The organism is Pseudovibrio exalbescens DSM 16456, assembly GCF_000422785.1.
Lineage (GTDB): Bacteria > Pseudomonadota > Alphaproteobacteria > Rhizobiales > Stappiaceae > Pseudovibrio > Pseudovibrio exalbescens.
The window spans coordinates 1-57671 of record NZ_AUGS01000005.1 but is presented as its reverse complement, the minus strand read 5'-3'; the positions used below and the strand labels follow the sequence as shown (position 1 = coordinate 57671).

The 57671-nt window shown below is 53.5% G+C and carries 45 protein-coding genes, 1 tRNA gene and 2 pseudogenes (1 of these 48 running past the window's edge); 20 read left to right on the top strand and 28 right to left on the bottom strand.

All coding sequences use genetic code 11. From position 1 onward, the window contains the following. On the bottom strand, positions 1–396 hold the 5' end (the start) of the coding sequence (locus G512_RS0105180) for an acyl-CoA dehydrogenase family protein (RefSeq protein ID WP_028480794.1). Its footprint begins 753 nt before the window's first position; the window shows 396 of its 1149 coding nt (coding positions 1–396); the start codon lies at positions 394–396; its stop codon lies beyond the left edge, outside the window. Between the two features lie 295 nt (positions 397–691). Between G512_RS0105180 and hemB the strand changes: the two genes are divergently transcribed. The 5 genes from hemB to G512_RS0105155 all read left to right on the top strand — a co-directional run bounded on the left by hemB (position 692) and on the right by G512_RS0105155 (position 6284). Next, on the top strand, positions 692–1705 hold the full coding sequence (gene hemB, locus G512_RS0105175; RefSeq protein WP_028480793.1) for a porphobilinogen synthase: 1014 nt from the start codon (positions 692–694) through the stop codon (positions 1703–1705). A gap of 59 nt (positions 1706–1764) precedes the next feature. Continuing rightward, a complete protein-coding gene (locus G512_RS0105170) occupies positions 1765–2997 on the top strand; it encodes a threonine ammonia-lyase (RefSeq protein WP_143181415.1) in 1233 nt (410 codons plus the stop codon). Between the two features lie 107 nt (positions 2998–3104). Next, positions 3105–3569, top strand: a complete 465-nt coding sequence (locus tag G512_RS20075; RefSeq protein WP_036488654.1) for an RDD family protein — start codon at positions 3105–3107, stop codon at positions 3567–3569. A 111-nt stretch (positions 3570–3680) separates the two neighbouring features. After that, complete coding sequence (locus G512_RS0105160; RefSeq protein WP_228130474.1) at positions 3681–5495, top strand: SLC13 family permease; 1815 nt, start codon at positions 3681–3683, stop codon at positions 5493–5495. Between the two features lie 30 nt (positions 5496–5525). Further along, a complete protein-coding gene (locus G512_RS0105155; RefSeq protein ID WP_028480790.1) occupies positions 5526–6284 on the top strand; it encodes an arginyltransferase in 759 nt (252 codons plus the stop codon). Here the strand turns inward: G512_RS0105155 and G512_RS20070 are convergent. Further along, on the bottom strand, positions 6269–6946 hold the full coding sequence (locus G512_RS20070; RefSeq protein ID WP_051268958.1) for a uracil-DNA glycosylase: 678 nt from the start codon (positions 6944–6946) through the stop codon (positions 6269–6271). The two genes, G512_RS0105155 and G512_RS20070, sit on opposite strands and share 16 nt — an antisense overlap. Positions 6947–6966: 20 nt before the next feature. Continuing rightward, positions 6967–7545, bottom strand: a complete 579-nt coding sequence (locus G512_RS0105145) for a LabA-like NYN domain-containing protein (protein ID WP_028480789.1) — start codon at positions 7543–7545, stop codon at positions 6967–6969. Between the two features lie 629 nt (positions 7546–8174). Between G512_RS0105145 and rpoZ the strand changes: the two genes are divergently transcribed. The 10 genes from rpoZ (at position 8175) to parC (ending at position 18375) form a co-directional block, all read left to right on the top strand. After that, positions 8175–8570, top strand: a complete 396-nt coding sequence (rpoZ, locus tag G512_RS0105140; RefSeq protein WP_028480788.1) for a DNA-directed RNA polymerase subunit omega — start codon at positions 8175–8177, stop codon at positions 8568–8570. A gap of 96 nt (positions 8571–8666) precedes the next feature. Next, a complete protein-coding gene (locus G512_RS0105135) occupies positions 8667–10892 on the top strand; it encodes a RelA/SpoT family protein (RefSeq protein WP_028480787.1) in 2226 nt (741 codons plus the stop codon). Positions 10893–10915: 23 nt separating this feature from the next. Continuing rightward, positions 10916–11506, top strand: a complete 591-nt coding sequence (locus tag G512_RS0105130) for a phosphoribosyltransferase family protein (RefSeq protein ID WP_028480786.1) — start codon at positions 10916–10918, stop codon at positions 11504–11506. A 30-nt stretch (positions 11507–11536) separates the two neighbouring features. Then, the gene (locus G512_RS20065) at positions 11537–12154 is read left to right on the top strand and encodes a DUF2062 domain-containing protein (RefSeq protein ID WP_036488650.1); all 618 of its coding nucleotides are present in this window, start codon (positions 11537–11539) and stop codon (positions 12152–12154) included. A 51-nt stretch (positions 12155–12205) separates the two neighbouring features. Further along, positions 12206–12634, top strand: coding sequence for a holo-ACP synthase (acpS, locus tag G512_RS0105120; protein ID WP_028480785.1), 429 nt, complete (start codon positions 12206–12208; stop codon positions 12632–12634). Between the two features lie 121 nt (positions 12635–12755). After that, on the top strand, positions 12756–13508 hold the full coding sequence (lepB, locus tag G512_RS0105115; protein WP_028480784.1) for a signal peptidase I: 753 nt from the start codon (positions 12756–12758) through the stop codon (positions 13506–13508). A gap of 40 nt (positions 13509–13548) precedes the next feature. After that, on the top strand, positions 13549–14256 hold the full coding sequence (rnc, locus tag G512_RS0105110) for a ribonuclease III (protein WP_028480783.1): 708 nt from the start codon (positions 13549–13551) through the stop codon (positions 14254–14256). Between the two features lie 7 nt (positions 14257–14263). Further along, positions 14264–15226, top strand: coding sequence for a GTPase Era (era, locus tag G512_RS0105105; RefSeq protein WP_028480782.1), 963 nt, complete (start codon positions 14264–14266; stop codon positions 15224–15226). 20 nt (positions 15227–15246) lie between these two features. Then, a complete protein-coding gene (recO, locus tag G512_RS0105100) occupies positions 15247–15999 on the top strand; it encodes a DNA repair protein RecO (RefSeq protein WP_028480781.1) in 753 nt (250 codons plus the stop codon). A 126-nt stretch (positions 16000–16125) separates the two neighbouring features. Next, complete coding sequence (gene parC, locus G512_RS0105095; RefSeq protein ID WP_028480780.1) at positions 16126–18375, top strand: DNA topoisomerase IV subunit A; 2250 nt, start codon at positions 16126–16128, stop codon at positions 18373–18375. 107 nt (positions 18376–18482) lie between these two features. On the opposite strand, the gene yjjX is transcribed toward parC, so the two are convergent. The 3 genes from yjjX to dapA form a co-directional block, all read right to left on the bottom strand. Beyond that, entirely contained in the window at positions 18483–19019 is a 537-nt protein-coding gene (yjjX, locus tag G512_RS0105090) for an inosine/xanthosine triphosphatase (RefSeq protein ID WP_028480779.1), read from the bottom strand. A 66-nt stretch (positions 19020–19085) separates the two neighbouring features. Continuing rightward, positions 19086–19565 carry an SsrA-binding protein SmpB gene (smpB, locus tag G512_RS0105085; RefSeq protein ID WP_028480778.1) on the bottom strand — a complete coding sequence of 160 codons (480 nt, stop codon included), beginning with the start codon at positions 19563–19565 and terminating at the stop codon, positions 19086–19088. 51 nt (positions 19566–19616) lie between these two features. After that, on the bottom strand, positions 19617–20495 hold the full coding sequence (dapA, locus tag G512_RS0105080) for a 4-hydroxy-tetrahydrodipicolinate synthase (RefSeq protein WP_028480777.1): 879 nt from the start codon (positions 20493–20495) through the stop codon (positions 19617–19619). Positions 20496–20815: 320 nt separating this feature from the next. Here dapA and G512_RS20060 point away from each other — a divergent pair, with 320 nt between their 5' ends. Beyond that, on the top strand, positions 20816–23032 hold the full coding sequence (locus G512_RS20060) for a lytic transglycosylase domain-containing protein (RefSeq protein ID WP_208974948.1): 2217 nt from the start codon (positions 20816–20818) through the stop codon (positions 23030–23032). A 109-nt stretch (positions 23033–23141) separates the two neighbouring features. Then, complete coding sequence (locus tag G512_RS20055) at positions 23142–24086, top strand: alpha/beta fold hydrolase (RefSeq protein WP_051268954.1); 945 nt, start codon at positions 23142–23144, stop codon at positions 24084–24086. Between the two features lie 63 nt (positions 24087–24149). On the opposite strand, the gene G512_RS0105060 is transcribed toward G512_RS20055, so the two are convergent. The 13 genes from G512_RS0105060 to G512_RS0104995 form a co-directional block, all read right to left on the bottom strand. Beyond that, a complete protein-coding gene (locus tag G512_RS0105060; protein ID WP_028480776.1) occupies positions 24150–25346 on the bottom strand; it encodes a porin in 1197 nt (398 codons plus the stop codon). An 891-nt stretch (positions 25347–26237) separates the two neighbouring features. Next, entirely contained in the window at positions 26238–27431 is a 1194-nt protein-coding gene (locus G512_RS0105055; protein WP_028480775.1) for a porin, read from the bottom strand. Positions 27432–28387: 956 nt separating this feature from the next. Further along, complete coding sequence (locus G512_RS0105050) at positions 28388–29533, bottom strand: porin (protein ID WP_028480774.1); 1146 nt, start codon at positions 29531–29533, stop codon at positions 28388–28390. Positions 29534–30204: 671 nt separating this feature from the next. Beyond that, positions 30205–31440, bottom strand: a complete 1236-nt coding sequence (locus G512_RS0105045) for a porin (protein ID WP_028480773.1) — start codon at positions 31438–31440, stop codon at positions 30205–30207. A gap of 664 nt (positions 31441–32104) precedes the next feature. Then, on the bottom strand, positions 32105–33175 hold the full coding sequence (locus tag G512_RS0105035; protein WP_028480772.1) for a porin: 1071 nt from the start codon (positions 33173–33175) through the stop codon (positions 32105–32107). 627 nt (positions 33176–33802) lie between these two features. Beyond that, positions 33803–34930 carry a porin gene (locus tag G512_RS0105030; RefSeq protein ID WP_028480771.1) on the bottom strand — a complete coding sequence of 376 codons (1128 nt, stop codon included), beginning with the start codon at positions 34928–34930 and terminating at the stop codon, positions 33803–33805. Positions 34931–35540: 610 nt separating this feature from the next. Beyond that, the gene (locus tag G512_RS0105025; protein WP_028480770.1) at positions 35541–39164 is read right to left on the bottom strand and encodes a PAS domain S-box protein; all 3624 of its coding nucleotides are present in this window, start codon (positions 39162–39164) and stop codon (positions 35541–35543) included. Positions 39165–39350: 186 nt separating this feature from the next. Further along, a complete protein-coding gene (gene phnE, locus G512_RS0105020; protein WP_028480769.1) occupies positions 39351–40706 on the bottom strand; it encodes a phosphonate ABC transporter, permease protein PhnE in 1356 nt (451 codons plus the stop codon). Positions 40707–40718: 12 nt separating this feature from the next. Next, positions 40719–41591 carry a phosphonate ABC transporter, permease protein PhnE gene (phnE, locus tag G512_RS0105015; protein ID WP_028480768.1) on the bottom strand — a complete coding sequence of 291 codons (873 nt, stop codon included), beginning with the start codon at positions 41589–41591 and terminating at the stop codon, positions 40719–40721. A gap of 88 nt (positions 41592–41679) precedes the next feature. Then, positions 41680–42609 (bottom strand): phosphonate ABC transporter substrate-binding protein, encoded by a 930-nt coding sequence (gene phnD / locus G512_RS0105010; RefSeq protein ID WP_028480767.1) that lies wholly within the window; start codon positions 42607–42609, stop codon positions 41680–41682. A 93-nt stretch (positions 42610–42702) separates the two neighbouring features. Beyond that, positions 42703–43500 carry a phosphonate ABC transporter ATP-binding protein gene (gene phnC / locus G512_RS0105005; RefSeq protein WP_028480766.1) on the bottom strand — a complete coding sequence of 266 codons (798 nt, stop codon included), beginning with the start codon at positions 43498–43500 and terminating at the stop codon, positions 42703–42705. Positions 43501–43960: 460 nt separating this feature from the next. Continuing rightward, positions 43961–46657 carry a PAS-domain containing protein gene (locus tag G512_RS0105000; RefSeq protein WP_028480765.1) on the bottom strand — a complete coding sequence of 899 codons (2697 nt, stop codon included), beginning with the start codon at positions 46655–46657 and terminating at the stop codon, positions 43961–43963. Continuing rightward, positions 46654–48165, bottom strand: a complete 1512-nt coding sequence (locus tag G512_RS0104995) for an ABC transporter substrate-binding protein (RefSeq protein WP_051268949.1) — start codon at positions 48163–48165, stop codon at positions 46654–46656. Before G512_RS0104995 ends, G512_RS0105000 begins: the two co-directional genes overlap by 4 nt. A gap of 231 nt (positions 48166–48396) precedes the next feature. Here G512_RS0104995 and G512_RS20050 point away from each other — a divergent pair, with 231 nt between their 5' ends. Next, the gene (locus tag G512_RS20050) at positions 48397–48663 is read left to right on the top strand and encodes a TIGR03643 family protein (protein WP_143181419.1); all 267 of its coding nucleotides are present in this window, start codon (positions 48397–48399) and stop codon (positions 48661–48663) included. 35 nt (positions 48664–48698) lie between these two features. Here G512_RS20050 and G512_RS0104985 read toward each other — a convergent pair. Further along, a tRNA-Ser gene (locus G512_RS0104985) sits at positions 48699–48788 on the bottom strand. A gap of 661 nt (positions 48789–49449) precedes the next feature. Between G512_RS0104985 and G512_RS0104975 the strand changes: the two genes are divergently transcribed. Together G512_RS0104975 and G512_RS23030 are read left to right on the top strand one after the other, a co-directional pair. Continuing rightward, complete coding sequence (locus G512_RS0104975) at positions 49450–50298, top strand: hypothetical protein (RefSeq protein WP_028480762.1); 849 nt, start codon at positions 49450–49452, stop codon at positions 50296–50298. 625 nt (positions 50299–50923) lie between these two features. After that, positions 50924–51062: pseudogene (locus tag G512_RS23030) on the top strand (transposase); the annotation flags it as partial. Between the two features lie 167 nt (positions 51063–51229). Here G512_RS23030 and G512_RS22345 read toward each other — a convergent pair. The 8 genes and pseudogenes from G512_RS22345 to G512_RS0104935 form a co-directional block, all read right to left on the bottom strand. Then, a pseudogene (locus G512_RS22345) lies at positions 51230–51376 on the bottom strand (transposase); the annotation flags it as partial. Positions 51377–51521: 145 nt separating this feature from the next. Beyond that, the gene (locus G512_RS0104960; RefSeq protein WP_028480760.1) at positions 51522–52541 is read right to left on the bottom strand and encodes an HNH endonuclease; all 1020 of its coding nucleotides are present in this window, start codon (positions 52539–52541) and stop codon (positions 51522–51524) included. 4 nt (positions 52542–52545) lie between these two features. Further along, positions 52546–53631, bottom strand: coding sequence for a DNA-methyltransferase (locus G512_RS20040; protein ID WP_073833294.1), 1086 nt, complete (start codon positions 53629–53631; stop codon positions 52546–52548). 11 nt (positions 53632–53642) lie between these two features. Beyond that, on the bottom strand, positions 53643–55007 hold the full coding sequence (locus tag G512_RS22015) for a restriction endonuclease (protein WP_028480759.1): 1365 nt from the start codon (positions 55005–55007) through the stop codon (positions 53643–53645). Beyond that, positions 55004–55207 (bottom strand): ribbon-helix-helix protein, CopG family, encoded by a 204-nt coding sequence (locus tag G512_RS20030; RefSeq protein WP_036488644.1) that lies wholly within the window; start codon positions 55205–55207, stop codon positions 55004–55006. Before G512_RS20030 ends, G512_RS22015 begins: the two co-directional genes overlap by 4 nt. 169 nt (positions 55208–55376) lie before the next feature. Then, positions 55377–56201 carry a DNA adenine methylase gene (locus tag G512_RS0104945; RefSeq protein WP_028480758.1) on the bottom strand — a complete coding sequence of 275 codons (825 nt, stop codon included), beginning with the start codon at positions 56199–56201 and terminating at the stop codon, positions 55377–55379. A 335-nt stretch (positions 56202–56536) separates the two neighbouring features. Further along, the gene (locus tag G512_RS0104940; RefSeq protein WP_073833290.1) at positions 56537–57205 is read right to left on the bottom strand and encodes a hypothetical protein; all 669 of its coding nucleotides are present in this window, start codon (positions 57203–57205) and stop codon (positions 56537–56539) included. 196 nt (positions 57206–57401) lie between these two features. Beyond that, positions 57402–57671, bottom strand: a 270-nt coding sequence (locus G512_RS0104935; RefSeq protein ID WP_028480756.1) for an integrase core domain-containing protein, incomplete at its 5' end; no start/stop codon positions are given.

Here is a 57671-nt window from a genome sequence, read left to right as displayed (position 1 = left end):
ATCGGAACCGGATCCAGGTTCGGTCAGGCAATAGCTGGCGATAAGATCCATTGTACACATGCGTGGCAAGAATTTCTGGCGCAGGTCTTCACTTCCAAATCGATCGATCATGCCCGCTGCCATGTTGTGAATGGACAGGAACGCCGCCGTTGAGGTGCACCCTTTTGAAAGCTCCTCAAAGATCAAGGCGGCGTCCAACCGCCCCAGTTCAGAACCGCCAACATCAGCAGGTACATACAGTCCCGCCATTCCCAGCTCAGCAGCCTTGCGCAGCGTGTCGACGGGAAAGAAAGAGGTTTCATCCCACTGCTTTGCATGAGGCGCAAGTTCGTCTCTGGAAAACGCAGAGGCCATATCAGCAATGGCGGTTTGCTCTTCCGTTAGTTGAAAATCCATCGGCGCAGCCCTCCCAAACTACTATCCATCAGCCGAAGCAACCCGTTGCGCAATCGGTAAGCACCCGGCGCTGCGGCGTCAATTCGCATATAGAAGCACATATATCAGTGCAGAATAGAGGGGGTCTGGCGGAAAAAAATGATCGAAGTAGTGCAAAAAAAACAGCTTTTGAGGTTAATCCTACCGCTGGCCTATGCTATCTGCAAAAACACTATTCGCGGGCATTCACTGGTTTAACCAAACCCGATGCCGCGCTCCATATCTATCAAACAGTTTTTCGTTAAGGGCAGAGAAGATGAAAGAGCCACGCATTCCAAATGTCACCGATATTCTGGGTGGACGGCGGATGCGTCGCAACCGGTCGAGTGATTGGTCGCGTCGCCTCGTCAGAGAAAACGAGCTGAGCGTGAACGATCTGATCTGGCCCATCTTTGTGATTGACGGGCACGACCATGTGGAAGACGTCAGTTCCATGCCCGGTGTCAAGCGTTACACCGTGGACCGTGCCGTACGCGCGGCTGAAGAAGCCGCAAAGCTTGGTATTCCCGGTATTGCTCTTTTTCCCAACACGCCCAATGAACTGCGCGACGACGACGGGTCGGAAGCACTCAATCCCGAAAACCTCATGTGCAAGGCGCTGCGGGCTATTAAGGCCGAGGGCATTCCTGTCGGACTGATTACGGATGTCGCTTTGGACCCCTACACCAGCCATGGTCATGATGGGCTGCTTCGCGGAGACACCATCGTCAACGACGAGACCGTCGACCAGCTGTGTCGGCAGGCATTGGTGCAGGCAGAAGCCGGCGCCGATGTCATTGCACCTTCCGACATGATGGATGGTCGCATCGGCGCCATTCGAGAAACGCTGGACGCCAATGGTTTTTCCGAGCGCCAACTCATGGCCTACTCTGCCAAATATGCCTCAGCATTTTATGGACCGTTCCGCGATGCAGTAGGCACAAACGCCATGTTGCGTGGTGACAAGCGCACCTACCAGATGGACCCCGCCAACACCGATGAGGCCCTTCGCGAAGCGGAATTGGACCTGCAGGAAGGGGCGGACATGATCATGGTCAAACCGGGCATGCCCTATCTGGACATCGTGCGCCGCGTCAAGGACACGTTCCTCGTGCCCACTTACGCCTATCAGGTCTCAGGCGAGTACGCGATGATCTGCGCCGCGGCCCAGAACGGCTGGATCGATTATGATCGGGCAGTCCTGGAAAGCCTGACCGCTTTCAAACGCGCAGGAGCAGACGGAATCCTGACCTACTTCGCCCTCGAAATTGCGCGTAAGCTCAAGCAATAACACCCCGACACACAAGACGGTGCCTTCAGGCCTGACCTCGCACCGGTATGGATTGCCCCATGTCCTCACCCGTTACAATCGATGCGATCAGACAGGCCGCAAAAGCCATTGAAGGCGCTGTCTTGCGCACCCCGCTTTTGCCGGCACGCCATCTTGATGTCCTCACAGGCACGCGCATTTTCGTCAAATATGAAAACATGCAGGACACCAATGCATTCAAGGAGCGCGGCGCCCTGAACAAGCTGCTGAGCTTGAGTAAAGCCGAGCAGAGCAAAGGGGTGATTGCCATGTCCGCTGGTAATCACGCCCAAGCGGTGGCTCTGCACGCCGGACGCCTTGGCATTCCGGCGGTCATCGTCATGCCCAAACACACGCCACACGTGAAAATATCGGCCACCGAGGCTTATGGCGCGACCGTAGTTCTGGCTGGTGAAACCGTTGACGACGCCCGAGAAGAAGCTGACCGTCTTGCCAAGGAACACGGCTACACCTGGGTGCACCCCTATGACGATCCATGGGTAATTGCTGGACAAGGGACCATTGCGCTGGAAATGCTGGAAGATCAGCCGGATCTCGATGTTCTTGTCGTCCCGATCGGCGGTGGCGGCATGGTGGCGGGAATGGCGATCGCCGCCAAGGCGCTTAAGCCTTCCATTGAAATCATTGGCGTCGAAGCCGAATTGTTTCCATCGATGCACAACGCGCTGGCAGGTCTGGACCGCCCAATCGGGGGTAACACACTCGCAGAAGGTATCGCTGTACGCAGAGTAGGCACGCTTACCCGTCAAATTGCCAAGGACCTGGTCGATGACATCATTATCGTCTCGGAAACCCAGATTGAGCAGGCCGTGAATGCCTATCTCACGCAGCAAAAAACCATTGCCGAAGGAGCAGGAGCTGCCGGTCTGGCCGCTGTAATGGCACAGCCGGAACGCTTCAAAGGCAAGCAGGTAGGGCTCGTCTTGTGTGGTGGCAACATAGACCCGCGTCTTCTCACCTCCATCATGTTGCGTGAGCTGGTGCGTAGCGGCAACATCATGTCGATCCGCTGCACCATTCCCGACCGCCCCGGTATATTGGGAGAAATCTCCACTTTGATCGGCAATTTGGGTGGCAATATTTTAGAGGTCTCTCACCACCGTCTGTTTCTCGATGTCCCCGCAAAAGGAGCCACACTCGATGTGACAGTGGAGACTCGCGGGAGCGCCCATGCCGATACAATCGTGAAGGCCCTTGAAGACAAAGGTATCAGCGTGAGCCATCTGATGGGCAGCGATCTGCACCGCAACTGAGCCAGGATACCGAAACGGTAGTGTGTTGCATTGAAATGTGGCACACCACCGCTTACCTCTAGTCGAAACCCATTTGCCAAACCGTTGACTTCGAGAAGCCCGAGACAATGTCCATTCAATCCACAATCGATCCGTATACAAGCCGCACCTTGTTTTCCGGGGTCCGCACCCGGCGCATATTCGGCTTTTGCATCGATGTCTTGGCTATTTTGATCCTGACGGCTCTGTCTTCGCTGCTGGTCTTCATACTTGGCATCTTCACCCTGGGTCTGGGCTGGTTGCTGTTGCCGATTCTTTGGCAATGTGTGGCTTTGGCCTACACTGCCTTTACATTGGGTGGACCCAATGCTGCCACGCCCGGCATGCGCGCCATGGGCCTTGAGATGCGCCTCACGAATGGCACCATGCCCTATCCGCTTCTGGCAGCGATCCATGCCCTGCTCTTCTGGTTTTCCATGACCTTCCTGACCCCGCTTGTGCTGCTTGTCTCGCTGTTCAGCGATCGCAAGCGCCTGCTTCACGACATCATTTTAGGTACGGTCGTGATCAATTCCTCAGTGGAAAGACGGTAAAACACCTTAACCTCTCCTCAAGTTGTCTCGTGACCTCCACCCCAATACCAACTAGGAATAGGGGTTGATGACTCGCAACACGAGGACACGATGGGGTTTTCAGAGATACCAATGATCCTGACCTTCTTGGTCATTGGGACGACAATCGTTCTCTATGCGATCGAAAGGTTCACGATTGAGATCGTAGCGCTCGGCCAGGTCGTAGCGCTGATGCTGGTGTTTCTTGTGTTCCCGCAAGAGTATGAGGGACGCCTGCTCAATCCGGCAGACTTTTTGAGCGGCTTTGCCAATCCGGCCCTGATCACTGTTATCGCGCTTTTGATTGTCGGTCAGGGGCTGTTCCAGACCGACGCACTGGATACGCCCTCACAGTACATCGTGAAGCTGACTCAAAAGCGCAAATGGCTGGCCGCCGGGCCTTTGATGATCCTCATCGGCCTGATGAGTGCCTTTCTCAACAACACACCGGTTGTTGTCATGGTACTGCCCATTCTCACAGCCATAGCCGCTGCCCATGGCAGGTCTCCGGCCCGTGTTCTCATGCCCCTTTCCTTCATTACGATACTTGGCGGCATGACAACCATGATTGGCTCATCCACCAACCTGTTGGTTGCCAATGTTGCCAACCAGACCGGTGAGGTGATGATCGAATTTTTCACCTTCACGCGTCTGGGCCTGATGCTAGCAGCGGTAGGCTCCATTTACGTCTTGTTCGTGATGCCGCGCATTTTGAAGCCGCGCAAGACAATGGCAGAGGAGTTTCAGGGTCAAAGCGGCAAGCAGTTCATTGCTCAAATCCCGATCGTGTTCGGCCATCCCCTGGTGGGCAGCAAGGCGGTAGCAGGTCTGTTTCCTGAGTTGAAAGACATGACCGTGCGCCTCGTGCAGCGCGGTGAACGTCCCTTGCTCCCCCCATTTGAAAACGTCGTGCTATCTCCCGGCGACACCGTCATTGTGGCGGCGACCCGCAGCACATTGACCAAGGCCTTGACCGACCGCCAACCTCTGCTCAAACCCACATCATCGGACGATGACCGCAAGGAGGTGGAGAATGCCCCCCTGCCAAAAGGGACACTGGCCCTTGCAGAAGCGGTTGTTGCTCCCGGCTCACGGTTGATTGGCCGGACGATAGCCCAAGCAGGCTTTCATGCGGAAACCAATTGCGTTGTCACAGGTCTGCAACGGCGCAGCCGCATGCCACGCATGCCCATGAGCGACATACGCATGGAATCGGGAGACGTGCTCTTGATTGGCGGAGACCGTGAGGACATCAACCGACTGCGCGGCAATCGCGACGTCCTATTGCTTGACTGGTCAACTATTGAAGTCCCACAACGGCGCTACGCCCGCCGGGCACTTGGCATTTTCGCTGCCATGATCACGTTGGCCGTGTCTGGCCTTGTTCCGATCGTTGTCGCTGCGGTGGGTGCAACCTTTGGCATGATCGCGTCCCGTTGCCTCAACGTGCGGCAAGCGTTGCGTACCATCGACAGTCGTATCTTCCTCTTGATCGGATCGGCCATTGCCTCATCACTTGCATTGGAAGCAACCGGCGGTGCCTCTCTGATCGCAAGCTATCTGGTTGACGTCGCAGATGGCTATTCTCCGGCTGTGCTGTTGTCTCTGTTGTTCGCTGTCGTCGCAATCATGACAAATCTGTTGTCCAACAATGCAACGGCCGTTTTGTTCACACCCATTGCCATTGATATGGCTCATCGGGCCGGTGCGCCGGTGGAGCCCTTCATCGTCTGCCTGATCATGGCGGCCAATTGCTCGTTCGCCACCCCGATCGGCTATCAGACCAACCTCATAGTCATGGGACCTGGTCACTATCGCTTCAGCGATTTCATAGTTGCAGGCACCCCACTTGCGATTATCATATGGTTGACCTTCTCATTGATCGCGCCATGGTATTATAGTCTTTAGAAAAGTCTCTGGAGCAAGGAGAGCGGGTGCGTGACACGACAGCCCTTTGATAATCCTCAGTTTTACCTGACTGCTCCCTCCGAATGCCCGTATCTGCCGGACCGCAAGGAACGCAAGGTCTTCACGCACCTTGTAGGCCCCAGCGCTCCGGCTTTGAACGATATCCTGACACAAGGTGGGTTCCGTCGATCTCAGAACATTGCCTATCGCCCAGCCTGTGAAAACTGCCGGGCCTGCGTGTCCGTGCGGGTCTGCGTGGACGATTTTCGCTGGACGAAATCATTCAAACGTCTTTGGAAAGCCAATGCTGACCTGATCGGTGCCGAGATGCCGCCCGGTCCTAGTGCCGAACAGTACGATCTGTTCCGCTCCTATCTCCTGTCCCGCCATCGCAATGGCGGCATGGCAGAAATGAGCGTGATGGACTATTCCATGATGATCGAGGACACGCACGTCAACACTGCGGTTGTGGAATATCGCCGCCGGGGCCCGGATACGTTCCTCACCGGAACAGGCGAAGGACCACTTTGTGGCGTCGCCTTGACGGACCGTATGTGTGATGGGCTTTCCATGGTCTACTCGTTCTTCGATCCCGAACAGCATCCGCGCAGCCTCGGAACATTCATGATCTTGGACCACATCGTGCGCGCCCAACAGCTTGGCTTGCCTTATGTCTATCTGGGCTACTGGGTCGAAGGCTCACCGAAGATGAAATACAAGGAGCGCTTTCAGCCGCAGGAACACCTTGGCGCATATGGTTGGCAACGTGTGGATCAACCCGAAGACTGAGGTTTGCGGCAGGCGCCGAAGGCTAAGGTAGCCGCGGTCCTGATTTCCGCACAAAACTCATCTTCAGAAAGACGGCGCGTCTGAATATTGTATCGAGAGCAATGATAGCTGGAAAACAACCAGCGCCCATCGGGCAAGGCCACGCGCGATCCATGGCAAAACGGATAATCTCGGCCCGATAGTCCAAAGCTCCGAATAACCGCCTCATGAGCTAGCCGCCCAATTGCAAAAATCACAGGAACTGCCGCATAAGCCGAGAGCATTTCGAGAAAGTACCCGCGACAGGCCTTGACTTCATCCATTCTGACCTTGTTCTGCGGCGGAACACAGCGAACGATATTGCTTATGCAAACGTGATCCGGCCAAATCCCCGCATCCGGGTCCTGAGGATCGCGATACCTGGCCAACCCCGCACCAACCAAGGCTCGAGACAGCACCCGACCGGAAAAATCCCCTTGGAAAGGGACCCCCGTGCGGTTCCCGCCTCTCAACCCCGGAGCCAGACCAACAATGATCACCTTTGGCTTCGCACCGGCGAAATCGGGTACAGGCGCATTGAACCAGTCGGGGTACAACTTCTTGTGTTTCAACCTGAAATCAAAAAGCCGCCCACAGACGCAACAGTCTGAAGGCGGCTCATTGTAGTTAGGCCGATAGGTCATTATCAGCCTCAGCCCAGTACTCAGTAATCGTCATCCAGATCATCGTCATCGTTCCGCTGCTGCGGACGATCACCCGGGTCGCGCCCTACCCGCTGCATCAAAGAAGCAAGTTCAATGAAATGATCCGCCTGACGACGCAAGTCATCCGCGATCATCGGCGGTTGGGTTTGAAGAGTAGAGACGACTGATACCTTGCGCCCTTTGCGCTGCAACGCTTCAACCAGAGACCGGAAGTCCCCGTCACCGGAAAACAGAACGATATGATCCACATGATCAACCATCTGCATTGCATCAACGGCAAGCTCGATATCCATGTTGCCCTTGATTTTCCTGCGACCTGTTGAATCCACGAACTCTTTCACAGGCTTGGTGATGACCTTGTAGCCATTGTAGTCCAACCAATCGATCAATGGTCGGATTGAAGAGTATTCCTGTTCTTCCACCAATGCCGTGTAGTAGTAGGCACGAAGCAAATACCCTTGAGATTGGAACTCTTTCAACAGCCGCTTGTAATCGATGTCAAATCCAATCGCCTTCGCGGTCGAATAAAGATTTGCGCCATCAATAAATAAAGCAACCTTCTCGCGGGGATCGAACATTTTGTTTTTAACCTTTCCGCTGCACAGCAACCACTGCCACAATCAATATATGCATTTTTTCATAATACCCACTCCAGACAAACAATAATATTATCGAAAAAAGTGGGTTTATGATGGACTAACCTGTCCAAATGCAGTTCATCTTCTTTAAAACCACCATGCTCCTCTTCGGAAAGCACAGCAATTGACGCCACGTAAAGATGCACTGATACCTATTAAAATTTGGCCAATGCCTTCCGACTCACGCCTGAGACCGTAATCTAGGCACAATAAAAATTGTAGAGCGCATACCAGTAAAATTCACAGGATCGAGCCAATTTAAGGGTGAAAAATTTTCAAATCGGCGCAAAAAATAAGTCGCATTTGTCAACCACCTTTTCTAAAATGATGAGATAAGCTCATTTATGTCACAAACGCGATACAAATAACCTTGTTTATGCCTTTTGTCGCACTCTTGTGGCAATATTGTGCTAACGGTAATCGATCAGGTTCTCTCAAGGCATGCGTCCGGATTGACGCAAGGGTGTTTCTTAGTCATTGTAGCGAAAAGACCTCGAGCGGGTCTTGCGTATCGCAAAAAACCCAACTATGAGAGTGCAACTAATTTTCCTCAAAAATGGAGTGTTCGCATGGCGCGCGTGACCGTCGAAGATTGCATCGACAAGGTCGAAAACCGGTTCGAGCTCGTGCTGCTTGCCAGCCATCGCGCCCGGATGATTTCCAGCGGCTCCCCGCTGACAATCGACCGCGATAACGATAAAAACCCTGTAGTGGCGCTTCGTGAGATTGCTGACCAGACCGTCAGCCCCGAAGACCTCAAGGAAGACCTGATCCATTCGCTGCAAAAATTCGTTGAGGTCGACGAACCTGAAGAAGAAACAGCACCAATGGTTCCGTCCAACCCGCAGGCCGTTCAGATCAACGCAGTGGATGACAACGAAGTGGAATTCGACCGCATGACGGAAGAAGATCTGCTCAAGGGCCTTGAAGGTCTTGTCCCACCAGAGCGTTCCGACGACTATTGAGTTAATAGTTAGCTTGATGTCGGCGCCGGCAGTGTCGGCGCCCTTTCTTTCCGGTGCCGGCCAAAGCTTCACAAAGAATTTTTGAGCGGCACGAACATGATGCGTCAATACGAACTTGTTGAGCGCGTAAGCCGGTATAATCCGAATACGGATGAAGCGCTCCTCAACAAGGCTTATGTTTACGCCATGCAAAAGCATGGCAGCCAGACCCGTGCGTCTGGTGATCCCTATTTTTCCCATCCATTGGAAGTTGCTGCCATCCTGACCGACATGAAGCTGGATGACGCGACCATTGCGGTTGCTCTGCTTCATGACACCATTGAGGATACGGATGCAACCCGTGCCGAAATCGACAAGATGTTTGGTGAGGAAATCGGCAAGTTGGTCGAAGGCCTCACCAAGATCAAACGGCTTGATTTGGAATCCCGCAAGGCCAAACAGGCCGAAAATTTTCGCAAACTCCTTCTTGCCATTGCCGATGATGTTCGCGTTTTGCTGGTCAAGCTGGCCGACCGGTTGCACAACATGCGCACCCTGCACCACATGCCGGAGCACAAACGGGGACGCATCGCGGAAGAAACCATGGAAATCTATGCCCCGCTTGCCGGGCGCATGGGAATGCAGGAAGTTCGGGAAGAACTCGAAGATATTGCTTTTGAAACTCTTTACCCGGAAGCTTTTCAGACCATCAGTGAACGCCTGGAACAGCTGCGCGCCAAAAACCAAAGCCTGATCGCGGATATTGAGACCGATCTCACGCAGCGTCTGGCGGCACGGGGCATCACCGCGACCGTGACCGGGCGCGAAAAACGCCCCTACTCCATTTTCCGCAAGATGCAACAGAAGTCACTCGGCTTCGAGCAGCTTTCAGATATCTATGGTTTTCGCATCATTCTGTCGACGGTAGAAGCCTGCTATCGGGTTCTTGGTGTCATTCATACAGCCTGGCCCTGCGTCCCCGGGCGTTTCAAGGATTACATCTCCACCCCCAAGCAGAATGACTACCGGTCCATTCACACCACCGTTGTTGGCCCAAAGCGCCAGCGTGTTGAACTGCAGATCCGCACTCAGGCCATGCATCGCATCAACGAGGCCGGTATTGCGGCACACGCCCTGTACAAGGACGGCGTGACAGGTGGGCGCGACATTTCCCAATTGTCTACGGACTCGCGGGCATATGGCTGGCTGCGATCCACCATCGACATGCTTTCACAGGGCGATACGCCGGAAGAGTTTCTCGAGCATACCAAGCTTGAGCTGTTTCATGATCAGGTCTTCTGCTTCACGCCGAAGGGCCGCCTTATCGCTCTTCCCAAGGGCGCAACACCGATCGACTTTGCCTATGCTGTTCACACGGACGTGGGCAACACCTGTGTTGGATGTAAGATCAACGGTCACATTTCTTCCCTTGTCACCGAATTGACCAATGGCGATGAGGTCGAAATCGTCCGCTCTCAGGCACAAACCCCGCCACCCGCCTGGGAAAACATCGCTGTCACCGGCAAGGCCCGCGCAGCGATCCGACGTGCCACTCGAGCCTCCGCCAAGAAGCAATATGGCGGGCTGGGCAAACACATTCTTGAGCGTGCCTTCGAGCGCTGTGAAAAACCATTTGTGGAAGCTGAACTGGAGCCGTATCTGGCCCACTTCAACTGTGAAACCACAACGGACCTGCTTGTCGGCGTTGGACGGGGTGAAATCTCCGCTTCAGACGTTCTCAAATCGCTTTATCCAGAGCTCAGCTCCAATGGTCAGGCCGAACGCGCAGTGGAAACCTTGCCGGCCGGCTCTGCTTCGGAGGGCTGGTTTGAAGTCGACAAAGGCGCGTCGGTCAAGTTCAAGATCCCCGAGGACGGCCAACACACAGATCATTCCATCCCGATCCGTGGCTTGTCTGGCTCCCTTCCCGTGCGTTTCGCACCCAACGGCGGAGCAGTACCGGGTGATCGAATTGTAGGCATCCTCTCGCCGGGCGTCGGTATCACCATATATCCCATTCAGTCGCCAGATCTGAAAGAGTTTGACGACCAGCCAGACCGTTGGCTTGATGTGCGTTGGGATATAGATCCGGATGATCCGGATCGCTTCCCCGCCCAAATTCGTATTCTGGCGGTCAATGAACCAGGAACCCTTGCCACGATCACGAAGGTCATCAGCGATTGCTCCGGCAACATCGATAACCTGAAAATGATTAGGAAGGCCTCCGACTTCCATGAGATGCTGGTAGATCTGGAGGTTTGGGACCTGAAGCACCTGAACCGGATCCTCAATCAACTGCGCTCAAAACCGAGCGTCTCCCAGGCAGTGAGGGTCAACGGCTAAAAAAGAACAAAAAGGAATGCCAAATGACCGGGACCGATCAAGACGCACTGAAGCTGCTCCGAGAAATCGGGGCAGTTGTGGATGGACACTTCATTCTTCCGTCGGGTTTAAGCAGTCCTACGCTGATTGATCGTCCCCGGTTGTTCATGTACCCGTGTCACTTGCAGGCACTTTGTGCCTTGCTGTGTCGGGAACTGCACAGCCAGAAACTAACTGGTTTTGACCGTGTGGTTTCCATAAGCCGAGCGAACATGGTACTGGGGCATGAGGTTGCCCGACAAATGGGATGCCCGAGCACATGGCTGGAAAAGGAAGCCGGCAGTTTGAAACTGGTGGGACCGAACTTGGAGAAAAAGTCCCGCTTGTTGATAGTTGAAGATGTTGTCAACACCGGAGCCTCGAGCCAGGAAGCGATTCACGCTTTGGAAAGCTGGGGAATGGAAGCTGTAGGGGTCGCATGTGTGATTAATCGCTCCAACGGGCAGGCCAATCTGGAGCTTCCGATCATTTCGCTGATTGATATGCAGGTACCCGCTTATGCTCTTGATCAAGTCCCTCGTTATCTGGAAGAAATACCAGCCATCGTTACCGGCAATGTGGCATCCGGCCACTAGCCGTGCCTCCGGTTTGGACACGTAAGGCCCATGCTTTTCAAACGTCGCAAGAAACCCAGCCATATGGAACGGCTTCGCGTAGCCGTGTGGCCGCGGCATAGTTGGGTACGGTCGACGAAATACTTTTCCAAACGCGTGTTGCGCCTCAGCGCAAGCCCCCACGTTGTGGCTCTGGGCTTTGCCGCAGGGGCCTTTGCATCCTTTACCCCCTGCCTTGGGTTTCATTTCGTCATTGCAGCTGCCATCTCCTTTGCAATCGGGGGCAACATCATTGCGTCAGCCATCGGCACCGCCGTCGGCAATCCGCTTACATTTCCATTCATCTGGGCCTCTACCTACAAGTTGGGAACCTGGATCTTGTACGGCACGCCAACGCACACACCACACCCCAAGGGCATGTTGGCGCACGGTTTCTGGGAGCAGTCCCTCGAGGCGCTCTGGCCACTGATCAAACCCATGCTGGTGGGCTCCATCCCATTGGGTATACTCGCAGCCTTTGTCTGTTACATCATTGTGCGCATCAGCGTGGCGGGCTATCAAAAGACCCGTCGTCATCGTCTACAGATCAAGCACAAGGCTCTGGCCCTCACTTCTTTGAAGAGCAACCCTTTGAATGCGATCAAGAGTGAACAGGACCACACCCACTAGGTCCGTGCACCAACCCGACACGATGAACGCCAAGAAACGGAGTGAGAAACCATGATCATCGGGATCGGCAGCGACCTGTGCGATATTCGCCGCATTGAAAAGACACTGGAACGCTTTGGCGAACGTTTCACCAACAGGGTCTTTACGGAAATCGAGCGACAAAAATCTGATCGCCGTGCCCAACGGGCCGCCTCCTATGCCAAGCGCTTTGCAGCAAAAGAAGCTTGCTCCAAAGCACTGGGCACAGGTATACGCATGGGCGTCAATTGGCGCGAAATGGGTGTTGTGAATCTTCCAACCGGCAAGCCGACACTGGAACTGGTGGGCAGCGCGCGCGCACGGCTCGACTCCATGGTGCCTGAAGGTTTCATTCCACATATTGAACTGACAATCACGGACGACTATCCGCTCGCTCAGGCCTTTGTTGTCATGACAGCCTGGCCGCGCGACTGGCCGCAACCCGTATCTGTGAAAAGCTGACTTCACGTTGCACAGTGCCATTCAAAAGGCTAAGAGTGCTTCCAAATACTGTGTCATTGTTTTGCATCGACTCACCAAGTATCTCTGGGCTTGGCGAGATTCCCCGGCAGTAAGGATTGATATGAGCGTGTCCAAGAAGACAAAGGCCCAGGACGGCGGCATTTACGAGACTATTAAAGTCATTGCACAGGCATTACTTTTAGCACTGATCGTTCGCACTTTTCTGTTTCAGCCATTCAATATTCCTTCGGGCTCCATGAAGGACACTCTGCTGATTGGCGACTATTTGTTTGTTTCAAAATACAGCTACGGCTACAGCCAATACTCTTTCCCTTTTGGTTTGGCACCGATTTCCGGGCGCATTTGGGACGCAGAGCCCAAACTCGGTGATGTGGCGGTATTCAAACTGCCAACCGACAACTCGACCGATTACATCAAACGCGTCGTTGGCCTGCCGGGAGACGAAATCCAGATGATTGATGGCGTATTGCACATCAATGGCATTCCGGTGAAGCGGGAGCGGATTGACGATTTCATTGAGACAGATCGCTTTGGCAATACGCGCCGCGTACCGCGCTATTTGGAGACCCTGCCAAACGGCGTGACATACCAAACGCTCGACCTGACGGAAAATGGCGCAAACGACAACACAGGTATTTATAAAGTCCCAGAAGGTCACTATTTCATGATGGGGGACAACCGCGACAATTCGGCAGACAGCCGCGTGCTGGACGCGGTGGGTTATGTGCCCTACGAGAATTTTGTTGGCCGCGCCGAGATCATCTTCTTCTCGATTGAAGAAGGAACCCCTGCATGGATGGTCTGGACATGGCCTTGGTCAGTAAGGTGGGACCGCTTGGGCGATCTGCTTTGAGCTGTTAACTGCTGACACAACGGAGATTTTGAGTTCAATTATGAACGCAAGGAAGAAAAAGGTAACGGACGCAACGCTCGAAAAGCGAATTGGGTACACCTTTAAGGACAAGTCCTTGCTGGAAAAAGCGCTGTCTCATGCCAGCGCTTTGCCAGCATCTGAAGCCACGCTCAAGAGCTATCAGCGCCTTGAGTTCTTGGGAGACCGCGTTCTGGGGTTGGCCATTGCCACCATGTTGGAAAGCCATTTTCCCAAGGCCGAGGAAGGCGAGTTGGCTCGCCGCCTCAACCAGTTGGTCAAAAAGGAAACATGTGCTGATGTAGCTCGAGCCCTCCGGCTGGGCGATCACATGCGCCTTGGCGATTCAGAGGCGCAGAGCGGCGGCCGCGGCAAAACCGCCTTGCTGGCTGACATGTGCGAGAGCGTCATAGCGGCAATCTACCTCGACAGCGGCTTTGATGCCGCAAACGAATTTATAAGGACGCATTTCTCGGATCGGATGCTATCCTACAAGGGACCGTTGCGAGACGCCAAGACGACGCTTCAGGAATGGGCCCAGTCAAAGGGACGCCCTACCCCGGTGTATGAGGTGATTGACAGGTCCGGCCCAGACCACGCGCCGGTTTTCAATATCCGCGTCTGTGTGGAAGGCATCGAACCAGGCGAAGCGACCGGAGCGTCCAAGCGGGTTGCGGAGCAGTCTGCCGCCGAACTGATCTTACGCCGTGAAGGCGTTTGGAACTCTTAGAGAAACAATGACAGAAAACGAAAACAATCAAAACGACGACGGCTTTGTATTCAAGGCCCTTTCGGAGCAGCAGGCCGATACAAATGCCGGCTTTGTGGCCCTGATTGGCGCTCCCAACGCAGGCAAATCGACCCTGCTCAACCATTTGGTAGGCACCAAGGTGTCGATCGTCACGCACAAGGTGCAGACCACGCGGGCCATCGTCCGCGGTGTTGCCATGGAAGACAAGGCTCAGATTGTTTTTGTCGATACACCGGGCATTTTCAAACCGAAGCGCCGCCTGGACCGGGCAATGGTGGATACGGCGTGGGGCGGTGCGCGTGACGCTGACATTGTCGCCGTTATCATTGATGCCAAGCGCGGTATCGATAGCGAGGTCGAAAAGATCCTCGTGGAACTGCAGAATATCCGCCTGCCCAAGGTGCTGATCCTGAACAAGATCGATCTGACACCGCGCGAAAAGCTCCTTGAGTTGGCCAAAAAGGCCAATGAGTACACCATTTTCGATGATACCTTCATGGTGTCCGCGCTGCGCGGCAGCGGCACTCAGGATATTCTGAAGTACTTCGCCGAACGCATGCCTGAAGGCCCCTGGTTATATCCTGAGGATCAGGCCTCCGACATTCCACTGCGCATGCTGGCGGCAGAAATTACCCGCGAAAAGTTATATTTGCGGCTGCATCAGGAACTGCCCTATATCTCCACCGTGGAAACGGATAGTTGGGAAGAAAAGCCGGATGGTTCCGTTCGCATTGAACAGACCATCTACGTCGAACGCGACAGCCAGAAAAGCATCGTATTGGGCAAGGGTGGCCAAACCATCAAGACCATCTCCCAAAAGGCGCGTGAAGAGCTCATGGAAGCTTTTGAGGTACCGGTCCACCTGTTCCTGTTCGTCAAGGTGCGTGAAAACTGGTCCGATGACCCCGAGCGCTATCGCAACATGGGTCTGGACTTCCCGTCCAACTAACGGCGAGGCGCCGATTTTCCATGCAATGGTCGGCAGAAGGCATCGTCATCGGCACCCGAAAACAGGGCGATTCCAACCTCATTCTTGAGGTAATGACGCCTGATCGGGGCCGATGCCTTGGCTTGGTGCGCGGTGGCCGCTCCCGCCGGCAGCAACCTGCCTTGCAGTTGGGCAATCACCTGTCCCTGACCTGGCGCGCTCGCCTTGATGAGCACTTGGGCAACTTTAATGTGGAGCCCATTCAGTTGCGGGCCGCCCACCTGATGCAAAGCGCCCTGTCCATTCACGGCCTGCAGGCCTTGTGCGCCCTGTTGCGTCTTTTGCCAGAGCGAGACCCTCACCCTCGCCTCTATCACGCTCTCGATGTCATTCTCGACAACTTGGAAGACCCGCTTCTGGCCGGCGCCCTGATTGCACGGTTTGAACTGCGCCTGCTCAATGAGCTGGGGTTCGGATTGGATCTGTCTGAATGCGCCGCAACTGGTACTCAAGACGATTTGATCTGGGTTTCTCCCCGCTCGGGCCGGGCCGTTTGCCGGGTAGCGGGCGAACCCTACCGAGCCAAGTTATTCCCCCTGCCCACCTTCATGAAGGCCTCGGAACTGCGCGAGACAGCAACGCAGGACTTGTGCGCCGAGGATGTTCAGGCGGCCTTCAACATTACGGGATACTTTTTGTTCCGATGGGTCTATGAACCCCGCGGTCTGACATGGCCAGTAGCGCGGGACAGCTTCCTCACCACTTGGGCGAGAAAAACCGACACAGTGGCCTGAGACCTGCGTATTTCCCTGCAGGACCTGAAAAAGCGAACCGCAAGAAATCCCCAAATCCTGCAGTTTTCCGTGGGTCACTGAAGCAGAACCATTGCCAGTTTACGGCCCACACGTTAACCCATTCGAATGGGAAAAGAACTGACTGGCGACGACGCCCCGGAACAGATTGAGCTGAAGGACGCGCTTGAGGAGCGCTACCTTTCCTACGCTCTGACAACAATCATGCACCGCGCGCTGCCGGATGTGCGAGACGGCCTCAAACCGGTCCACCGCCGCATTCTCTATGGCATGCGCCTGTTGAAGCTTGATCCCGGGGCCGGGTTCAAGAAATGTGCCCGTGTTGTCGGTGACGTCATGGGTAAATATCACCCTCACGGTGATGCGGCCATCTATGATGCTTTGGTGCGTCTGGCACAGGACTTTTCTGTTCGCTATCCCATGGTCGATGGTCAAGGCAACTTCGGCAATATTGACGGCGACAGTGCCGCCGCCATGCGTTACACCGAAGCTCGAATGACGGATGTCGCCAAACGGGTCCTGGATGGACTCGATGATGATGCGGTGGACTTCCGCGAGACCTATGACGGTCTCGACAAGGAACCCGTTGTTCTGCCAGGAAATTTCCCAAACCTGTTGGCCAACGGATCCACCGGCATCGCGGTGGGCATGGCAACCTCCATTCCGCCGCACAATGTCCATGAGCTGTGCGAGTCCAGTCGCTACCTCATTGACAAACCTGAGGCTGAAACCGAAGAGCTGCTTCAGTTCGTCAAAGGCCCGGATTTCCCAACGGGCGGCACCATCGTCAGCGACAACGGCTCCATTCTGGAAGCCTACAAGACCGGTCGGGGCAGTTTTCGCGTACGTGCAAAATGGCACAAGGAAGAAGGCAGCCGGGGCACGTATCAGGTCGTGGTTACCGAAATCCCCTATCTGGTTCAAAAATCACGACTGATCGAGAAGATCGCCGAGCTGTTGACGGCGCGCAAACTGCCACTTTTGGAAGACATCCGCGATGAATCGGCGGAGGATGTGCGCCTTGTGCTGGTTCCGCGCAGCAAAAACGTTGATCCCGAGCTGTTGATGGCCTCGCTGTTCAAGCTGACCGATCTGGAAAACCGGTTCTCGCTGAACATGAACGTGCTGTCTCAAGGCATCGTTCCCAAGGTTATGGGCCTCAAGGCCGTGCTGCAAGAATGGCTTGAGCACCAGAAGGAAGTCCTCGTCCGGCGCTCCAACTACCGCCTCGGCCAGATCAACCATCGCCTTGAAGTCCTTGACGGTTATCTGATTGCCTTCCTGAACCTTGATGAAGTTATCCGCATCATCCGCGAAGCAGATGATGCCAAGGTAGAGCTGATCAGAGCCTTCGGACTGACAGATGTACAGGCCGAAGCCGTGCTGAACATGCGCCTGCGGTCCTTGCGCAAACTCGAAGAAATGGAAATTCGCAAGGAACATGACAAGCTCTCCAAGGAACGGGACAGCCTGATTGCCCTTCTTGGCTCGGAAAAGAAGCTCTGGAACCGCGTTTCCAAGCTGGTTGGAGAAATCGGCAAGGCCTATGGCCCGGAAACTGAACTGGGCAAACGCCGCACCGACTTCGGCTCCGCCAATGATCGCGATCTGGAAGACATCCAGCAAGCCATGATCGAGAAGGAACCCATCACGGTTGTCCTCTCTGAAAAGGGATGGATTCGCGCGTTGAAAGGCCACGTTCAGGACGTCTCCACGCTCTCTTTCAAGCAGGGGGACAAGCTGAAACTGTCGTTCCATGCGGAAACAACCGACAAGCTACTGGCGTTCACCACCGGCGGCAAGTTCTTCACACTGGGCGCCGACAAGCTGCCTGGCGGGCGCGGCCACGGTGAACCGGTGCGCCTCATGGTGGATATGGACGAGTCTCAAGACATTCTCAGCCTGTTCGTTCACAAACCAAGCCGTCGCCTTCTGGTGGCAACAGACGAGGCGCGCGGCTTTGTCGTAAAAGAAGACGACGTCATCGCCAACACGCGAAAAGGCAAGCAGGTTCTTAATGTTACGGCGCCCAGCGAAGCCAAGCTCTGCGTACCGGCGGAAGGCGACCACCTTGCTGTCATCGGCATGAACCGCAAATTGCTGGTGTTCCCACTTTCGCAAATTGCCGAGATGACGCGTGGCCGCGGTGTACGCCTGCAGCGCTACCGCGACGGCGGCATTTCTGACGCCAAAGCCTTCCACGGTGGCGAAGGATTGACCTGGCTCGACAGCTCCGGACGCACATTCAGCCGAACCCTTGAAGAGTTGCAGGATTGGTATGGCGACCGGGGACAAGCCGGCCGACTGCCCCCCAATGGTTTCCCTCGCAGCAACAAATTCGGCGGTAACGAGCTGTAACACAAAAGCCCGACTTATTACCGGGCGCAAACCATTGAAAAACCCCGTCGTTTTGCGGCGGGGTTTTGTGTTTTCCGATTGTGTTGGGGCGGTCTCCGAAATTTCCGTCAGGCAGAACCGAACACCGGGTTCGTGAACGGCACCAACGCAGCAATCAATGTGTCGACATAAACAGATTTTCGGGTAAGTCGGTTATCGGTGAAAATTCCGAATGCTCCACCCTTATGTTTAATATTTGTCGTTCCAAAAACCTCATCAATGGCATGTCCAAGCTCAACTCCAGCTTGAACTCTTTCCATGATCTCGGAGGGAAGCGGCAACATCAACGAGCGACTGGTTGACAGCGTGCCGGCCTGATCCAGGATCGCCATCCACGCGAAGGTATAGGCCTGCCCTTCCACAACGGCGATGCCTCCTTCAAGGCCAACGCAAAATTGTGCGTTCGTTTGAACAAAACGCGCATTTTCTGCACGCGTAATTGCACCCAGCCGTGTTTCCTCATCACCCATCGGCTGATCGGGCACACCGCTGTCCACCTCCACCGGTACGAACGCCAGATCACCCTCTGGCATCATGGCCCGAAAGGCTTCTTCCACTGCACCGACTTTCACCGGGTTCTTAGAGGCAACCACGATCGTAGCCATCACACACTCTCAAAATGGGGATCATAAAAGACAGGAAGGGGGATAACCCGATCTGAACAGACCGGGTTATCCCTGATTTTTCAGCAACCGTTGCTTTTCACGATTCCAGTCGCGCTTCTTTTCAGTTTCGCGCTTGTCGTGAACTTTTTTACCGCGTGCCAGCGCCACTTCCAGTTTCGCCCGTCCCTGCTCATTGAAGTAGACTTTCAACGGCACAATGGTCTTGCCCTCTTTCTGGACAGCCCCGGCCAGTTTGTTGATCTGGCGCTTGTGCAGCAGCAGCTTGCGCGGACGGCGCGGCTCGTGGTTGAATCGGTTACCTTGGGTGTATTCCGGTATGTAGAGGTTATAGATCCACATTTCCCCGTCATATTCAGCGGCGTAACTTTCTGCCACGTTGCTCTTGCCTTGACGGAGCGATTTGACCTCTGTTCCCTTCAGTTCGATACCGGCTTCCAAGACCTCTTCTATTTCGTAGTTGAAACGGGCCTTCCGGTTGTCAGCAATAACCTTGCGCCCGGGAGCCCCCCCTTTTTGGGCAGCCATTCTTCTTCCTTATGGTTCTGCGGGCCGAAAACTGCGTCCGGCCCGAAATTCCTAGTCGATCAGCCCCGCATGCACCATGGCCTTGCGAATTTCGGCCTGTGTGGTCTCACTTACCGGGACCAACGGCACGCGCAGCTCGTTTTCCATCTTGCCGATCAGCGACAATGCATATTTCACGCCCGTCGGATTGGGCTCAATGAACAGGGCATTGTGCAATGGAGCCAGACGGTCCTGCAGTTCAAGCGCCTTGGCATAGTCACCTGCTAGTGTCGCTTCCTGAAACTCGCTGCACAACTTCGGTGCCACATTGGCGCTCACCGAGATACAACCGACACCGCCATGGGCATTGAACCCCAGAGCCGTGATGTCCTCACCAGACAGCTGAACGAAATCCTTGCCGCACTTGTGGCGCTGTTCAGAAACGCGAGCGATATTGGCCGTTGCATCCTTCACACCAACAATGTTCTCAACATCGTTGAACAGTTCCGCCATGGTGTCCGCGCTCATGTCAATCACGGACCGCCCCGGAATGTTGTAGATGTAGATCGGCAGCTTGGTCGCCGCTGCAATCATCTTGTAATGAGCCTTGAGGCCCGCCTGGTTCGGCTTGTTGTAGTAAGGTGTTACCGACAACAGGCCGTCAGCGCCGGCGGCTTCCGCATGCTTGGCAAAATCGATGGCTTCAACCGGATTGTTGGAGCCCGCCCCGGCCATGATCGGCACACGACCTGCCGCAGCTTCGATGCACAACTCAATGACACGCTTGTGCTCTTCATGAGTCAACGTTGGGCTTTCGCCGGTGGTGCCCACCGGCACCAACCCGTGGGAGCCCTGTTTTATCTGCCAATCCACAAAGTCCTGGAAGGCTTTCTCATCCACGGCACCATTCCGCATTGGAGTGACGAGCGCGGTGATTGATCCCTTAAACATATCAGGTTCCTCGTTGGATAGCAGTTCTCTTAAATTCCCAAATGCGACCCTTGGTCAAACAAAGGCGCTGCACCATACTTAGCCCGTACACCTTCATCAATGGTCAACGCAATGTCATATAAGATTCGTTTTGGGTTTTGTGCTGATTTTTCTTGTTCGGTCACAAGCAAGAACACCTAGATGCATGGAGCCATAATTAAACCTTCATTTACCAGTTTGATAGACCTTCCAGATTACCAGAAAATTTCGCGAATATGGTCCTGCCTGCGGGAAGAGGGTCCAGTTGTATCGAGTTGAGTGACCAAAAGGCCGATCCACCCATGTCTATAAGCAGAAGCTTTCTTGCGAGCGTCAGCGCCGCTGTGTTTCTTTTTGCTGGTGCGGCCCCGAGCCACGCCCTCAAACTGGAGTGGACCGAGATCACCAAGGTCCCTGCCCCCAACCCGCTACGCCAAAGCCAACCTGCGCCGGGCGGATCGCCGTACGCTACAGCTTATGCACCGGCCACCCCGCCGCATAAACCTGGCAGCGCTGATCCGATGGCGCTTGTGGCTCAGGAAGAAATCACACCAGCCGCAACACCGCAGCAGCACGCCCGCGCCAAAGCCGAGACACTGGGCGCACAATACAATGTGCCCGACGCCCAAACACCAGCTGCCCAATTGGCTGCCGTGCTGGATGATATCGATGCCGGACGCATCAACGAGGCTCTGACGGCCCGCAACCGCATGCCGGACAATCTGGACCGGCGTATTGTCGATTGGCGACTGATGGTCGCTGGCGGCCCGCAGGTACCGACCCAGAACATCACCCAGTTTGCCGCCAGCGCACCGCACTGGCCTTCACCAAAGATCGCGCGTACCCGAGCTGAAGCGTCATTGGCTGCCGCCAACTTGCCCGCTGGAGACATCATCACAGCGTTCGGTGGCACCGCTCCCGAAAGCCTTCAGGGCAAAATCGCGCTGGCCAAGGCCAATCTCGCTGTCGGAAACAATGGTGCGGCTCGCAAGTTGATCCAGCCCATTTGGCACAAGGAACTGCTTGACCGTGACATGGAGCGCGATCTGGCCTCGTCCTTTTCCAGAGTACTGACGCGAGAAGACTACCGCGCGCGTGTTGAAATGTACCTGTACCGGGACCGCACACAAGGTGCCGAGCGCTTGATCGCGAAGCTCTCCCGAGATGAACAGGCCTATGTGAAGGCCCGCATCGCCCAGATCCGCGGCAACGGCAATGCGGAAAAACTGCTCAACAACCTGCCCCGTTCCATGCGCAATGATCCCGGCGTCCTTTTTGCCAAGATCGAGATTGCCCGCGCCAAAGGGGACTATCTGACAGCAGCCAAGCTGTTGCAGCAAGCTCCAACGGATGCAAGCAAACTGTATGATCCGGATGAATGGTGGAACCACAGGCGCGTTGTTTCCCGCCAGATGGCCGAGATTGGCAAGGTGCAGCTGGCTTATGACATTGCGGCCAACCATGCAGCCGAGTCCCCACTGGAATATACGGAAGCCGAGTGGCATGCGGGATGGTATGCCCTGCGGTTCCTGAACAACCCCGGCAAGGCGGAGACGCATTTCCGCCACATCGCGCAAGTGGCCGAAACGCCCATAACGCTGTCGCGCTCCCATTATTGGGTCGGACGAGCCCGTGAAGCCGCCGGCGATGTTAATGGCGCCATTGCAAGCTACCAAAAGGCAGGTAGCTATCATACGGCCTACTATGGACAATTGGCGCTTGCCAAACTGAGCATCACGCAAATTCCAGTGCCGCCTCTGCCGCAAATCACACCGCAGGACCGTCAGGCCTTCAACAACAACGACATGGTGCGCGCCATCCGCCGGATGGATGCCGCCGGTCATCACAATGATACCCTGCTGCTTTACCAGCATCTTGCCCGGACGTTACCGACCAACGCGCAAGTTCGACAACTGGCGGAACTGGCGGAATCGAAAGACCTGCACCAGTGGGCACTCATGGTGGGCAAGCTGGCCTACGAGGCGCGCCCTTCAGCAAGTACACTGGCGTACCCGACAAACGCTATTCCGGCGCAAACACGGATCACACGCGGGGTTGAAAAACCCATGGTTTACGCCATTGCCCGGCAGGAAAGCGCCTTCAACCCAAGAGCAAAAAGCCACGCTGGCGCTCTGGGGCTGTTGCAGCTGATGCCTGGCACCGCAAAAGCAACTGCAAAAAACATCGGCGTGTCGTACCGCACGTCGCGCCTGACTTCCGATCCGGCATATAACGCAACGCTGGGTGCCGCGCATCTGGGCGAACTGGTCGAAGAATTCGACGGATCGTACATCCTGACGTTTGCCGCCTACAACGCAGGCAAAAGCAAGGTCCATGAGTGGATCGAGCGCTTTGGCGACCCCCGTGATCCGCGGGTGGACCCCGTGGACTGGGTAGAATTCATTCCGTACGGCGAGACGCGAAGCTATGTCCAGCGCATCACGGAAAACCTGCAGATGTACAGACACAAGCTGGAAAACAAACCACTGGCAATCACCATGGATTTGACACGCGGTTAAGCACGCTGCGCTTTTTTGCAGGGTTTTGTATACTCTGGGTCATCACACTGGCATTGTTTAGGGTGTAGCCTTTCTTTCACCCGTCAGGACGCCGGTGACCGGAGGAGCCATGCTAACCCATGCACATCTTGACCGCACCATTCTCACCGTTGAAGGGGCTCGTCCCTTCAAGTGGACGGCACGGGATGGTCTGTCCCTCTCCGCCCATCTTTGGGGCAATCGATCAGAGGGGTGCTACCCTGTTTTGTGCCTGCCGGGCCTGACCCGCAACAGCCGGGATTTTTATCGTCTCGCCTGCCGACTTCATGCAGCCGGACATCATGTCATCGCCATGGACTATCGCGGGCGCGGCCTGTCCGGCTATGCTGATGATCCCACCACCTACAACATGGCTCAGGAAGCGCAGGACATTGAAGATGGCCTCAGCGCCCTTGGCATTGAGCGTTATGTGGTTTTGGGCACCTCGCGTGGCGGATTGCATGGCGTCGGACTGGCAGCCACACAGCCGGATCGGGTGCGTGCCGTCATTTTAAATGATATTGGCCCCGAACTGGCCCACGACCACCTAAAGGTGATCAGCGAGACCATAGGTCGGCACATGACGGCTTCCTCCTGGCCTCAAGCAGCCGCACGTTTGAAGGCCCAGCAGCAAAAGACATTTACCGCGATGACTGAGCAGGATTGGCTGGATGCAGCGGCCCAAACCTATGAGGAAACTGCGGAGGGGGTGCGCTTGTCGTACGACCCTAATCTGCGCCATGCCGTAAAGGATGCCGTGCTCCCCACCCCGCAGGCAATGTGGTCGTTTTTCGATGCGCTAAAAGGAAAGCCTCACCTCTTGATCCGAGGTGCCAATTCACCCTTGCTCAGCGAGAAGACCGCCAACGCCATGCAGGAGCGTCATCCGGAAATGGACCTGCATACTGTCGCCTTTGAAGGGCATGCTCCCCTTCTCTGGGGCACTGCGGTGCAAGAACGGATCCTGCGGTTTCTCCAGACCGTCAACGAGGAGACCGCGGCTCCGGCATCCGCGGACAAGGCGACCCCCCAATAAAAAGAGGGGCCAGTTTCCCGGCCCCTTTGAAGCCCTCAGGCCTCACGCACCCTACGCACTACCTTAAAAGGTGCGCTGCGCCCGAAGAATGGCACTTGCCTCTTCCGAGACTTTTTCATTGTCGGGGTTCTTGTTGGCGTACCCAACATCCACGCCGAATTCGAGGCCCTGCACTGGCGTCCAGGCCACATCCATATCCAGCGCATAGCGCCGGTAGTCCTGATCCGGCGCACCGCGCGGCGTATCGACATCCGCATAGCTGGCGTCAAAGTCGGCTCGGATGGTGGGGGTAAAGTAATGGGTAAAGCCACCGGAAACGGCCCAGCCCGTGGTCTTGCGGGTTCTTGTGCCGTCATAGTAGCTGTCGAAAACATCCGTCGCGCCAATATAGGAGAGCGCAGCCTCCGCATATTGGACCTGCAGAGCCAGCGCATCTCCCTCAGCCAACATGGGCAGGTTGAACAAAACACCTGCGCCAAACGCCAAACCAACCTCGCTTTGCGCGGCAGCAGACAAGGGACGCGCCTCTTGAACAGCAGCGGAGACCTGCGCCGTGCCCCAGCTTTGCGCCGCGCGCAAGGCCACCACACCTGCAGGCCAGCGATTTCCACCAGCGCCATCTGTGGTGGTGACAGCATCAAAAGTGCCGTTTACACGCTCGGAAATGTCTTCCGCAGCGATGGAAAACGACAGGGGTCCCCCGAGAGACCCGGTATAGGCGGCCACCCAAACCTTGTCGTCCGAAAGGTTACGGGCCACCGAGCCGTAGGTTGCACCTGTAAAGAAATCAAAGAACGACTGGGTGCGCCCCACAGTCAATCCACCCCACTGAATATAGGCGGTTTCCAGCTCCACCACCGTATCGCTGGACGTATCGGCATCCCGCACAGTATCGCTGTCTGATGTGAACGTGGTTTCACTGTACGCCCGCAACAGACCGAACTCCGTCTCCGTAAACGCATCCAGATAAACATAGCCACGTGCACGGAAACGCACATCATTTTCGTCCCGCTCAGACCAGTTGCTGGGCGCGCTACCGAAATTCATGAATTGTACATCCGCACGAACCCGCCCGGACACACGCAAGCAGGTGTCCGTACCCGGCAGCACGAAATATCCCGCGCCATACTGATCACAAATCTGAACATAGGAAACCGGCTCAACCTGCGCCGGCGCGTCCCACGGCAAGTCTGCTGCCCGCACATCAGCGCCGGTTACAGCCATCACCGCCAACGGCAGAAAAATCGTTCCACGTAACATGCAGTGCCCCACTTCTGTCTGCTTCCGCTGGCGAGACTCCTAATGGACACGGCGATAGAGTGCCCCGCCTCTCACCAGCAGCCAAATACATCAAACTTGAATTGACTGACTAAAATCACTCAGTAGCGATTGCATTGACAATTACGCGGATGCGCAGTTCGAACAATTCCATGCTCTAAGGGGTGAAATAGACCGGCAGCATTACAGAGGGGAAAGAAATGAGCCCCAGTCGTTGAGAGCTAGAAACTACAGTAGGTCAAATACCACGGGTAGAAGCTCAAGGAGCGGATTGGAAATCAGTCTGTTTTTCAGGCTGAATATGGCAGCAAGCCAAGAGAACGTGCGGTAGATGCGATAGGTCCGCGGAAAAGGCTGGCACAGTTTTTTGGGGGGGTTATGGTCCGTTCATGCGACTGCGTGAAGCTAAAGAACGGCCGGAGCGCCCACAAAACAGATCGCGTTGGCGTGAAACGCGCTGAACCTGTCGAAGGCATTGCACCGCGGGGCGTCATTTGACAGATCAAATACCTGCGGCTGGAGGGCCGCTGGCAGAAATAGCCGGGCTCTAGGTCTCTATGCTCCTGCGGGGTACAGGCCCCTGCGGGAACAGGGGAAGCCCGGTGGGTTGGAACCACCGGGCTTAGAGACTGATTGGAAGGTCAGGACACGAATTTCCAATCAGAAGAGCTATACAAGGTAATAGGGCCAAATCATGAACCGGATCTGTGCCATACGTCACGAACTCATGATATTTTTCAGTTTGGCCCGAAGCCATTCTCAAAAAGTCTGGGTGACTACCACCAGGTCTTATGAAAAGGGCTGATCCCCTTTGGGCATGTGCACCGGGGAAAACCGGGGGCCACACAGCCCCCGGAAAATCTTCAGGCAACCTTAGAAGGTGTACTGAACACGAGCACCAACTTTGGCTTCGTCGAAGTCTACAGAGTCTCCATCGACCTCTAGATCGCTATTGGCGAACCCAGCTTCCAAAGCTACGACCATACCGGAAACCGGATACCAACCGATGGACGCATCCACGGCCCAACGATCCCAATCAATGTCACTGCCGAGGAAATCAGATGTCAAGCTGGCGTAGGAACCATCAATGGAGGTGGCGATTTCAGGGGTCCAGTAGTGGCTGAAACCAGCGCCGAGGGCGTAACCCTTGGCCCCAAGCATATCAAGGAACGCTGCGCCGGCTTTTTTACCGTTTACATCAACGAAACCAAAGTCATCCGCGTTGGCGTTCAAGTAGGAAGCTGCGGAATCCGCATATGCTGCCTGGAAGACAAAGGCGTCGCCCGGAGCGATCATATCCAGATTGAAGGTCGCGGTACCACGAACTGCATATCCGTAGTCATTTTCAGCCTTACCGGCAACACCAGCTCCACCGGGGATTCCGAAGGCACCGTTATCAATTGGATTGTGCAAAGCACCAGCGACTTCAAAAGAACCCCAACCCTGTGAAATGCCAAGCATACCGACGAAGTTGGCGGAATTCTTGTCACCAGCACGGTAAGATGAATCTTCAACAGACAAGGCTGCGGAAACGCCATTGCCGAACGACTTCATCAAGGTTACCTGAAGCGTTGACTTGTCCGACAGGTTGCGGTCAATGATCCCCATGTCGACGGCACCTGTAAAGCCGTCAAAAATGGAGCTCTCACGACCGATCAAAATGTCAGCGGTGTTACCCGAGATTTGCAGATAAACATCATCAACACCAACGCTGCTGCCAGCCTTTTGATCCCAAGTGCCATTGAACTCGGTTACGGTGCGGATGAGACCGATTTCGGTGTCGGTCATGGATGTCAGGTACAAATAGCCCCGCGCATAGGCAGAATAATCTTCGTACTTGGTAGTATCGTCGTTGTCGTTCAGGTTGTCGGAAACGATCTGCGTACGAATACGACCACCGATCTTCAGGCAAGTGTCCTTGCCCGGGATCTTGAAGAAGCCTGCGCCATAGGCGTCGCAAACCTGTACGTAGTCTACTGGCTCGGCAACAACTGGCAGATCAGCTGCCGAAGCGGAAGTTGCAACGGCTGCGCCAGCGGTTGCAAGCATAAGTGCTTTCAATTTCATTATACCCGACCTCAAAAAGTCTCTATTTGATGAATTAGTGAAGTGTTTGAAACAAGAAAAACACTCGTTCTCAGACACTTGCCAGCGCAGCCCGATCTACGAGACGTGCCCCGTCACCACCCCTGGCGACTTGCTCGCGCTCTTCGGCGCCGGCTCCACTGTGATGCATCAGCAAGATTTACATTGCAAATATTTACATCATTAAAATCGATATTCGCTTATTCCATCGAAAACCATGTAACAAAAAAGCAACAAGTAATATTCAATAGGAATTTCATCAACGTAATTACATGCGCATATCACATTTTTCTCTGCGTCATTAGCATATTTACGTATTACAAAATCATATGTGATATACAATCGATTTTATATAAAAATTACAAATACCTAATATATCTGATTAATGCATGCTGATATATCTGAATGCAAAATACATTAAGTGTCCATCAACACATTCGAGTTGCATTTGAGATGCGCCGCGGAGACTCTCCCTTGATTTCAGCATTGTTGATAAAAGTCAGGCAAATAGGAGGGATTGCTTTGCTGTATCCACGGTCGCTCTAGCGCATACACAGCCGCCGCCCTGCCGCGCCAACTGAGATCGTCACGAGAGCAAACAAGCCCATAAAGCTTGTATGATCAGCCTCGCCGCACCGGCACTCACGAGCACTTGGCTTGGCTGGAAGAACCAAGATAGCCTGAGAAAAAGCAGGCTCAGTATACAGCTAGAGCCATGCGAACACTCAGGCAGCGCTTAACCTCTGGGGCGGCTTGCTGAGGGCAGCTATGCCTCTTATGGAGCCTGTCTCATTGCTCCTAAAAAGGCGTGGAGGTCCTGTGTGATACACCGCTCGTGCCCACTGGGCCGTCCTTGAGCTCTCGCAGCACCATAAGACACAAAAAAAAGCGAGAGCGCCGGAGCGCCCTCGCCTCTTTAATCGGGTAATTAAACCAGATTAGAACGTGTACTGTACACGAGCACCGATCTTGGCGTCGTCGAAGTCAACGTCGTTGTTAGTACCAGCTGCATCGTATTCGGTGTTAGCAAAGCCACCGTCAAGCGCGATAACCATGCCGGAAACCGGGTACCAACCGATAGAAGCGTCGATTGCCCAACGGTCGATGTCGTAGTTGCCGGATGCCAGGTCAGATTCCAGAGACAGGTAAGAACCGTCGATGGAAGTCGCAACTTCAGATGTCCAGAAGTGGGTGAAACCAGCGCCAAGACCGAAGCCCTTTACGCCTTCTGCATCCAGTTGCTCAGCGTCGTCATACCCAGTAACGAGACCCTTCAGCACTTCGTTTGCACCGAGGTAATGAGTAGCGGAGTCAGCGTAAGCAGCCTGGAATACAAACGCGTCGCCTTCTGCGATCATGTCCAGGTTGATGGTTGCTGTACCGCGTACGGCATAACCGTAGTTGTCTTCAGCGCCTTCAACGGTGTCGTGAAGAGCTGCAGCAACTTCGAAGGAACCCCAACCCTGAGCAATACCGACCTTACCGACGTAGTCAGCAGAGTTGGTGTCGCCATCACGGTAGGAAGAGTCTTCTGCCGAGATCGCAGCCGTCACACCATTGCCGAAAGACTTGGCAAGTGCGAACTGCAGGGTGGACTTATCAGACCAGTTACGGGTGATGATGCCCGCGTCAACTGCACCGGTGAAACCGTCAAACTGAGAAGTCGTACGACCGATGAGGATGTCGGCATAGCTAGCACCGATCTGCAGGTAAGCAGAACCAGCTTCAACCTTGCCTGAACCCGCCTGGTCCCACTTGCTGTTGAACTCGGTGTAAGTCTTGATCAGACCGATTTCGGTGTCGGTCATGGACGTCAGGTACAGATAACCCTTTGCATATGCAGAGTAATCTTCGTACTTGTCACCTTCGTTATCCTGCAGGTTGTCTGTAGCAAACTGCGTACGGATACGACCACCGATCTTCAGGCAGGTGTCCTTGCCCGGGATCTTGAAGAAGCCTGCGCCGTAAGCGTCGCAAACCTGTACGTAGTCTACTGGCTCAGCTACAACCGGCAGATCAGCTGCAGATGCGGAACCTGCAACAGCTACACCAGCAGTTGCAAGCAAAAGTGCTTTCAATTTCATGTGTCCTGACCTCTATCAGTCTCTATTTGTTGAGAGAAAGTGGTTTGAAAGCTGGTTGGAGCAGCCTTCATCTTTCTCGAACCCCTGCTATCGCGCTGGCGGGATCGTGCCCCTCACCGCCCCCGGTGAAATGATCCTGTTCGCCTGCCGCGACAACGCCACTGTTGATGCATCACGGCGGCGATCCCTTCAAGGTTGTAATTGCGAATTTATATCTATTGAAAAACAAAGGGGTAATTGCTGTGTCATTTAGGACACAACCCATGAGCGCGGTCCGGTTGCTTGCTGGCGCAATTGCCTAATCAAAACCGCCAGGCATCTGCGTATGAACCCCTAGGAAATAGTTGCCGCAGCGCCGGGCTGCCCACACGCCAAATATTCAGTATATCCTATTGTTTTGATTATATATTTTATAGAATTAGCGGTGACCTATACGGCATTGAAATCAGGAGTTGGCAGAGCCTGATCCCCACACCGCAGGTCAATAAAAAACCTGAGCCCGAGAAAACTCACTCTATTTGGTATTGTGGAAATAAACCCCACCGAAATTGAATAGTTCCCGCGGCGTTTGTGGAGTTAGAACCCCTTAGCTGGGTGATTTGCACTACTGCAAAAACAAAAACGGGGGCGCCGAAGCACCCCCGCCTTATCAATCAGTCGATTAGACCAGATTAGAACGTGTACTGAACACGTGCACCAACCTTGGCTTCGTCGAAGTCTACAGAGTCAGCGCCAGCCGGATCATACTCGGTGTTGGCGAAACCAGCATCCAGAGCGATAACCATGCCGGAAACCGGGTACCAACCGATGGAAGCATCAACAGCCCAACGGTCTAGGTCAGCGTCAACCGCAAAACCACCCTTGTCGTAGTCAGCTTCCAGGCTCATCCAGGAACCATCAATGGTGGTGGCGATTTCTGGAGTCCAGTAGTGGCTGAATGCTGCGACGAGGGAGTAACCCTTTGCGCCAATGACATCCAACATGCCGTTGTCAATCGAGACACCACCAGCTGCAAGGTCACCAGCAAAGCCGCTGTCGATAGAAGCGTTCAGGTAGCTGGATGCAGAGTCTGCATAGGTAGCCTGGAATACGAATGCATCACCTGGAGCAATCATGTCCAGATTGATCGTTGCCGTACCGCGAACAGCATAACCGGTGCTGCTGTCTTTCTCGAGGGTGAATTCATCACTACCAACAACGACTGCATTGCCGAAGCGATCACGCACGGAAGCTTCATCCGCAATCGCATGGGTTGCACCAGCAACAGAGAAGGAACCCCAACCCTGAGAAATGCCGATCTTACCAACGAAGTCGATGGAGTTCTTGTCGCCGTCACGGTAAGACGAATCTTCAACGGATACGCCAGCGGTAACGCCGTTGCCCAGAGACTTGGTCAAGGAGAACTGCAGGGTGCCCTGGTCAGAGAAGTTACGATCAACAACGCCGATATCAACCGCGCCGGTGAAACCGTCGAACATGGAAGCTTCGCGACCGATCAGAACGTCAGCAAAGTTGTTGCTGATCTGAATGAAAGCGTCGTCCACTTTCATTGCGCTGCCACCTTCTTCGTTCCATTCGCTGTACATTTCAGCAACGGTACGGATCAGACCGATTTCGGTGTCAGTCATGGTGTGCAGGTACAGGTAACCACGAGCAATCGCATCGTAATCGTTGTACTTGGTGGTGTCGTCGTTGTCCTGCAGGTTGTCGGAAACAATCTGCGTACGGATACGACCACCGATCTTCAGGCAGGTGTCCTTGCCTGGGATCTTGAAGAAGCCTGCGCCGTAAGCGTCGCAAACCTGTACGTAGTCTACTGGCTCAGCTACAACCGGCAGATCAGCTGCAGATGCGGAACCTGCAACAGCTACACCAGCAGTTGCAAGCAAAAGTGCTTTCAATTTCATGTGTCCTGACCTCTATCAGTCTTGTTTACAAATAGAGGGCCAAGGTTATGTCGCTGTTTGGACGAGCGTTTCCCCTAGTGCCCCATAAGAAGAACAGATACCCCGGACCAATCCGCAACCTTCGCGGGCCCCGGTCCGACCATGGGCAACTGACTTGCGAAATCTGTAATGCACCTGAGTAGGCACTGAGACAACTGAACCAGCCTTTCAGAAGGGGTCAAAATAGCCCACCAAGATTTTGATGTTGCAGGAAAAGCACAATATTTTCAGGCAGATAGATCAATATAATCGCTAATCGATAATTCAGTGTGGCAATATTGGCACAATGCAGCCTCACAACTCACCAAAAATAGTTATTATTGCGTATTTTTGCAGGATTTTCAGAGGTCTTGGTTAGTCAGTGCTGCGCCCAAATGTGATAAGGATCACATAAACGCCGGTTTTCAGATTTATGGCCAAAATCAGCCAATAATTCACAGGGGCCATCGCGCTGGAAAAGAGGGTGCGTACCCATTCGAGATCGCGACTCCCATCGCGGCATGGAAAAGAGAACAGACCAACACTCTGCATTTGACTCGTTGCATTTGTTGTCTCGCCGCCCAGACCACAAAAAAGCGAGAGCGCCGGAGCGCCCTCGCCTCTTTAATCAGACAATCAAGTCAGATTAGAACGTGTACTGTACACGTGCACCGATCTTGGCTTCGTCAGCTTCAACGCCGGCTGCATCTTCAGATGCGAAACCACCGTCCAGAGCGACAACCATGCCGGAAACCGGGTACCAACCAACGGAACCGTCGATTGCCCAACGGTCGTAGTCAGCATCGTCGTTGGACAGGTAGGAACCGTCGATGGATGTCGCGATTTCGGAAGTCCAGTAGTGTGTGAAACCAGCACCTAGGGCCCATGCTTCATCGCCAGCCAGATCCCAAGCAGCGGTGGACTTGCCAAGGTAAGCAGAAGCAGCGTCAGCGTATGCAGCCTGGAATACGAATGCATCGCCAGCAGCCAGCATGTCGAGGTTGACGGTTGCTGTACCGCGTACGGCATAACCGTAGTTGTCAACAGCGCCAGCTACAGTGTCGTGCAGAGCAGCAGCAACTTCAACAGAACCCCAACCCTGAGCAAGACCCAGCTTACCAACATAGTCGGCAGAGTTTGTGTCGCCATCACGGTAGGAAGAATCTTCAGCAGAAACAGCAGCGGTGACGCCATTGCCGAGGGACTTGGTCAGAGCGAACTGCAGCGTGCCCTGGTCAGACCAGTTACGGCCGATAACGCCCACATCAACTGCACCGGTGAAACCGTCGAACAAAGAAGTGGTACGACCGATGATGACGTCAGCGAAGTTGGTGCCGATCTGCAGGTAAGCGTCACCCACATCAACAGAACCATCGCCACCGTCCTGGTTCCACTCGCTGTTGAACTCGGTGTAGGTCTTGATCAGACCGATTTCGGTGTCGGTCATGGACGTCAGGTACAGGTAACCACGTGCGTATGCAGAGTAGTCGTCGTAGTCAGCGTCGGAATCCAGGTTGTCGGAAACGATCTGTGTACGGATACGGCCACCGATCTTCAGGCAGGTGTCCTTGCCCGGGATCTTGAAGAAGCCTGCGCCGTAAGCGTCGCAAACCTGAACGTAGTCTACTGGCTCAGCTACAACCGGCAGATCAGCTGCAGATACGGAAGTTGCAACGGCTGCGCCGGCAGTTGCAAGCAGAAGTGCTTTCAATTTCATAAGTCCTGACCTCTATCAGTCTTGTTTACAAATAGAGGGCCGAGGTTGTGTCGCTGTTTGGACGAGCGTTTCCCCGAATGCCCCACGAGAGCCCCAAAACCAATTTCGACAGAACCTTCCCATCGACAATTGATTATATATTTTCATCTCGCAGGCACAGTGATGCCCCAACCGCATCGAACGGGCAAGGCAGCGGCACAGCAAAAACAGCAAATAGTATCACATGAAAATTCAGTGTTGCATCAAGACAACAGAGTTAACAAACGTATAATTCGCCCAACACAACCAGCGAATGAAATAGGCAACCAATAGTAAGAGAGACACATTTCAAGCAACTATTTGTAAAAAGAGAATTGTTTGACGTTCATTCTTTTGAGAAGGGTTTTCAGCTGCCTCGAATCCTTTAACAAACCTTGGATTGCGTTTGAAGACAACACACCAAAAATGAATAGATTTCAGCCTCAGAACAAAATCATGACCGAACCTGCCCCAACACCAGAGACCACAAGAAGCGCCCACAATGACCTGATGGGCCTTGAGTGACAGCATCACAGACGGCGCAGCACGCAAAAAGGGGCGCGCCCATTGGCGCGCCCCTCGTAAAATTCCCGATTGGGACCTGTTGGATCAGAAGGTGTACTGAATCCGGGTACCAACGCGGTAATCGTCGTCGGTGCCGTCCTTGAAGGTGTCGACATCATCGTCCTGATGAACGTAGCCAACTTCACCCGCAATCACGAGACCGGAGACCGGATACCAACCCAGAGCGGCGGTCGTTGCAATACGCTCGTAGTCGTCCGCATCATCCACCTTCAGGTAGGAACCGTCGATGGACGCAGCAACTTCCGGCGTAAAGTAGTGAGTGAAGCCTGCACCGATGGAGAACGCGTCATAGCCCTTGGCATCCCATGAATCGAGGGTACCATCGATGTAGTCAGTATCTGCGTTTACGTAGTGCGCAGCTGAATCAGCATAGGTCGCAGCAAAAACAAGCTCGTCGCCGGCAGCGATCATGTCGAGATTGATGCCGATGGTACCTGCGATTGCAAAACCATCTTCTTCATCACCCACAATGGCCGCATTGCTATTGGTGTCGTTCACCTGGTGATAGGCACCAACCAAACGCGCAAAGCCCCAGCCCTGAGACAACTTCAGACCACCAACAACATCGTATTCGTTGTCGCCGCCTTCGCGGTAGGATGAGTCTTCCAAAGACAAGGAGGCAGTGAAGCCATTACCCAGTGACTTGCGGTAGGTTACCTGCAGCGTATCGGTATCGGAGAAGTTACGGTCAACAATACCGATGTCAGTGGAACCGGTGAAGGTATCAAAGTTGGACACGGCGTAACCAACCAGCAGGTCACCATAAGCGGTACCGAACTGGATGTAGGCGTCATCCACCTTCATCTCTTCATCGCCAGCCTGATTGAACTCGCTGTACATTTCCGTCACGGTCTTGATGAGACCGATTTCGGTGTCTGTCATGGTGTTCAGGTACAGATAACCACGAACATACGACGCGTTGTCGTCGTAGTCATGATCACTGTTCAGGTTGTCGGAGATGAACTGACCGCGGATACGACCGCCGATCTTCACGCAGGTGTCCTTGCCCGGAATCTTGAAGAAACCAGCGCCATAGGCGTCACAAACCTGCACGTAGTCTACTGGCTCGGCAACCATCGGCAGATCAGCCGCAGATGCAGAGGTCACAACAGCGGCAGAAGCCGTTGCAAGCATAAGTGCCTTGAAGTTCATTTTGACCTTCCAAACTTTCTAATAGGCAAGACAAAACAAAGGCTCGAAACAGAGCCGTTTGCTTATCTGTTTTCAGTGTTTACCAGTGAGAGATGCAGCGCCGGGGTCCCCACCCCATAACCTACGCGCACAAAGGCACGCTCCTCACTCGGCACCACCATGTTTAGGAGCGTCCTTTCGATTTTGGAAGGAAGACTTAGGCAGTTTTAATACACAAAAAACCAATGTGACCATAAAGACACATCTCACCCGCCAGACCATATCACGAGGGGTGAGCCTCACCCCCCGCCTGAATGGATGACTGAAGTAATTTGACCCAGAATGCTCAACGCAAATCTTGTCGCAGGGTCGCTGAATACCAGTTTTCGGGGAGACTTTCAGTTCAAACGGGCGCGCACCTGAGGATCGGGCGCAGATCAAACCGCTGCACACAGCACGTTCATCTCGGAAAGGCCGACACGCAAGCCTTGCCTGATCTGCTACCGCTGAACTCAACCAGAAGAAGTTGACGTGATATACGCGCGAGCCATTGTATACTCAGTCATGTATCGGAATGTGCAGAACCATTCCTGACAACCCACGCCCGTTCAGCGCGTCAGGCACATACCAGCTAGGTCGCTCGAGACTGATCCGGCGGCGATTCCACATCTTCATCAGTGTCGGGAAGACGCGACCGAAACTGTTCCAGGGCCTTGGCAAGCGTATATAAAGACTGACGGCACAAATCCGCTTTTTCGCCAGCCAAACTCTCCTCGTCGGCGCTCACCGCTTCCCAGCAATCATCAGAAAGCTGTTCAGCGATAAGGCGAACGCCCTCAGCTTCAAGCTGGGCGCACAATGTGTAAACGTCAGTACAGAGGTCTTCCACATCAGCCTTGTTCATGGTTGGCGCTTGCATCAACGTGCGGCACCGGATGAGACAATCTTCAAGGCGCACACTGCCCGCCTCTCCGCTCGTTCCGCTCCCTGTTTGTGGAAGTGTGACCACAGGTGGCACTGGACCAGAATGGGGGCGAACTGGCAGTTGATAGACCTTGGCAAGAGAAGGCGCACCGGGCTGGCCGCTTGCAAGCCCGCCCAATCGGGCCATAAGGTCCTGCAATGCGTGTTCCAGCTTCTCCCGAGAAATCGGTTTGGTGAGAACACGCGTGAAACCGGCCGCATACATCAAGTCGTGATCTTCTTTGGACGTGTGTGCGGTCAAACCGATTACGGGGATGGAGGCCAACAGATCGTGACGATCACGCAAGGCGCGTGTGGCCGAAATACCATCCAGGACCGGCATGGAAACATCCATGAACACAGCGTCCACGGGATCTTCGTCAGGGTCAGTCAGGTAATCAATGGCTTGTCGGCCGTTTTCGGCTTCCGTAACCTTGGCACCAAATGCCTCCAGCATCTTGCGCAACACCATGCGATTGGGCGCGTTGTCTTCCGCCACCAGGAAGTGCATGTCCCCAGCCGCGACGGCTGGTGTCTCGGGCGCCTTTTGAGAACGAGTGGGACTTGCCAGATTTTTCGGCGGTAGGGATACCTCCAACTCCACCCAGAAAACGCTTCCCACGCCTTCGGCGGATTGCAGACCAATGTGCCCGCCCAGCCCCTCGACCAGCTCTTTGCTGATTGCCAGCCCCAATCCCACCCCGGTTGGGTCCGACGCCTGCGCCGACGGTGTGCGGGAGAAATGGGAGAAAATCGTTCTTTGATGCTCAGGTGCAATGCCGACACCTGTGTCAATAACGGACAGACGCAGCGAACACAGACCATCTTGTGTCAACCCAGCGCTTTCCGCCCGGATCGTCACGCCGCCTTGATCGGTAAACTTGAGGGCGTTATTTGTCAGATTGATCAGTATCTGACGAACCCGGCCACTGTCTGTCATCAGGTCCTCAGGTACATCCTCAGCCATGTCAATTGTCAGCGACAACTCTTTTTCCTGAGCACGCGGCAAAAGCAAGTCTCGCACCTGCTCGATCAAGTGGCGCAGGTTGACCACCTCTCGCTTGGCCTCGGATTGGCCCGCTTCGAGCCTGGACAGCTCCAGAATGTCATTCAGGATACCCAGAAGAGCCTCAGCAGATTCAAGCGACGTGTTGACATAAGTGCGCTGCTGGTCATCCAGCTGATCAGTCTCCAACATGCGCAGAAAGCCAATCACAGCACTTAGCGGCGTACGGATCTCATGGCTCATCATGCCAAGGAACGCAGTCTTTGTTCTGGCGGCCGCCTCTGCGTTTTCTTTCGCACGGGTCAGATCCTCAACAGCGCGCTTGCGGCTGCGAATGTCATGCAGGAAGAAATAAAAGCGTGATCCAGTAGACAGCACCGCCGCATTCATGGAGATGTCGACCGGCAGTTTTTCGCCGGCGCGGTCAAGCACAACCCCTTCACGACGATTTCCGGCGGATTCAGGGGAGGTTGAGCGCTTCAATGCGCTCATCACCATAAAGTAGCGCGACCATTCTTCTTTCGGCAACAACAGGCGGTGGGCTTCTTTGCCAAGCACCTCTTCACGCTTGTAGCCAAGCAGAGCCTCCGCTGCGCGGTTGAACTCAATGATGCGGTCATTGGCATCAACCCCAACAATCGCGTCCATTGCAGTGGCAATAATGGATCGCAGTTCCTCTTCCCGTGCTTTGACAGCCTCCTCCTGCTGTTTGAGTTCAGTGATATCGCTTCGAAAACCAACGGTCATACCGTCAGGTGTCCGCCGCTCGGTTACCCGCACCCATGTACCGTCATTGAGCAACTGGATGACCTCGCTTTCACTAAGCTGGTGACGCGCCATGCGGTCGGCCACCCATTCATCCACGCTCATGCCGTCCAGATCATACTGGCCGCGCTCCGCGCCCGTTCGCACGATGTATTCAAAGGTGTTCCCGATTTCGAACAAGTCGCCGCTGGTCTTGTAGAGCTCGCGATAGCGCTCATTGCATATCAGCAGCCGATCATCGGCATCATAGAGCACGAAGGCGTCGGGCAAGTGACTGATGGCTTGCCACAGCTGGTTCTGAGCCCGCCGCGCTTCTTCTTGAGCCGTTACCTGTTCTGTGACATCGCGCAGAAGGCATGCAAAATAACGTCCGTCACGCAAATAGAAGTCACTCAGCCGCAATTCCAAATGGCTGATCTCGCCATTGCTGTGGGTATAATCGAATTGATGGCGCCTTGCGAAAAGGCTTGCCTCCTGCTCTTCCGTGAACCCATCGGAGAACAACGCAGGCAAATGCACGGTTTCAGGGCGAATGCGATCCACGAGAGGCGTGCCGATCAAACCATCCACATCACTGCGAAACAAGCCCAAGGCCGCCCGATTGGCTGTTTGGATCACGCCTTGTCCATCCACCGTCAAAATGGCGTCGCTGACACTGCTGAGCAAGGCTTTGAGCTGCGTCTCCCTGTAGCGCGCCTCTTCGGCACGCGCCTCCAACTGCTGATTTTTAAGATCACATTGCGCGTCAAGTTGCTCAAGCGCACTTTCACTTTGCAAAATCTTGTTCCGATAAAGTGCATAGCCTGCCAGGCCGATCAGCAAGTAGGAAAGCCCAAAGAGGATAAACAGGGCGTTCTGCTCTTTTTCCCACTGAACCTGCCCAGCGATGCGGTCTGTAATGGCAATGGCTATGGGTTCACGAAGTGGCAACACTACCGCAACGGACAAGGAAGTCGCGCTGTCTTCACCGCCCATGTGATAGAAAAATCGCAGGCTGGTGTTGATCCGTTCAGCCAGTTGCCGTTCCAGAACAACCAGGGGCATGACAGCCGGCAGAAACAACCGATCACCATGACTGTGCGGGTGACTGTGACCGAGCAGCCGATCAAATACATCTTCCCTGTGTAGATGAAACCCTTCCAAAGGCTCGTAGACCTCGCCGTCCAAAAGCAAATGACCTTCCCGTTCAAGCACCTCCAAATCCACCGGGTAAGAGTGGATCGTCAAAAGCCCCTCAGTCGTGGAGACTGACAGGCCGTCTTCATCCTCAAGTCGCGTCAAAAAACGGGGCAAGGTGCCTTGATCAGCCACGACATGAAATGCGACCAGCAGCTCTGAGCGCATGGTGTCCAACAGCGCCCGATAGGCCCGTTCCTGCGTGTAGTTTTGAACGAGGGACAAGGTGACCAGCTGCAAAACCAACATCAAGACAATCGTTCCGGCCCCGCCCAACAGCCAAAGCAGGTAACTCCGAGGCTTGCGCTCGGTAGCCATGGGAGCAGAACAACAATTGGGATCCATCGTGAGTGCGCACCTGTACTCGCGCTCTTCTTGATCAGCAACGGAGCGCTTTCCCTTACGTAATCACGGATCCCTTAACAAGGCGGTTAGAAAGATGGTGAGCATATGCCTAACACGGCCCTTAAAAATGAAAGAGCCCGCGATGTCTCCACCGCGGGCCCAATGCCTAGACAGCTTGAAGAAATCTCAGCCTTCGGTATCGCCGATCAGTTTGCGCCTCAGCCAGCCGGACATGTTGTCCATCAGGATCACAAGACCAATTACCAGCACAATAATGTAGGCCGTGTTTTCCCAATCCTGACGGGTCCGCATCGTTTCAAGCAACTTCAGACCGATGCCACCAGCGCCCAGCGCACCAATGACCGTCGCCGATCGAGTGTTCGACTCCAGGAAATACAGCATCTGCGATACGAAAAGCGGCAGGATCTGAGGAAACACACCAAAACGGTACTTCTGGATTGGTGAGGCACCGGTGGCCTGTACCCCTTCCGCCTGACGCCGGTCTGCGTTCTCAATAGCCTCTGAAAACAGCTTGCCGAACGTACCACTGTCGGTGAAGATAATGGCAAACGTACCGGACAGAGGTCCCAAACCAAACGCCCGGATGAAGATCAGCGACCAGATCAGGGTATCAACACCGCGCAGGAAGTCGAAAATTCGGCGCAGCCCAAATCTTACGCCCCTCAACGGATTTACATTTGCGGCGGCTGCAAAGGCCAGCGGCAGAGCAATGATGCCGGCAACCAAGGTGCCAACCACAGCCATGATCAGCGTCTGAAGCAAGGCATAGAAAATGTCACCATGCTGCCATTCCGGGTTGTTCCAGAACTCCGAGGCAATGAAGCTAAGGTTGGACATCTCCGGCTCGATGCGATCGCTGGACATGGCTAGCGATGTCAATTGGCCAATACTCATCCCACTCAAGGGCGAGTTGAAACCAAACCAGAAGTTCTCCCAGCCATTTTCGTAGCGGTGAACCTCAATCTTGCTGCGCGTGATCCAAATGCGGCTGTAAAGGCTTGGGCGCGCATCAATTTGCTTGCCACTATCCCCCAACCACTCCGGCGTAACACTGCCCAGATAGACCGGATAGTCTCCGCCGCCCACACGGAACCGGAACGGCTCGTCATAGTCAGGATGGGTGTAGGTGACAATGGATTGGCCATCAAAGGCGACGATACCATCGCCGGCCAGATCAATCCGGCTTTCCGCGCCGTTGCTCTGGAACCAAGCAGGCGGCGTGTCGTAGCGTGCCCGACGCGTTCCTTCCAGCGACAGTTCAAACCCCTCATCAGCCTTGCGGAATGAAAGCTTGGCGTGATCCTTGTGGGCATAGGAATCCAGCGCATACAGCTGTGCCATATCCATCCGCGCCTTGTTCAACACGCCCGGCACATCGAAGGCAAAGAAGCAAATCACCAGATATCCGAGAATTGCAATGACAACACCAGGCGCGATGAGGCGTTGAGCCAAGGGGCGTTCAATGACGCCCGCGTACTGGTCTTCCAACCGGGCCTGTTCAAAACCGCTAACAGTTACCATGAAGTTCAGCCCCTAGAGTGTACCGGTCGCGCCCACAAGCTTGTGGCGCACCCAGCTGGAGAAATAGTCAATGGCGGTAATGGCACACACCAACATCAGAATGATCACGAAGATGTCGGCGCCGTAATTCCAGTCCACCACCATCTTGAGTTCCGCACCCAGACCACCCGCACCTACAAAGCCCAGAATGGCCGAGGCGCGCACATTGATCTCAAGTCGCAACAACGCATAGGAAAAGAAGTTCGGCAAAACCTGCGGCAAGATACCGAAACGCATCTGCTCCACCCAGTTCGCACCGACGGACCGCAAGCCCTCAACGGCTTTCATGTCTGCGTTTTCGTTGCTCTCGGAAAAGAGTTTGCCCAGCGCGCCAATGGTATGGAACGTCACGGCCATGATTGCCGCCAATGGTGATGGCCCGAAAATAAGTACCAACAGCAAGGCAATGACCAGCTCCGGAAACGCACGGGTAACGTCCAGAAAACGGCGCACGACCATGACGACCAGAGAATTGGTCATCAGATTGCGGCTGGCAAAAAAGCTCAGGATCGAACTGAAGAAGAAGCCGATCAGGGTCGAGACGATGGCGATATTGATGGTTTCCACCAGATAGGGGAAGTATTTGGCTGCCAGTGAAAACAACCCCCACCCCCGCTCATAGGCTCCTGCAAAGATATCATAGGGATAGTCCCAGAAACTGCTTAGCCCTCCCCAGAAGCTGCCCGAGTTCGCTTCCTCTGCCACATAAAAGCCGCCGAATATGGAAATGGTACAAACCAGCAGCAACAAGAAGGTGTAGGTCGTGCGCTGGCGGGCTACGCGTTCGTAGTCCTTTTCAATTTCGGCAAGGTGGGGCGATGCGTTGAACGCATTGACTAGAGCCACCGGAAACCTCCTGAAAACACAAAGTTGGCCTCGCAAGGCCAGATACAAAAGGAGCGCCGCGAGAAACGCGGCGCTACCTCAAGAATGATTAGTTGGCTTTTGCAGCTTCGATCTTGCGACGACGCGCTTCAACGATGGTTTCGTAGAAGGAGTGGTCAACTTCGACGTAGTCAGCGTATTCACCAGCCTGTGCGGAGTAGAAGCACTCTGGATCGTCCTGAACCATATCCTTCAAGGAAGCGATGATCTTTTCCTTCACGTCCTGTGGCAGGGAGCTGCGCAGAACCAGTGGACCGTTCGGGATCAGCGGAGAGCGCCATACTTCGTTGAGCTGGGTCATGTCGATCATGCCCTTGTCAACCATCTTGCGCAGGTTGCCGGAAGTGTAGCCTTCTTCCCACTCACCAACGCCGGAAGACCAGGTAACACCGCCATCAACGTCGCCGTTCACAACAGCCAGAACGTTCTGCTCGTGACCACCAGAGAAAGTAGCGGAGGCGAAGTACTCATCCGCATTGATGCCCATCTTGTCGAAAGCAACGGAAGGAACAAGGTAGCCGGAAGTGGAGTTCGGGTCAGCGTAACCCAGACGCTTGCCCTTCATGTCTTCCAGAGTTTCGATGCCGGAGTCGGAACGGGATACCATGATGGAGTGGTAACCAGTTGCGCCATCAACCTGCTTGGTGGTCAGAACCGGCTCAACAGCTTCCGGATCGGCCAGGTAAATAGCTGCGTAACCGGATGCGCCCAGCTCGGCGTAGTCCAGGTTACCGCCCTTGAGACCTTCAATGGTGCCAGCGTAGTCAGCTGCCGGGAACAGCTTCACTGGAACGCCCAGCAGCTCTTCAAAACGGTCAACCAGGCACTGGTTGTTGCGCAGACGGTCTGCTTCGTTCTCACCGCCCAGCAGGCCGATGCGGAATTCAGTGATGGTGGAGTCCTGCGCAAGGGCACCGGACGAACCGAGGGCAGCCACGCTGACAGCGGCAACTGCAGCGAGTTTAGCAGCGAAGTTCATTGGTAAGCTCTCCAAGTTAACTCAACGACAAGTCAATTATCTGCCTCTTGCCAAGGCGTGCGTTCCCGCATTCAGTGACCTGCGGGTCGGCCATCACGCTACCGCTGACGTTGCTCCAACGTTCAGGGCAGTAGAAGTGGTTGCTTCGGAAAAACTGTCATCAGCACCGTAAATCTCCCGCGCCACGTCCGTGGTCAGGCTGTCCGGCCGACCGTCGAAGACGATTTCGCCATGCAGCATGCCGATTACACGGTCACAGTATTTGCGGGCGGTATCGAGGGTGTGCAGATTGCAGATGACAGTAAGTTTGTCTTCGGTGTTGATCGCTTTCAGCGCATCCATCACCACCTGCGCATTCATAGGGTCAAGAGACGCAATGGGCTCGTCTGCCAGCAACATCTCAGGGCTTTGCATGAGCGCCCGGGCAATCGCCACGCGCTGCTGCTGCCCACCAGACAAGTGCTCGGCCCGCTTCAACGCGGTTTCCGCGATGCCCAAACGCTCCAATTTCAAAAGCGCCTGCATGCGCTCTTCCTTGGTGAACAGCTTCAAGCAACTTGTCACTGTGCCATGATCGTTCAATCGCCCGAGCATGACATTTGTCAGCACATCAAGGCGCGGCACCAGATTGAACTGCTGGAAGATCATGGCGCAATCGCGCTGCCAACGTCGCTTTTCCTTGCCTTTGAGGGCCAAAATATCGCGTCCGTTGACAAGAATGCGTCCGGAGGTCGCCGGCGTCAGACGATTGATCATGCGCAAGAGCGTCGATTTACCAGCGCCCGAGCGGCCAATGATGCCGATCATCTGGGGCTTGTCGACTGTGAAGGACGCACCCTTGACAGCAACGTGGTTTCCGAACTCTTTTCTAACGGCCTCAAATTGGATCACAACAAAATCCTAACTCGTGATTAACTTGAGCCACGAAAAGCCATAGATTCATTACAAATTCATGACGTCTTTTCTCTATTTAACCGTGTAAGATTTGTGTCATCCAAGTAAAAACGCCTTCGCAACGACTTAACGTGAAATAATTCATTTTGATGACATTGAATAATTCGCGCTTTCCTTTGTGTTTCAAGCACTTTTGCGAGTCAGGAGGAAAGGCGTTTTTTGCAAAATCGATAGAAGCGCAGCCATTCACCCGCAGCTACCAAGCTGCAAGTTTGTCTGAGATGGCGAGCGCCCGCACGCTGTGCGTGTGCCGGAAAACAAGCGTTCATGAGCGATACAAACGCCGTGGAACTGGGCCACTCCTCGGGACCGTCACTCCGCATTTTGCATCTGGAAATGTCTTGAATTGATACAAAAAGATTAACGGAACGGGAGAGACAAGCCCTTCAAACCGGCCCTATGAATTTCTTGCAGTTTGTGAAGTAACCGGCTCGCCGAGCGCATCACGGAAGGCCGCAGCAAGATCAGCCACTGCAACCGGTTTTATCAAGCATCTGAAATTGCAGGTGTTCCGCTGCCATGGTTCTGCACTGACAAGCACTGCCGACAAGCGCGGCACCTGAGCGATTGCCGCTTCCGCCAGTTTACCGCCCGTCCAGGGCGCAGGCAACTCCACCTCGCTGTAGAGCATCGATATTTCGGGATGGGAGCCCAGCAACACCATGGCCGCGTCCCCACTAGTAGCCGTTAAAACCTTGTAACCCAGTTCTTCCAGCAGAGCACAATTCACCTCAAGCAGCGCCGGGTCCCGATCAACAACCAGAACAGTTTCCCCGTTACCAAGAGGCACCTGCGCGTCCGTGCGGGCGGGCATGTCCGGGCGCTCAACACGGTCAAACCAGATCCGCACCTCGGTGCCCTGCCCATCTTCGCTGGTAATATCAATGGTGCCGCCTGCCTGCGCCACAAAGGCATAAACCATGCTCAACCCAAAACCGACACCATGTTCGGCTGGTCGCAAACTCGCTTGCGGATCCGCCAAGGCTCGCAAAATATGTGTCGGCATGCCCTTGCCGCTGTCTTGAACCTCCAGAAGCACTTTGTCGTGAGCCGCAGCAGAAACAGAGATACGCAGCATGCCCTCCCCAGTAATTGCCTCTCGGGCGTTGATGGCAAGGTTCAGTATGGCCGTCTCCAACAGCCCCCGGTCCACATGAATGCCGAGAGGTTGCTCATCGCAATCGACGCTCAACTGGATGTCTGGCCCCACCATGTAAGAGAGCAAATGCCACAAGTCCTCAATAACCGTGGCCGGATCCACAAAGCCCGGCTCTGACTTGTGTTTGCGAGAAAACGCCTGAAGCCGCGCCACATGGTGTGCAGCTCGCACGCCAGCGGCAATACCGCTGAGCGCCCGACTCTTCAACTCGGGATTAACGGCGCCGGCGCTTCGTTCAAGCAATCTCAAATTGCCCAGTACAACGGCAAGCAGGGTGTTCAATTCGCTCGCGACACCAGTTGTCAGCTGGCTGATGGTTTCAATTTTCCGTGCATGCCAGACCCGGTTCTGCGTGGCAACGCGTTCAGTCATGTCCATGTGCAGGGTAACGAAACCACCACCGGGCACAGGATTACTCCGCAGTTCGATGACATGGCCCGAGGGTAGATGCAGTTCATAGCGCTTGTTCAACCGGCCTCGGTCATGACGCAAGCTACTGAACCCCACCTCTTGACCATTAGCAGCAAACACCCGCACACCATTGCGCGCCAATGCCATGTGAATGCGCTTTATCGGCGTTCCTTGCTCGATAAAAGCAGCTGACAAGCCGTAGATGTCAAGAAAACGCGGATTGAAGGCCAAAAGGTTCCCATCGGAATCAAAAACGGTAAATCCGTCATTCATGTTGTCCAGTGTCGCAACCATCAGCCGCGACTGCTCCGCCAACTCCTTATCCATGACTTCAAGCTGAGAGATGGCATCCTTGAACACCATGAAGGATCGCGCCAGCTCCCCCACCTCGTCTGTGCGGTCCAGTCCGGGCGGCACTACTTTGCCGTCACCGTCCGCCAAGCGGCGCATAGCGGAACTCACGCCCACGATCTGCTGACCAAGCGGGCGGATATACATTAGATAGGCCGACAAGATGAGAAGCGAGACAACAAGAACGGAGCCGATGAGATATTGCAGCGTTTGCTGAGCGAATGAGGTCGTAATTCGCTCTGTTGCCCCTGCAATGGCCTCGCGGTCACGCGCAATGAACTGATCAACGGCACGCTTCAGATCGTCTGCGGTGGCGCGCGTGGACTCCAGAAACGCCTGCAACAAGGAAAGACTGCGCAACACATCAAACTTGATGTCAAAAAAGCCGTTGGCCGCCAACTGTCCTCGAAAGAACGGCAGGTCCACCACGACCGCCTGCTGCAGACCTGAAGGCAACTGCGAGACAGCAACCTCCAGTTGGCTCATGATCCGCCGGTACTGATTAAGCCGATCCCGAACGTTCTGCGGCGAAGTTGCCCGCTCTGTCAGCAGGATCTGAACAATCGCCGCTTTCAAATGGCGCTCGGTATCAATCAAGGCCCCTTGGTTTTGAACTGCAAATCGGGTGACCTGTTCCGGAGCAGGCTGGTTGACCCGGCTCAAGATGGAGGATACCGCCAGCAGTGGCGGGCCGAGCGCTTGCTGGATTTGTTCTTCACGCCTCAACAACGCTTCTCGACGATCCACCAACAGCTCTTCCAAGGCTGTCTGGCGCTCAAGTCCAGAGCGTAGCGCTGTCAGTTCCTCCGCCAACTGGGTCGAATAGGCCACAATCGCCTCCTCGCCGCTGCGATCTGTCGGCAAAACATCGCGCAACGCTATCAGCTCACTTCGCATGGCAGCCAGATCTACCCCAATCAAAGACTGGATTGTGTCTCTGTCGTTTCTGTTGCGTGCAACGACCAGGCTTTCCCCTCGCCGCTGCAACCGCTCCCCAATCCGTGCCAAACGCAGGGCGCTGGCCGCTTTGGGCAACTCTGTTTCCGTGACCTGTTTTACATCCCCTCGCAACGCAAACATGGTCCAGACGGCTATGGCGATGGCGAGCAGAACAGCCCCACCAGCAACAGCGAGAATGAGCAGCAATTTGGCCTGTACACCCAATGACCTCACGGCTCGCTCTCCATATATCCAATTGCATCTTGGTAGTGCCGGCGCTGGCTGTCACGCCCCAAACGATCCGTGATCTGCTCCCATTGAGCCGCTGCAGTATCCAACGCTTGATCCACACTGATCATGCCGTTGAGCGCACGCTCCACCTGATGGGTCAGGGCCTCCATGTAGGCCTGATATCCGGGCAATCGCAGCTCGGCAACAAGGGCTGGATCATTCAAGGCCTGCCTGTTGATGTCTAGATAGGTTTGAGCCCCCTCCTCCCCGAGAACAGCCTGCCACCCTTCAATGTTCGTCAGTTCCGCAGCGCGGTACGGATTGATGCCGCTAACGCCAACCTTGGTATCAAGAGCGCTGTTTTCCGGCGATCCGAACTCGGCAACGAACGACCAGGCCAGGTTCCGATCCTTGGTCGAGACCGGAACAACGGCGACCCATCCACCAAAGGCCAGGTACGGTACAGAGCGCGCACGAGGCAAGGCATTCCACTGATCGGTTACCGGGTTCCAGACCTCGCGACTTCCCGGAAGAGCAAAAAAACCGACCTTGTCCGCCCCGATTGCCGACGGCCAGTCCGCAGCCAAAATCCCAATATCCTGCCAGCCGATGGCCAGCGCCGCATGTCCTTCCGCGAACCGATAGCGCACATCATTGCCGCCCATGAAGCGCGCTTCATTGGGGCCATGGCTCAACGCTTCCATGTATTCGCCCAGAGCCCGCTTCCAGGCCGGAGAATTGATGCTCGGCTCCATGGTTACAGGATCAAAGAAAAATGCACCGGGATAATTGGGATGGCTGCCATATGCAACGGCGCGGCTGATGAACGACCACAGCCCCTGATCCTCTTGCTTGAAGGCTTCTAGGCTGCCAAGCAAAGGCCGCCCCGACGGATCAAGGCGGCCATTGAAGAAACGCGTCAGCTCATTGAACTCCCGCCACGTCTGGGGCGGCTGAAGCGTTCGCCCGAACTCGGCCTCAAAGTCAGCACGCGTTTGCGGATCGTCAAACAGGTCACGACGAAAAACGCCCATTTGCAGATCGCCGTCAATCGTTACGCCAAGCCAGCGCTGGTTCCACCCCATCATCGTTCGGCGGTACACAGGGTGGATGCCACCGGCATGAGGCCCGTGGATCAACCAGGCGGGCACATCAGAAAGAAAGGCGGCGAAATCCGGGACCCAGGTCGCCGGGATCACAAGTACATCAGCGGGATGACGGCCTGAAAGGAAATCCACCATGACCACGTCATAGAGATGCTCAAGGTGAACCACGTCAACAACCACGGTTGTTTCATGATCACGGGAAAAAGCATTGGCATGGACCACTGCGGGACCCGCGATGGCTGGCCCATTTCGGGTCAATACGGAAAGCGATGTTTGCTCTCTGGCCTTCGCAGCGCCTGCAATAAAGATACAGGCAACGCCAAACACCACCACCCATACCCAAGGGGGTCTTGCCTTGTTTCCTATGTCGAAGGCTTTTCTCACCGGCGCCCCTGTCTGATCCATCACTCTGAGCATCGCATCTGGCAAGCAAACCGGCGGGTTTTTGCCAATGATGAGCGTTCTAGCCTTCAACTATGTCAATTGGAGAAAAAACTTCAACTACATTTAACTTGGAGTAAATTGAAAGCACGCTACAAAACGCAAATAAAAAGCAATTTTCAAGGGCTGCAGACCTCGACATCCATAAGCCCACCCTAGATAGGGCGTTAGTCGTTTTCAGCTTTAGAGCGGGATATGATGGCAACTCTGGCACCAGAGCTGCGCTCTGAAATCATTGAAATGGCGTGGCGTGATGACACGCCGTTCGAGGCCATCCAGTTGGCCCATGGTCTCGCCGAGGCCGAAGTGATCAAACTCATGCGCCAATCCTTGAAACCTGCGAGCTTTCGCAAATGGCGGGCGCGGGTAACAGGAAGAAACAGCAAGCACGCACGACGCTCGGGCATTCATGAGCGCGCGAAAACAGGACTCCGAAGCCACACAAGTTGGGCAACGCTTTGAAACCATTTGTTTTGTGGGAGAGTGCAGAGAAGAAGTGGCGGACACGGAGGGATTCGAACCCTCGAGACCCTTCCGGGCCTACTCCCTTAGCAGGGGAGCGCCTTCGACCACTCGGCCACGTGTCCTTGACCGCGTAGATACCCACCTAAGCGCTGGACTTCAAGGCTTTTTTGTCCACCAGTGCACTTTTCCCCACGAAGCTATCTCGCAGTTTCATGTTAGAACATGTAAGGAACAAACGGGAATTTTCGGCATTTCTCAAACAAAACCCAAACAAATATGTTCTTGGTTTGGACTAGTTCTCGGTACCTTTTAGGAAGTTTCTTGCCCTCACCGCAGTCGGGTGTTCAGGTCTCGGTGCTGCGTTGGTGACGGCAATATGCTTCAGATCACCAGCGGCCCAGTTCATTAAAATCACCTTCCTGAAAAAGCCTTGCAGGTCAGCGTTTCCCAATGCTATCTGCAACAATACCAGCTGCCTTGTTTGCAGTGCCCCAACCACAGCGGCAGCCGTCTCCTTATCTGTCTCGCAGTTGCTTTGGGAGCGGAGGCCTGTGCTCGCGGATAACCCCCGAGCACTTTATAGGCCCCTTATGGCCTGAGACATTGTGGTGCAGAAACCTTGCAGCGATACCGTGTACATCCTGCGATCATGCTAACATGAGGAACGCTAAAAGGCAGTTCATCTCGTGAGGACTATTGACAAAAGTCAAAGAGTTAGTGCTTCCCAATTTGCAATTTAAAGTTTATGAAATACAAAAATAATTTAACTCAATCGATGACGACATGGCAACATTTGAATACCTAAGACTTTCTCTCAGCATCCCAGCTATCGGCGATTTGGTGTCTACGCTTGATCGCAAAGAGCCAGATATTTCTAGACAGGATTATCTAAAGGAGGCGTTTTCAAAACGGCAAGATTTCTTTCATATGGGTACGAAGTACTCATACGTACCCATTTATAAAGATCCCGAAGACAGCAATCTTCTATCAGGACTTGTAGGTAAGCCTGTTGTAGAGACAGTTAATGCTGGCCCTGAAAGCCAGTTTGCACTCACAAAATCAGAGCATTACAAAGCCTCATTTTTATGTATTGATACAGCGTCAGATAAACAAATCGTTGCATTCGAAAAGAGATCGGATGTTGGATCTCCAAAATCTATTCTTTCATCAATGTTGGAACATGTAGTTAGAGATAGAAAAAAAATATCTTGGCATACCGACATCGCTTTTATCTCTGATAGAAATGATTTTTGGGCAGCAGTTCAAGAGTACAAGGGCCAAATAACTGAACTTAAGTTTGAGTTTTACCCACCGAACGGCTTACGTGGAATGGACGCCCTGCGCAAGCTTAATAAGGAAGTAGTAAAGGAAAATAACGGACAAAGTACGGAGTACACTGTAAAGAATAAAGATGGCGCGCTTATTCCCGAGGGTGATTTCGTCAAAGAGGCAATAGACTATATCGCAGAAGGCCCGGGGTCAGCGAGCCTAAAGGCCGGAAGGAAAAAAATTTATAACTCAAGCAATTCAAAAAAAAGCAAACAAGTACCAGAATCGCTAATGCCACGGCAATGCGAACCCACTAAGATCTTAGGATTATTTTTACTTTTGTTTGGGGGGAGAAGTGATTAAGTGGATCACTTTAATCGGTGTAGGTGTCATTCTAACGTGCATGTTAGTTAGTAGAGAACATTGGCTGTCTGAGAACACGTTCTTAAATGAATTTGTTAGTCATGAACTCATCGCATTGATGGCTGTTGTACTTACTGTAACGCTAGCTAGCGTAGCGAACCTACATCTCGCGTTAAACAGAATGGTGAGAGAAAGGTTCAACGGAAATCACAACATTCAGAACGCAGCCGACAAGGTGAAGAAAGAGATCAGGGACAACGCTTGGTACATTTTTTGGGGCTTTTCTATCACCATAGTCTTATTATTTGTTAAGGGTTTGAATGAAGATTGTTCAACTACGATTGCAATTGTAAATGCATCGGCTTTGTGGATCTTAGCCCTCTACATTTTGTGTATGTACGACGTTTATCAAGTTGTGTTCGGCGTAGTGGAACTTGATAAGATAGGTACCAATGACAATGCTGAAGATTTCAGTAGCGATTCTGCTCAACCCTAATTTGGGTGACGCGTTACGAACTCCTAAGCAAACGACATCACAGTGAAAACAACCAAATGCCGCGCAAGAAAAGGCCGAAGCTGTTGACGCGGACCTGCGGCGCGGCGCATGACCAAGGCGGCAGATCTCATTGAAGAGAGTATCGGTGAGACGCTGACCTATTACGGCTTTCCGGACAGCCACTGGCGCAAGATCAGGACCAACAATCCTCTGGAGCGGATCATGAAGGAAATCCGGCGAAGAACTCGAGTTGTCGGAGCATTCCCGGACGGTCAATCATGCCTGAACCTGGCCGCAGCCAGGCTTAGGCACATCGCGGCCGGCAAATGGTCTTCCCGCAAGTACATGAACATGAAACCGCTCTACCAGGAGCAACACCAAACCCACGGAGCCGTCGCCTGAAAACGAAAGTGCGAAAAATCTTTGACACTACCCTCGCATCTCGGTCCTGCGCGGCCGACCACCGGATTTGGCGGGAGGGATCAGCAGCGCTAAAATCGTCCATTCAGGGTCCATCAAATCAGTTGGATAACGCAGATGGTCCCGGTTATGCAGTCGGCGAGTGATATCATCACAGGGCATTCGATCCTCCATGTTCTAGACAAAGACGGTTGAATCACAACCCGTTGATATCACTCAACTACTTTTAAATCAGGCTCTAAGAGCTTAAGGGACGTCCTGACAATAGATACCTAAATATGTTCAAGCGACAAAGTAATTAGACAAATCAGACTGCCCAACCTCTCATCGCATTGACTTTCTCTAAATACTTCGAAGATGGCCGATCTTTGAGATTTTGGGGTAAGTTGATCTGAGGAAGCAATTTTTCAGAAAACCCTGCAAGCCCTACATCAAGACCCGAGTTCGCCAACTCACGTTCTTTTGAAAGGTTACGGTGGATGCGGTAATCAACGTCAAACGTTACCAATGCTGAATCAAATGCACGGTGATGAAGAGCGCACAAGGCAATTCCGTTACTCGTCTCATCAGTGCTTTCAGGATGCGCTGCTGGAAGTAAATGCGCCGCGTCGATAAGCCGAAGTTGCACGCCGCACATAGCACACGTTTGTGAATAGGCTGTTAAAACGCGATCTTTGAAGTTTGCATCGCGGAGAGCTTTTTTCGTTGAGACTACTGCCCATCGTCGTAATTCAGGAACGTGATCTTGAATATCCTTTTCATTTACTTTGTTCGGATCTTTGCAAATTTCATCCAGGATTCTCAACGCTTCCTCTGAAGATCCGCAGGCATGTAAATCTTCCATATTTTCGAGATACGCGGCCATATAGGACGGCTTTATAGCAAACGCAACTTCTTCCTCCCCCTTGAAGTGCGAGGCTAGACCGTTGATGCGCGCCTTTTCTAAAGCTGGTTGCCGAATTTGAATCGAAGGTGAACCACCAAGGATGCCAAGATGCTTCCTAATGTCATAAGCTGCAAAAACCTCCAACTCCTCACACCAGCCAAGAATCACCGTTTTTCCACCAATGTCTGGAACGAATTGTTGACCGCCACGAACTACAGGTAATCCAGTTACTTGAATGCGCCATTCATCCGGAAGCTGTATACGTCCGCCGAAAGTAAGATTCCAGATATATACACGCAAACGAAATGAGTTTACGTAGTTAACAAGCTGATATACGGCCGGATGCTCCATCTCAGATGATAATCGCAAGAAGCTTATTCCGCTTTTATGCAACGCACTTTCAAAAATCCTCAGAAGTGTAGATTTTTTTAACCGGGGCATTTCACTATTCTGCTGTTTTTATGATAGTCACGTCGTCCCTGCAAACATTTGATTTACTTATGTTAGCCGGACGCTGCCTGCCACCATCCTCAGGAAGGGGCGCGCTATCTCGCTCATCAACGCCATTCCACAGCAAACCAGGGTGCGGGATGCGGTAATAGCCACTCTCATCGTTCTTTTGAGCTTTTCCCTTTGGCAACTCAACCTTCTGAACAAATCGTCCTTTTGCACCTTCAAGATACGATTCTATTAGTTCGGCGCAAACCCACTTCCGTCCAAGACGTTCTGCAACTTCTCCAGTTACACAACTGCCCGCGAACGGGTCGAGTACCACGTCGTCAGGATCGGTGACCATGCGAATAAAATATTCAGGCAACGCCGCAGGGAACCGTGCTGGATGAGCCTTGATAGAATTATCTTTACAATAGCGCAGATAGCCACTGTTACTTTCCGTATTCGGTATAGCGATCAGGTTTGGCGGGATAGATGCACCATTATCGATAGCGAACTTATCGCTAATATCATGACCAGAAGGACGCATCTTTGCCTTATAGCCATTGCTCAATAGCGTCTTCATACTGTCGCTGTAAGGTTGCAGAACTCGCCTGTTGCTTGCGCGAGGCCAAGGAGACTTGGACAGCCACCAGACAGTATTCACTCCATCCTTGACGCGAATACGTCGAACATTAACCCATTCAGCTGGTGTAGGCAGCTTAGAAGGATTCCACCAATAGAATTCTTGTGCTAGGTGAAAATTGTACTCCTCACATAGCATAATCAACAGCTTAAAATGATATAGGCTTCGAACCGGCAATCCAGGTTTCCATGCGCCACCCAAATCGATAACTAAGCTACCGTCTTTTTTTAAGATGCGTTGAAACTCCACCGCGAAATTTCGAAACCAATCAAGATAAGTGTCTTCTTGCTCATTGCCGTAGTCCTTTTTTCGAGTCAGCGCGAATGGCGGACTCGTCATGATGAGATCTACCGTTTCAGTCTCCTGGCGCTTCATCACATCTAGGCTATCGGCGTGATAAATGCGCCCTAGATTTGTTTCATGATAAGTTGCCAGAGGCTTTGTTTTTGTCATTTTCGCCTCCATTAGAGTTCAAGCTTTTTTAAGTTCATAGCGTGCCTTGCCTCGCGCTCGAAAGACCTAATTATTGTTGTAGGACGATCTCCAATCTCCAAAAGATCCGCACCATTCAGCATTACAATAGCAAGATTTGAATCAGCCATGATCTTGTTCGCGTATCGGCGTGCTTCGACACCAATTTCACCAGTTGTAGCGATAACTATAACGTTACTTTTCAAAAAGTGTGTGATACCGACTTCCTTGGCAACATCATCAAGAGAGACTCTTGCAGTGTTTTTGCACTGTACTTGCCAACGTGAAAACACCAAGCGAGCACTCTCAAAAACCAAATCAACTTCTGCTCCGCCAGTCTGATTTGCTCGAAGTCGTGTGGCTACGTACGTCATGTCGAGTAGGCGCATTATTTTGAAGGCTAGAGCTTCGAGTGCTAAGCCGGCCTTGTAACGGTTGTCATCCTCGAGTTCATCTAGAATTCCTGATAGTGGTGTTCTCAAAAGTTTCAAAAGCTTTGGGTCGGTTTGGCCCTTTAGCTGTTCTAGAAGCGGCTCAACCACATCGGCAATTAATTTTTTTGTTGGCGCAACATGGAAAGGTTTTGCTCCGCGACCGGACGTTGTCTTCTCCACGAAAATGTAACCCGAATCTACCAAGGCATTGAGCACGAGCTTCGGCAGGCTCTTCTCTGGAAACTTTACGCCGTAAGTCGCCGCAGCGAGTTTCGCAATCTCATTCGCCGGTTGCGGCTCGATCTTTCCAGTGTTGGCCAAAGCGCGCAGAAAAGCACGTTGCTCAGAGGTAAACTCAGCCAACACTTCGAATTCGTCCGGGTTAAGGCCAAGTATTGCTTCAGTCCGGAAAGGATCGACTTGCCAGCGGCTTCCAACAAATACCCCAGCTTTTGAAAGCCAAAGCCGCATCATGCTCGGATGTTTTCCACCAGAAGGGTAGTGAACACCCCGAGCCGCCAGACCTTCCCTAAGCGTGGTCAGGTTTACGATTTCTCCTGCCGCCACCATATCCTGAATGCAACGAACAAGCGTCATCCCGTGAAGGTGCAAAAGGATATGTTTTGCAAACCGCTCGTAAAGCCGAACCTCGTCGTCCTTGAGCATGAATAGTTCTTGACCAAAATCGGTCAAGTTAGCCTCTCTATCGATAAGCCCGTAAGCTATCATGCCCAGCTTGGTGTTATTTGCGAGTTTTTTGCGATTGTATTCGCTGGTATTATGGTCTTCGAAATATGCAATGCGAACGGCTTCCTCAAAAGACTTCCAATCGCCACCATGGGTTTGTGCCATCTCCAGTACAGCACGTAATTCAATTTGAGATGGAGAGAACTCACTGCCAAAGGGAAGGTCACTTTTTTTCATCGACCCAACACTTTCGTTGAAGAAACAATCTGTTCATCCAATGGTTCGTTATGTTCAAGAAAATCAGCAACTGCACGCCTTACAAGCCAAGCCAGAGATACTTCCTCATTATCTGCAATTCTTCGCAACTCCTGATAATGTCGATCGTCGATACTTATACTAATCCGCACAATTCTTTTGCTTGTTTTGGGACGCGCCATGGTAGTACTCCTGCGGTGTAATATTCACCACTAAACACCAAGCGTAAGATTAAACAAAAAGTTTTTTAATGATTTGAATTCTTTACCCACAACAGAGAATTTCCGTTTCGCTGACATACACCAAAGTGTGGCCTTGGTATGTTGTTAACAATCTAGCGGGAAAAAAATTTCACCGAATACGAGCCGCGCCACAACAATTCCCGATGAGTAGCTCAAAAACGCGCTTCCCGCTTTCTTTCGCAATGGTGTAGGTGATCTGAAGTTGTTCCACACTAAAGGCTGAGAACACTTCTCGTATGGGCCCAACATCATTGAGTGACAGCAGGAAGCGTCCTTTGATCCTTGCAAGTCGCAAAGCCATCTCCTCATAATCCGTTCGTTTGAAGACACCCTTCCCATAGTCGTTCTCACCGCCATAGTAAGGCGGATCCAGGTAGAACAATGTCGATTCCTTGTCATAGCGCTCTATACAATCGCGCCAATCTATGCACTCAATTGTAACGCCAGCTAAGCGCGTTGATGCACGCCTCAGGTTGCGCTCGGCCTGCGCCAAGTTAAACCTAGATGGACGCTCTATGCTCACCCCAAAGCTTTGGCCAGACGATTTACCCCCTAAGGCCAGTTTCTGCAAATAGTAAAAGCGCACAGCACGCTGAATGTCGGTGAGATGGTCAAGTCCCGCCCCTTTCAGCGCTTCAAACTCAGCGCGACTGGAAGGAAAGAACTCCAACGAGCGCAAAAACTCCTCCCGGTGACTTCTCAGAACCCGATAAAGCAAAATCAGATCGCGATTGATGTCGTTAATCACCTCGCCTTTGGCCTGCACAGTGCGCCGCCAAAACACACCACCCATGCCGCAGAAGACATCAACATATGTGTCATGCTGGATCTGATTGATCCGCCCTACTATGCGTTTTGCCAGCTGTCGTTTTCCACCCAGATACGGCGCAAGCGGCTCAACTTCGATTGCAGCAGTCTCCCCAAATAGGTTCATTGAGGTTCCTCACAAGCTATGCCATAGAGTCCCCGCCTCACAGCCTTCGGTTGTGCGGAAGTGGCAGGGATGGACTTGAAAGGTGACTGTAAGTTCACACGGGCACGTTTGCCGACATGGACCGTGGATTGACGTGCCACAACACGTCGAGCTCCCTGCCTCTCTCAGACAGGAAACCTTGAGATCAGTAAATGGTAGAAAACTAGTTCAATTTCATCAGGGAACAGACCTGGCCCGATACGCTCATCAACAGAAACGCGAAGATCAAAGCAGAATACATGTTTACAAGAAAAACAGCAGCGCGGCTTAATGGATCTTTGGAATTAATATGCGCATCAATCCGTAGTAAGCGGCATGGTTCTCTGCACCACATTGAGCTCCCATGACAAATAATTATTCTCCCCGCACCCGGAACAAATCAAAAGATAAGCTCTATTTGTAGGGAGTTTATCAATTATATTTTGAGGAATACTATTTGAATAATTGCAACAACTACAAACGACTTCAAAAACTCTGCGTACGAAGCTCATGTCAGCCTGTTCGTATTTGTAGCTTTCATTGCAGTTGGGACGAATGCAATTGACAGTCTGGCCGTCATTCAAAAGTTCAAGCCGCCGCTTGTTCTTTGCACCACAACTACATTCAAAAGAAACTTCTTGTCCACCGATGCCAACGAACGCCAATGTGCCCTCGGAAACTTCCCTTATTTCTGCAAGGGCCTCACGGACCTTGCACGCTATTTTTTCTACGTCACCGTATTGGTTGACGGTTACGTCTTTCGAAGTCGGGATTCCGATATGCAGAGCGAGCTTGGCAAGAGCGTTCCAGAGCTTGCCTAGCTTGCTGGGCTCAAAGCCTACTTGGGTGCCCAAGGGAAGGAACTGCATCGCTTCGTAATCTTCACGATTTAACGGTAGTGAATCTTCCGGTACAGGCTCTCGACCAATATAAACCTTAACTGTCTCCGCAGCATTGCGGTCAACTTCATTAATGAGCGTGTTCACTATGTGACTAGGCTGCCATTTCCTGAGGTCATCGTGAGAAATGTAATCATGTGCCAATCGGAGGCGCTCATAACAAATTCTCTCAATAGCTAAACGGCACTCAAGAGCAGCATAGGTAACACTAGCCGCAGTATTCTCTTCGAGAAGTTTTTCAATCTGAGCTACTCCCCATCCGTTGGACAGGTTTAGGCGTAAATTAAGCTACACTGTGCATCTGCTGATCGGGTTGGTGTTGTTCGATGCGCTGCCAATAGACCACGGCAGGCGGTTTGCCGCCAAGGGCGGAGTGGGGGCGTTTCCGGTTATAGAAGTCCAGCCACTTTCGGATACCGGCCCTGGCCTGTGAGCCGGTTTCCCAGGCGTGCAGATAAACGCACTCGTATTTGAGCGTGCGCCACAGCCGTTCGACGAAGATGTTGTCGAGGAACCGTCCCTTGCCATCCATAGATATACGCACGCCCATCCG

Bases quoted from the DNA above. Each gene is read 5' to 3' on its own strand.
- hemB (WP_028480793.1), top strand. From the start codon at position 692: ATGAAAGAGCCACGCATTCCAAATGTCACCGATATTCTGGGTGGACGG.
- G512_RS0105170 (WP_143181415.1), top strand. From the start codon at position 1,765: ATGTCCTCACCCGTTACAATCGATGCGATCAGACAGGCCGCAAAAGCC.
- G512_RS20075 (WP_036488654.1), top strand. From the start codon at position 3,105: ATGTCCATTCAATCCACAATCGATCCGTATACAAGCCGCACCTTGTTT.
- G512_RS0105160 (WP_228130474.1), top strand. From the start codon at position 3,681: ATGATCCTGACCTTCTTGGTCATTGGGACGACAATCGTTCTCTATGCG.
- G512_RS20070 (WP_051268958.1), bottom strand. From the start codon at position 6,946: ATGACCTATCGGCCTAACTACAATGAGCCGCCTTCAGACTGTTGCGTC.
- G512_RS0105145 (WP_028480789.1), bottom strand. From the start codon at position 7,545: ATGTTCGATCCCCGCGAGAAGGTTGCTTTATTTATTGATGGCGCAAAT.
- rpoZ (WP_028480788.1), top strand. From the start codon at position 8,175: ATGGCGCGCGTGACCGTCGAAGATTGCATCGACAAGGTCGAAAACCGG.
- G512_RS0105135 (WP_028480787.1), top strand. From the start codon at position 8,667: ATGATGCGTCAATACGAACTTGTTGAGCGCGTAAGCCGGTATAATCCG.
- G512_RS0105130 (WP_028480786.1), top strand. From the start codon at position 10,916: ATGACCGGGACCGATCAAGACGCACTGAAGCTGCTCCGAGAAATCGGG.
- G512_RS20065 (WP_036488650.1), top strand. From the start codon at position 11,537: ATGCTTTTCAAACGTCGCAAGAAACCCAGCCATATGGAACGGCTTCGC.
- acpS (WP_028480785.1), top strand. From the start codon at position 12,206: ATGATCATCGGGATCGGCAGCGACCTGTGCGATATTCGCCGCATTGAA.
- lepB (WP_028480784.1), top strand. From the start codon at position 12,756: ATGAGCGTGTCCAAGAAGACAAAGGCCCAGGACGGCGGCATTTACGAG.
- rnc (WP_028480783.1), top strand. From the start codon at position 13,549: ATGAACGCAAGGAAGAAAAAGGTAACGGACGCAACGCTCGAAAAGCGA.
- era (WP_028480782.1), top strand. From the start codon at position 14,264: ATGACAGAAAACGAAAACAATCAAAACGACGACGGCTTTGTATTCAAG.
- recO (WP_028480781.1), top strand. From the start codon at position 15,247: ATGCAATGGTCGGCAGAAGGCATCGTCATCGGCACCCGAAAACAGGGC.
- parC (WP_028480780.1), top strand. From the start codon at position 16,126: ATGGGAAAAGAACTGACTGGCGACGACGCCCCGGAACAGATTGAGCTG.
- yjjX (WP_028480779.1), bottom strand. From the start codon at position 19,019: ATGGCTACGATCGTGGTTGCCTCTAAGAACCCGGTGAAAGTCGGTGCA.
- smpB (WP_028480778.1), bottom strand. From the start codon at position 19,565: ATGGCTGCCCAAAAAGGGGGGGCTCCCGGGCGCAAGGTTATTGCTGAC.
- dapA (WP_028480777.1), bottom strand. From the start codon at position 20,495: ATGTTTAAGGGATCAATCACCGCGCTCGTCACTCCAATGCGGAATGGT.
- G512_RS20060 (WP_208974948.1), top strand. From the start codon at position 20,816: ATGTCTATAAGCAGAAGCTTTCTTGCGAGCGTCAGCGCCGCTGTGTTT.
- G512_RS20055 (WP_051268954.1), top strand. From the start codon at position 23,142: ATGCTAACCCATGCACATCTTGACCGCACCATTCTCACCGTTGAAGGG.
- G512_RS0105060 (WP_028480776.1), bottom strand. From the start codon at position 25,346: ATGTTACGTGGAACGATTTTTCTGCCGTTGGCGGTGATGGCTGTAACC.
- G512_RS0105055 (WP_028480775.1), bottom strand. From the start codon at position 27,431: ATGAAATTGAAAGCACTTATGCTTGCAACCGCTGGCGCAGCCGTTGCA.
- G512_RS0105050 (WP_028480774.1), bottom strand. From the start codon at position 29,533: ATGAAATTGAAAGCACTTTTGCTTGCAACTGCTGGTGTAGCTGTTGCA.
- G512_RS0105045 (WP_028480773.1), bottom strand. From the start codon at position 31,440: ATGAAATTGAAAGCACTTTTGCTTGCAACTGCTGGTGTAGCTGTTGCA.
- G512_RS0105035 (WP_028480772.1), bottom strand. From the start codon at position 33,175: ATGAAATTGAAAGCACTTCTGCTTGCAACTGCCGGCGCAGCCGTTGCA.
- G512_RS0105030 (WP_028480771.1), bottom strand. From the start codon at position 34,930: ATGAACTTCAAGGCACTTATGCTTGCAACGGCTTCTGCCGCTGTTGTG.
- G512_RS0105025 (WP_028480770.1), bottom strand. From the start codon at position 39,164: ATGGATCCCAATTGTTGTTCTGCTCCCATGGCTACCGAGCGCAAGCCT.
- phnE (WP_028480769.1), bottom strand. From the start codon at position 40,706: ATGGTAACTGTTAGCGGTTTTGAACAGGCCCGGTTGGAAGACCAGTAC.
- phnD (WP_028480767.1), bottom strand. From the start codon at position 42,609: ATGAACTTCGCTGCTAAACTCGCTGCAGTTGCCGCTGTCAGCGTGGCT.
- G512_RS0104995 (WP_051268949.1), bottom strand. From the start codon at position 48,165: ATGGATCAGACAGGGGCGCCGGTGAGAAAAGCCTTCGACATAGGAAAC.
- G512_RS20050 (WP_143181419.1), top strand. From the start codon at position 48,397: ATGATGGCAACTCTGGCACCAGAGCTGCGCTCTGAAATCATTGAAATG.
- G512_RS0104975 (WP_028480762.1), top strand. From the start codon at position 49,450: ATGGCAACATTTGAATACCTAAGACTTTCTCTCAGCATCCCAGCTATC.
- G512_RS0104960 (WP_028480760.1), bottom strand. From the start codon at position 52,541: ATGCCCCGGTTAAAAAAATCTACACTTCTGAGGATTTTTGAAAGTGCG.
- G512_RS20040 (WP_073833294.1), bottom strand. From the start codon at position 53,631: ATGACAAAAACAAAGCCTCTGGCAACTTATCATGAAACAAATCTAGGG.
- G512_RS22015 (WP_028480759.1), bottom strand. From the start codon at position 55,007: ATGAAAAAAAGTGACCTTCCCTTTGGCAGTGAGTTCTCTCCATCTCAA.
- G512_RS20030 (WP_036488644.1), bottom strand. From the start codon at position 55,207: ATGGCGCGTCCCAAAACAAGCAAAAGAATTGTGCGGATTAGTATAAGT.
- G512_RS0104945 (WP_028480758.1), bottom strand. From the start codon at position 56,201: ATGAACCTATTTGGGGAGACTGCTGCAATCGAAGTTGAGCCGCTTGCG.